The sequence below is a fragment of the Phenylobacterium sp. genome (assembly GCF_030693625.1).
Taxonomy (GTDB): domain Bacteria; phylum Pseudomonadota; class Alphaproteobacteria; order Caulobacterales; family Caulobacteraceae; genus Phenylobacterium; species Phenylobacterium ferrooxidans.
On record NZ_JAUYAF010000073.1, the window covers coordinates 1 to 53,325 of the forward strand.

The 53,325-nt window shown below is 68.8% G+C and carries 59 protein-coding genes and 1 pseudogene (1 of these 60 only partly in view); 32 read left to right on the top strand and 28 right to left on the bottom strand.

The window, feature by feature from the left end; all coding sequences use genetic code 11:
- Nucleotides 1-133, top strand: a pseudogene (locus Q8N10_RS16640) (ISAs1 family transposase); the annotation flags it as partial.
- Nucleotides 134-256: 123 nt separating this feature from the next.
- Nucleotides 257-1,420 (top strand): DegT/DnrJ/EryC1/StrS aminotransferase family protein, encoded by a 1,164-nt coding sequence (locus tag Q8N10_RS16645; RefSeq protein ID WP_304783512.1) that lies wholly within the window; start codon nucleotides 257-259, stop codon nucleotides 1,418-1,420.
- A 48-nt stretch (nucleotides 1,421-1,468) separates the two neighbouring features.
- Here Q8N10_RS16645 and Q8N10_RS16650 read toward each other — a convergent pair whose 3' ends face one another.
- The 8 genes from Q8N10_RS16650 to Q8N10_RS16685 all read right to left on the bottom strand — a co-directional run bounded on the left by Q8N10_RS16650 (nucleotide 1,469) and on the right by Q8N10_RS16685 (nucleotide 9,058).
- Nucleotides 1,469-2,365, bottom strand: coding sequence for a patatin-like phospholipase family protein (locus tag Q8N10_RS16650; RefSeq protein ID WP_304783515.1), 897 nt, complete (start codon nucleotides 2,363-2,365; stop codon nucleotides 1,469-1,471).
- Nucleotides 2,366-2,577: 212 nt separating this feature from the next.
- On the bottom strand, nucleotides 2,578-3,432 hold the full coding sequence (locus Q8N10_RS16655; protein WP_304783518.1) for a hypothetical protein: 855 nt from the start codon (nucleotides 3,430-3,432) through the stop codon (nucleotides 2,578-2,580).
- Nucleotides 3,433-3,458: 26 nt separating this feature from the next.
- Complete coding sequence (locus Q8N10_RS16660) at nucleotides 3,459-3,920, bottom strand: DUF1425 domain-containing protein (protein ID WP_293496084.1); 462 nt, start codon at nucleotides 3,918-3,920, stop codon at nucleotides 3,459-3,461.
- Nucleotides 3,921-3,937: 17 nt separating this feature from the next.
- Nucleotides 3,938-5,104 (bottom strand): hypothetical protein, encoded by a 1,167-nt coding sequence (locus tag Q8N10_RS16665; protein ID WP_304783524.1) that lies wholly within the window; start codon nucleotides 5,102-5,104, stop codon nucleotides 3,938-3,940.
- Nucleotides 5,105-5,112: 8 nt separating this feature from the next.
- On the bottom strand, nucleotides 5,113-5,754 hold the full coding sequence (locus Q8N10_RS16670) for a hypothetical protein (protein ID WP_304783526.1): 642 nt from the start codon (nucleotides 5,752-5,754) through the stop codon (nucleotides 5,113-5,115).
- 102 nt (nucleotides 5,755-5,856) lie between these two features.
- Nucleotides 5,857-6,375, bottom strand: coding sequence for a hypothetical protein (locus Q8N10_RS16675; RefSeq protein WP_304783529.1), 519 nt, complete (start codon nucleotides 6,373-6,375; stop codon nucleotides 5,857-5,859).
- A gap of 241 nt (nucleotides 6,376-6,616) precedes the next feature.
- On the bottom strand, nucleotides 6,617-8,314 hold the full coding sequence (locus tag Q8N10_RS16680; protein ID WP_304783531.1) for an alpha/beta hydrolase: 1,698 nt from the start codon (nucleotides 8,312-8,314) through the stop codon (nucleotides 6,617-6,619).
- A gap of 60 nt (nucleotides 8,315-8,374) precedes the next feature.
- Entirely contained in the window at nucleotides 8,375-9,058 is a 684-nt protein-coding gene (locus tag Q8N10_RS16685) for a VOC family protein (protein WP_304783534.1), read from the bottom strand.
- Between the two features lie 96 nt (nucleotides 9,059-9,154).
- Between Q8N10_RS16685 and Q8N10_RS16690 the strand changes: the two genes are divergently transcribed.
- The 4 genes from Q8N10_RS16690 (at nucleotide 9,155) to Q8N10_RS16705 (ending at nucleotide 12,441) form a co-directional block, all read left to right on the top strand.
- Complete coding sequence (locus Q8N10_RS16690) at nucleotides 9,155-10,120, top strand: zinc-binding alcohol dehydrogenase family protein (protein ID WP_304783536.1); 966 nt, start codon at nucleotides 9,155-9,157, stop codon at nucleotides 10,118-10,120.
- A gap of 84 nt (nucleotides 10,121-10,204) precedes the next feature.
- A complete protein-coding gene (locus Q8N10_RS16695) occupies nucleotides 10,205-11,038 on the top strand; it encodes an alpha/beta fold hydrolase (protein WP_304783539.1) in 834 nt (277 codons plus the stop codon).
- A 39-nt stretch (nucleotides 11,039-11,077) separates the two neighbouring features.
- Entirely contained in the window at nucleotides 11,078-11,863 is a 786-nt protein-coding gene (locus Q8N10_RS16700; protein ID WP_304783541.1) for an SDR family NAD(P)-dependent oxidoreductase, read from the top strand.
- Nucleotides 11,860-12,441 carry a histidine phosphatase family protein gene (locus tag Q8N10_RS16705; protein WP_304783544.1) on the top strand — a complete coding sequence of 194 codons (582 nt, stop codon included), beginning with the start codon at nucleotides 11,860-11,862 and terminating at the stop codon, nucleotides 12,439-12,441. The genes Q8N10_RS16700 and Q8N10_RS16705 overlap by 4 nt, the downstream gene beginning before the upstream one ends.
- A gap of 140 nt (nucleotides 12,442-12,581) precedes the next feature.
- Here Q8N10_RS16705 and Q8N10_RS16710 read toward each other — a convergent pair whose 3' ends face one another.
- Entirely contained in the window at nucleotides 12,582-12,803 is a 222-nt protein-coding gene (locus Q8N10_RS16710) for a hypothetical protein (protein ID WP_304783548.1), read from the bottom strand.
- A 117-nt stretch (nucleotides 12,804-12,920) separates the two neighbouring features.
- Between Q8N10_RS16710 and Q8N10_RS16715 the strand changes: the two genes are divergently transcribed.
- Together Q8N10_RS16715 and Q8N10_RS16720 are read left to right on the top strand one after the other, a co-directional pair.
- Entirely contained in the window at nucleotides 12,921-13,664 is a 744-nt protein-coding gene (locus Q8N10_RS16715) for a YebC/PmpR family DNA-binding transcriptional regulator (protein ID WP_304783551.1), read from the top strand.
- A gap of 117 nt (nucleotides 13,665-13,781) precedes the next feature.
- On the top strand, nucleotides 13,782-15,200 hold the full coding sequence (locus Q8N10_RS16720; RefSeq protein ID WP_304783554.1) for an aminotransferase class V-fold PLP-dependent enzyme: 1,419 nt from the start codon (nucleotides 13,782-13,784) through the stop codon (nucleotides 15,198-15,200).
- Here Q8N10_RS16720 and Q8N10_RS16725 read toward each other — a convergent pair.
- A complete protein-coding gene (locus tag Q8N10_RS16725) occupies nucleotides 15,197-16,003 on the bottom strand; it encodes an acyl-CoA thioesterase II (RefSeq protein WP_304783557.1) in 807 nt (268 codons plus the stop codon). The genes Q8N10_RS16720 and Q8N10_RS16725 overlap by 4 nt on opposite strands.
- 298 nt (nucleotides 16,004-16,301) lie before the next feature.
- Between Q8N10_RS16725 and Q8N10_RS16730 the strand changes: the two genes are divergently transcribed.
- From Q8N10_RS16730 to Q8N10_RS16740, 3 genes are all read left to right on the top strand, one after another.
- Nucleotides 16,302-16,571, top strand: a complete 270-nt coding sequence (locus Q8N10_RS16730; protein WP_304783561.1) for a hypothetical protein — start codon at nucleotides 16,302-16,304, stop codon at nucleotides 16,569-16,571.
- 89 nt (nucleotides 16,572-16,660) lie between these two features.
- Nucleotides 16,661-17,080, top strand: coding sequence for a hypothetical protein (locus Q8N10_RS16735; RefSeq protein ID WP_304783563.1), 420 nt, complete (start codon nucleotides 16,661-16,663; stop codon nucleotides 17,078-17,080).
- Nucleotides 17,081-17,151: 71 nt separating this feature from the next.
- The gene (locus Q8N10_RS16740) at nucleotides 17,152-17,583 is read left to right on the top strand and encodes a VOC family protein (RefSeq protein ID WP_304783566.1); all 432 of its coding nucleotides are present in this window, start codon (nucleotides 17,152-17,154) and stop codon (nucleotides 17,581-17,583) included.
- On the opposite strand, the gene Q8N10_RS16745 is transcribed toward Q8N10_RS16740, so the two are convergent.
- The gene (locus Q8N10_RS16745) at nucleotides 17,580-18,011 is read right to left on the bottom strand and encodes a PaaI family thioesterase (protein WP_304783569.1); all 432 of its coding nucleotides are present in this window, start codon (nucleotides 18,009-18,011) and stop codon (nucleotides 17,580-17,582) included. The genes Q8N10_RS16740 and Q8N10_RS16745 overlap by 4 nt on opposite strands.
- Before the next feature lie 82 nt (nucleotides 18,012-18,093).
- Between Q8N10_RS16745 and Q8N10_RS16750 the strand changes: the two genes are divergently transcribed.
- The 14 genes from Q8N10_RS16750 to tilS all read left to right on the top strand — a co-directional run bounded on the left by Q8N10_RS16750 (nucleotide 18,094) and on the right by tilS (nucleotide 29,250).
- Nucleotides 18,094-18,801: a hypothetical protein gene (locus tag Q8N10_RS16750; RefSeq protein WP_304783573.1), complete on the top strand. Its 708-nt coding sequence runs from the start codon at nucleotides 18,094-18,096 to the stop codon at nucleotides 18,799-18,801.
- 53 nt (nucleotides 18,802-18,854) lie between these two features.
- Nucleotides 18,855-19,484 (top strand): energy transducer TonB, encoded by a 630-nt coding sequence (locus Q8N10_RS16755; protein WP_304783575.1) that lies wholly within the window; start codon nucleotides 18,855-18,857, stop codon nucleotides 19,482-19,484.
- 95 nt (nucleotides 19,485-19,579) lie between these two features.
- Nucleotides 19,580-20,080, top strand: coding sequence for a crossover junction endodeoxyribonuclease RuvC (ruvC, locus tag Q8N10_RS16760; protein ID WP_304783578.1), 501 nt, complete (start codon nucleotides 19,580-19,582; stop codon nucleotides 20,078-20,080).
- Complete coding sequence (gene ruvA / locus Q8N10_RS16765; protein ID WP_304783582.1) at nucleotides 20,077-20,691, top strand: Holliday junction branch migration protein RuvA; 615 nt, start codon at nucleotides 20,077-20,079, stop codon at nucleotides 20,689-20,691. Before ruvC ends, ruvA begins: the two co-directional genes overlap by 4 nt.
- Nucleotides 20,692-20,845: 154 nt before the next feature.
- On the top strand, nucleotides 20,846-21,883 hold the full coding sequence (gene ruvB, locus Q8N10_RS16770) for a Holliday junction branch migration DNA helicase RuvB (protein ID WP_304783584.1): 1,038 nt from the start codon (nucleotides 20,846-20,848) through the stop codon (nucleotides 21,881-21,883).
- Between the two features lie 186 nt (nucleotides 21,884-22,069).
- Complete coding sequence (locus Q8N10_RS16775) at nucleotides 22,070-22,441, top strand: hypothetical protein (RefSeq protein WP_304783587.1); 372 nt, start codon at nucleotides 22,070-22,072, stop codon at nucleotides 22,439-22,441.
- Entirely contained in the window at nucleotides 22,438-22,875 is a 438-nt protein-coding gene (locus Q8N10_RS16780; RefSeq protein ID WP_304783590.1) for a YbgC/FadM family acyl-CoA thioesterase, read from the top strand. The genes Q8N10_RS16775 and Q8N10_RS16780 overlap by 4 nt, the downstream gene beginning before the upstream one ends.
- A 178-nt stretch (nucleotides 22,876-23,053) precedes the next feature.
- The gene (gene tolQ / locus Q8N10_RS16785) at nucleotides 23,054-23,764 is read left to right on the top strand and encodes a protein TolQ (RefSeq protein WP_304783593.1); all 711 of its coding nucleotides are present in this window, start codon (nucleotides 23,054-23,056) and stop codon (nucleotides 23,762-23,764) included.
- A gap of 3 nt (nucleotides 23,765-23,767) precedes the next feature.
- Nucleotides 23,768-24,262, top strand: coding sequence for an ExbD/TolR family protein (locus tag Q8N10_RS16790; protein ID WP_304783596.1), 495 nt, complete (start codon nucleotides 23,768-23,770; stop codon nucleotides 24,260-24,262).
- Between the two features lie 7 nt (nucleotides 24,263-24,269).
- Nucleotides 24,270-25,091: an energy transducer TonB gene (locus tag Q8N10_RS16795; RefSeq protein WP_304783598.1), complete on the top strand. Its 822-nt coding sequence runs from the start codon at nucleotides 24,270-24,272 to the stop codon at nucleotides 25,089-25,091.
- A gap of 23 nt (nucleotides 25,092-25,114) precedes the next feature.
- Complete coding sequence (gene tolB, locus Q8N10_RS16800) at nucleotides 25,115-26,410, top strand: Tol-Pal system beta propeller repeat protein TolB (protein ID WP_304783816.1); 1,296 nt, start codon at nucleotides 25,115-25,117, stop codon at nucleotides 26,408-26,410.
- A 129-nt stretch (nucleotides 26,411-26,539) separates the two neighbouring features.
- Complete coding sequence (gene pal, locus Q8N10_RS16805; protein WP_304783600.1) at nucleotides 26,540-27,076, top strand: peptidoglycan-associated lipoprotein Pal; 537 nt, start codon at nucleotides 26,540-26,542, stop codon at nucleotides 27,074-27,076.
- Between the two features lie 126 nt (nucleotides 27,077-27,202).
- On the top strand, nucleotides 27,203-28,051 hold the full coding sequence (gene ybgF / locus Q8N10_RS16810) for a tol-pal system protein YbgF (RefSeq protein ID WP_304783604.1): 849 nt from the start codon (nucleotides 27,203-27,205) through the stop codon (nucleotides 28,049-28,051).
- Nucleotides 28,048-29,250: a tRNA lysidine(34) synthetase TilS gene (gene tilS, locus Q8N10_RS16815; RefSeq protein WP_370690275.1), complete on the top strand. Its 1,203-nt coding sequence runs from the start codon at nucleotides 28,048-28,050 to the stop codon at nucleotides 29,248-29,250. Before ybgF ends, tilS begins: the two co-directional genes overlap by 4 nt.
- Before the next feature lie 70 nt (nucleotides 29,251-29,320).
- On the opposite strand, the gene Q8N10_RS16820 is transcribed toward tilS, so the two are convergent.
- Together Q8N10_RS16820 and Q8N10_RS16825 are read right to left on the bottom strand one after the other, a co-directional pair.
- Nucleotides 29,321-30,187: an alpha/beta fold hydrolase gene (locus Q8N10_RS16820; protein ID WP_304783610.1), complete on the bottom strand. Its 867-nt coding sequence runs from the start codon at nucleotides 30,185-30,187 to the stop codon at nucleotides 29,321-29,323.
- Nucleotides 30,188-30,234: 47 nt separating this feature from the next.
- Nucleotides 30,235-30,738, bottom strand: coding sequence for a hypothetical protein (locus Q8N10_RS16825; RefSeq protein ID WP_304783613.1), 504 nt, complete (start codon nucleotides 30,736-30,738; stop codon nucleotides 30,235-30,237).
- A gap of 118 nt (nucleotides 30,739-30,856) precedes the next feature.
- Here Q8N10_RS16825 and Q8N10_RS16830 point away from each other — a divergent pair, with 118 nt between their 5' ends.
- On the top strand, nucleotides 30,857-31,258 hold the full coding sequence (locus Q8N10_RS16830) for a hypothetical protein (protein WP_304783615.1): 402 nt from the start codon (nucleotides 30,857-30,859) through the stop codon (nucleotides 31,256-31,258).
- Here Q8N10_RS16830 and Q8N10_RS16835 read toward each other — a convergent pair.
- From Q8N10_RS16835 to Q8N10_RS16875, 9 genes are all read right to left on the bottom strand, one after another.
- Nucleotides 31,255-32,022, bottom strand: a complete 768-nt coding sequence (locus Q8N10_RS16835) for a M23 family metallopeptidase (RefSeq protein ID WP_304783618.1) — start codon at nucleotides 32,020-32,022, stop codon at nucleotides 31,255-31,257. The two genes, Q8N10_RS16830 and Q8N10_RS16835, sit on opposite strands and share 4 nt — an antisense overlap.
- Nucleotides 32,023-32,282: 260 nt before the next feature.
- Nucleotides 32,283-33,707 (bottom strand): NAD(P)(+) transhydrogenase (Re/Si-specific) subunit beta, encoded by a 1,425-nt coding sequence (locus tag Q8N10_RS16840; protein WP_304783622.1) that lies wholly within the window; start codon nucleotides 33,705-33,707, stop codon nucleotides 32,283-32,285.
- Nucleotides 33,704-34,048: an NAD(P) transhydrogenase subunit alpha gene (locus Q8N10_RS16845; RefSeq protein WP_304783625.1), complete on the bottom strand. Its 345-nt coding sequence runs from the start codon at nucleotides 34,046-34,048 to the stop codon at nucleotides 33,704-33,706. The genes Q8N10_RS16840 and Q8N10_RS16845 overlap by 4 nt, the downstream gene beginning before the upstream one ends.
- A 19-nt stretch (nucleotides 34,049-34,067) precedes the next feature.
- A complete protein-coding gene (locus Q8N10_RS16850; RefSeq protein ID WP_304783626.1) occupies nucleotides 34,068-35,201 on the bottom strand; it encodes a Re/Si-specific NAD(P)(+) transhydrogenase subunit alpha in 1,134 nt (377 codons plus the stop codon).
- 185 nt (nucleotides 35,202-35,386) lie between these two features.
- Entirely contained in the window at nucleotides 35,387-35,617 is a 231-nt protein-coding gene (locus Q8N10_RS16855; RefSeq protein WP_304783630.1) for an aa3-type cytochrome c oxidase subunit IV, read from the bottom strand.
- An 84-nt stretch (nucleotides 35,618-35,701) separates the two neighbouring features.
- Nucleotides 35,702-36,754 carry an alpha/beta fold hydrolase gene (locus Q8N10_RS16860; RefSeq protein ID WP_304783633.1) on the bottom strand — a complete coding sequence of 351 codons (1,053 nt, stop codon included), beginning with the start codon at nucleotides 36,752-36,754 and terminating at the stop codon, nucleotides 35,702-35,704.
- On the bottom strand, nucleotides 36,754-37,230 hold the full coding sequence (locus Q8N10_RS16865) for a PaaI family thioesterase (protein WP_304783637.1): 477 nt from the start codon (nucleotides 37,228-37,230) through the stop codon (nucleotides 36,754-36,756). The genes Q8N10_RS16860 and Q8N10_RS16865 overlap by 1 nt, the downstream gene beginning before the upstream one ends.
- A 61-nt stretch (nucleotides 37,231-37,291) precedes the next feature.
- Nucleotides 37,292-37,690: a VOC family protein gene (locus Q8N10_RS16870; RefSeq protein ID WP_304783640.1), complete on the bottom strand. Its 399-nt coding sequence runs from the start codon at nucleotides 37,688-37,690 to the stop codon at nucleotides 37,292-37,294.
- 2 nt (nucleotides 37,691-37,692) lie between these two features.
- Nucleotides 37,693-39,861 (bottom strand): beta-glucosidase, encoded by a 2,169-nt coding sequence (locus tag Q8N10_RS16875; protein WP_304783643.1) that lies wholly within the window; start codon nucleotides 39,859-39,861, stop codon nucleotides 37,693-37,695.
- Between the two features lie 67 nt (nucleotides 39,862-39,928).
- Between Q8N10_RS16875 and Q8N10_RS16880 the strand changes: the two genes are divergently transcribed.
- Nucleotides 39,929-40,573 carry a TetR/AcrR family transcriptional regulator gene (locus tag Q8N10_RS16880; RefSeq protein WP_304783646.1) on the top strand — a complete coding sequence of 215 codons (645 nt, stop codon included), beginning with the start codon at nucleotides 39,929-39,931 and terminating at the stop codon, nucleotides 40,571-40,573.
- 141 nt (nucleotides 40,574-40,714) lie between these two features.
- Complete coding sequence (locus tag Q8N10_RS16885) at nucleotides 40,715-41,647, top strand: hypothetical protein (RefSeq protein ID WP_304783648.1); 933 nt, start codon at nucleotides 40,715-40,717, stop codon at nucleotides 41,645-41,647.
- A 42-nt stretch (nucleotides 41,648-41,689) separates the two neighbouring features.
- Here Q8N10_RS16885 and Q8N10_RS16890 read toward each other — a convergent pair whose 3' ends face one another.
- Genes Q8N10_RS16890 through Q8N10_RS16900 form a run of 3 tightly spaced genes read right to left on the bottom strand, consistent with a single transcriptional unit; the run spans nucleotide 41,690 to nucleotide 46,097 of the window.
- Nucleotides 41,690-42,406, bottom strand: coding sequence for a phosphatase PAP2 family protein (locus tag Q8N10_RS16890; protein ID WP_304783651.1), 717 nt, complete (start codon nucleotides 42,404-42,406; stop codon nucleotides 41,690-41,692).
- 31 nt (nucleotides 42,407-42,437) lie between these two features.
- Nucleotides 42,438-44,228 (bottom strand): M3 family oligoendopeptidase, encoded by a 1,791-nt coding sequence (locus Q8N10_RS16895; protein WP_304783654.1) that lies wholly within the window; start codon nucleotides 44,226-44,228, stop codon nucleotides 42,438-42,440.
- Nucleotides 44,229-44,261: 33 nt separating this feature from the next.
- Entirely contained in the window at nucleotides 44,262-46,097 is a 1,836-nt protein-coding gene (locus Q8N10_RS16900; protein WP_304783657.1) for a PAS domain-containing sensor histidine kinase, read from the bottom strand.
- 281 nt (nucleotides 46,098-46,378) lie between these two features.
- Here Q8N10_RS16900 and Q8N10_RS16905 point away from each other — a divergent pair, with 281 nt between their 5' ends.
- Nucleotides 46,379-47,389 carry a sensor histidine kinase gene (locus Q8N10_RS16905; protein WP_304783659.1) on the top strand — a complete coding sequence of 337 codons (1,011 nt, stop codon included), beginning with the start codon at nucleotides 46,379-46,381 and terminating at the stop codon, nucleotides 47,387-47,389.
- On the opposite strand, the gene Q8N10_RS16910 is transcribed toward Q8N10_RS16905, so the two are convergent.
- Nucleotides 47,386-47,790 carry a GFA family protein gene (locus Q8N10_RS16910; RefSeq protein WP_304783663.1) on the bottom strand — a complete coding sequence of 135 codons (405 nt, stop codon included), beginning with the start codon at nucleotides 47,788-47,790 and terminating at the stop codon, nucleotides 47,386-47,388. The genes Q8N10_RS16905 and Q8N10_RS16910 overlap by 4 nt on opposite strands.
- 167 nt (nucleotides 47,791-47,957) lie before the next feature.
- Between Q8N10_RS16910 and Q8N10_RS16915 the strand changes: the two genes are divergently transcribed.
- Both Q8N10_RS16915 and Q8N10_RS16920 read left to right on the top strand, forming a co-directional pair.
- Nucleotides 47,958-48,443, top strand: a complete 486-nt coding sequence (locus Q8N10_RS16915) for a MarR family winged helix-turn-helix transcriptional regulator (RefSeq protein ID WP_304783666.1) — start codon at nucleotides 47,958-47,960, stop codon at nucleotides 48,441-48,443.
- Nucleotides 48,440-49,087, top strand: a complete 648-nt coding sequence (locus Q8N10_RS16920) for a glutathione S-transferase family protein (RefSeq protein ID WP_304783669.1) — start codon at nucleotides 48,440-48,442, stop codon at nucleotides 49,085-49,087. The genes Q8N10_RS16915 and Q8N10_RS16920 overlap by 4 nt, the downstream gene beginning before the upstream one ends.
- On the opposite strand, the gene Q8N10_RS16925 is transcribed toward Q8N10_RS16920, so the two are convergent.
- On the bottom strand, nucleotides 49,084-49,659 hold the full coding sequence (locus tag Q8N10_RS16925) for a hypothetical protein (RefSeq protein ID WP_304783672.1): 576 nt from the start codon (nucleotides 49,657-49,659) through the stop codon (nucleotides 49,084-49,086). The two genes, Q8N10_RS16920 and Q8N10_RS16925, sit on opposite strands and share 4 nt — an antisense overlap.
- A 147-nt stretch (nucleotides 49,660-49,806) precedes the next feature.
- Nucleotides 49,807-51,921, bottom strand: coding sequence for a PQQ-dependent dehydrogenase, methanol/ethanol family (locus tag Q8N10_RS16930; RefSeq protein WP_304783674.1), 2,115 nt, complete (start codon nucleotides 51,919-51,921; stop codon nucleotides 49,807-49,809).
- A gap of 229 nt (nucleotides 51,922-52,150) precedes the next feature.
- Here Q8N10_RS16930 and Q8N10_RS16935 point away from each other — a divergent pair, with 229 nt between their 5' ends.
- A protein-coding gene (locus Q8N10_RS16935) for a sigma-54 dependent transcriptional regulator (RefSeq protein ID WP_304783677.1) crosses the window boundary here: on the top strand, nucleotides 52,151-53,325 show its 5' portion. The gene runs 319 nt beyond the window's last position; only the first 1,175 of its 1,494 coding nucleotides appear in the window; it begins with the start codon at nucleotides 52,151-52,153; its stop codon lies off the right edge, out of view.

The window sequence follows — 53,325 nt, forward strand, 5'->3', positions numbered from 1 at the left end:
CCTCGCCCTCATCCGAAAGCTCGCCCTCAACATCATCCGACAGCACCCCGCCAAGGGATCCATCAAGACCAAAATCAAGCGGGCCGGATGGGATGACGCCTTCCTCTTCTCAATGCTCGGTCATATGCGATAGCCCTGCCCTGAACGGGGAGAGGAGAGGTCTTCAGCCGCAACTTTTCGAAAACAAGCGTGTGTGGCTTGGCTAGACTCGCCGTGTCATGAAGCGCGCCGCTTCGTGACCCGGGACTGATCCGCCATGCCGATTCCGTTCATCGACCTCCAGGCCCAGCGGGTCCGCCTCGGCCAGCCCCTGGAGGACGCGATCCTCAAGGTGGTGCGCTCGGGCGCCTACATCATGGGGCCCGAGATCGCCCAGGTCGAAAAGGAGCTCGGCGCGTTCGGCCAGGCGCCCTTCGTCCTGTCCTGCGGGTCTGGCACCGAAGCCCTCCAGCTTCCCCTGATGGCCTGGGAGATCGGCCCCGGCGACGCGGTCTTCTGCCCCTCCTTCACCTTCGCGGCCACGGCCGAGGTCATGCCCCTGGTGGGCGCCTCGCCGGTGTTCGTCGACGTCCTGCCCGACACCTACAACCTCGATCCGGTGAAGCTGGACGCGGCGATCGAGGCCATCAAGGCCGAGGGCAAGCTGACGCCGCGCGCGGTGATCGCGGTGGACCTGTTTGGTCAGCCCGCCGACTATCCCGCCATCTCGGCGGTGGCCAGGAAGCACGGCCTGAAGCTGATCGCCGACTCCGCCCAGGGCTTTGGCTGCACGCTTAATGGCCAGCACCCGATCGCCTGGGCCGACGTCACCACCACCAGCTTCTTCCCGGCCAAGCCGCTGGGCTGCTACGGCGACGGCGGGGCGGTGCTGTGCAAGGACGATCGGCTGCACGACCTGCTGGTCTCGCTGCGGGTCCACGGCCAGGCGGTGAAGTCCGACATCGCCGGCAAGACCTTCGACCACGATCCCAAATACCTGAACATGCGCGTCGGCATGAACAGCCGCATGGACACCCTCCAGGCCGCCGTGCTGCTGCAGAAGCTGACCATCTTCGAGGACGAGATCGCCGCCCGCAACGTGGTGGCCGACCGCTATGCGGCAGGGCTCGGGGACGTGGTCCGCACGCCGTCGGTGATCGCGGGCGGGGTCAGCGTCTGGGCGCAGTACACCATCGAGACCGACGACCGGGACGGCCTGGCGGCCCACCTGAAGGCCGCCGAGATCCCCAGCGCCGTCTACTATCCGATCCCGATCCACCGGCAGCAGGTCTATTCGCGCTACCCGGCGCCCGGCGGCCTGCCGGTCACCGACGCGGCGGCGGAAAAGGTGATGAGCCTGCCGATGCACCCCTATCTGACCCCCGACCACCAGGACCAGGTGATCGCCGCCATCCGGGCGTTCGTGAAGCGGAACGGCTAGCAGCACGGCCGTGACTCTTTCCTCCCCCGTTCACGGGGGAGGAAAGAGCTAACCCGCCCAGGCCGCCTTCAACCCCGCCGCCTGGGCCAGGCCCTGGGCCAGGCCCGCCCGCGCGGCGGCGGCGCGTTTGCGGAAGTCCATGAGGTTCACGCCCATCGCGGCCTGACTGCCTTCGTCGGGGCCGATCAGCACCACCTTCGCGCCGTCCTGGCGCAGGATGTCGAGTTCGGCCTGCACGCGCGCGGCCGTGGCCTCGGCGGCCGCGCCGGCGGTGGCGCCGCCGCGCACCTGGACCACGACGACGAGGTCATGCCCCACGGCCTGGTCGGCGTTGAGGGTGGAGCGCATGCCGCCGTCGATATAGCGGCGGCCGTCGATAGTGACCGGAGGATAGACGCCCGGCACGCTGCAGGAGGAGGCCACCGCGCGGGTGACGCCGACGCCCGACGCCTTGGTCCACAGCCTGAACTCGCCAGTCAGGGCGTCCACCGCCGAACAGGCGAAGCCGCGCTCGGGCCAGGCGTCGTCGGGGAGGCCGGCGAAGGAATGGCCGAAGCTCTTGATGAAGGTGGCCTCGGCCGGGGTCTGGGCGGCCAGCGCGAAGGCGCCGATCTCGGCGCGCACCTCCTGGGGATCGCGGACGCCGCCCTGGGCGTCGGCCATCATCTTCACCAGGACGGTGAGATCGGCGGACGGCGCGGCCGGCTTGGCCTGGCCCTCCGGACGCGGCGCGGGGGGCGGTTCGGCCAGGATCGGGTCGGCCAGGGTCGCCGACTCCGCGCCCAGCGCCAGGCGTGCGCCGACGAAGGAGCCCGCCGAGGTGCCCAGGATGAAGTCGGCTTTTCCGAGATCGACCCCGCCCTGGGCGAGGCCCGCGATCAGTCCGGATTCCCAGGCGATGCCGACCGGCCCGCCCCCGCCCAGCACCAAGGCCCGCATGGTCATGATCATCCCTTCCCTAAACACGTTGTTGGAAAGGAGCGTCGGCGAGCGCCGGGGATATGTCCACCAAAAGGACAACAGGCGTGGCCGCCGGGGGGTGGCCACGCCTGTCTGGAGATCCGGCCGGTAACTCCCCCAAGCCCAGCCGTTCCGTCCACCCGAAGGAAAGACGACGGGCCATCTCCAGGCCCTTTCCGTGCGCCAGAGCCTGAGCCCTAGCGAAGCTTGGTCATGGTGTCGTAGGCCACCTGGGCGCCGATCAACTGCGGGGTCTGGCGGCTGGAGGCGGCGCGTTTCTCGAAGCCCGCCCCGTTCACCGCCACCCACTTGGCCTCGCCGCGCGGCGGATCGCCCGAGGTGGTGAACTGGGCCCGCACCGTGGAGGTGGGCAGGTGGGTGACCTTCACCGTGAAGGTGACCCCGGTGGGGGACGACGCGTCGTCATCGGGCAGGATCTCGATCAGGTACTGGATGCCCTGGCCCATGGCCAAGGTCTCCAGATACTGGATGTCCATGCGGTCCTCGCGGGAGTGCTTGGCCGAGACCTTGCGGATCACCGCCTCGCGGTCGACGATCCGGGCGCCCGCCGACAGGAAGGTGCTGAGAATCGAGCTTTCGACGCCGCGCGTGAAGTTGTTGCTGCGGAAGCCGTAGCTCGAGTCCGTCATCCGCTCCTGGTACTGACGGCTCTCGCTGGCCGAGGCTGCGACGCCGCTCGACGCGCTGGCCGCCCAGCCGCGGCCGCGCACCGCGGCGGCCTCGCCCATGGCGACACCGGCCGACCGCGTGGTCTGGACGCTGTCGTACTGGCTGGTGGCGTCCTCGATCAGCTGGCGGTTCCAGAACATCAGCATGGTGGGTCGGCCGGCGCTGGCGTACCAGCGGGCGAAGCTGCCCGACGAGGCGTAGTTCCCCGCGTCGGGATTGACGCTGGGGGCCGGGGTGTTCACCTCGGGCATGCCCTCGCGATAGGTCACCTCCGGCGCCTGGGGCCGGTACTGGGGCTGGGCCATGGCGGGGCCGGCGACCAGGAGGGCCGCTAGCGCCGCGAGCTTCATACGGTGGGGCATTTTACCCTCCTGATCCTGAGGCGGGCTTACTCGGCGCCGCGGATTTCGACGTAGTACTGGGCCGAGTTCAGGCGGGCCGAGTTCTGCTCGAAGGTGACCATGGCGTTGGGCTGGACGAACAGGCTGGTCCAGGCCTGGGCGCCGTCGGTGGGCACGCCGTTCTGATCGTACCAGCTGGCGCGGGCCTGCAACGGCAGAGCCACATTGGTCTTGTTGCGGATCTGGACGGTGATCTTCTTGAAGCCCGTGGGGCCGGTGGAGACGTAGGCGCCCTCGGTGTCCAGCAGGCTGTCGACCTTGAACTTGCGGCCGACATACTTGGCCAGGGTGTTGTCGATCACCCGCACCGAGTTGAGCTCGGGGCGGATGTTGTTCTGCTGGTCGATGCGGACGCCGCCCTCGGGCGGGGTGGTCTCACAGGCGGCCAGGCCAAGGCCCAGGGCGGCGGTGGCGGCGACGATCGTCAAGTGCTTGCGGAAGGAGGTCATGGGATTTCCGTTCTCTCTTAGTGAGCGCGCACGAGGCACAGCTGTTTGCGGTTGGCGTCGGTGGCGCAGGTGATGGGCTTTTCGGCCACTGGCGCCCCGGCCTTGAGGAAGTTGGCGGTAAGCTTGGGCGTCCTGCCGCCGCTCCCCAGCGTCAGGACGTGGACGGTGTCGGGCAGCGAACTCCAGGTGCGGACGTCGGCCTGGGGCTTGGAGCTGGAGGAGACGATCAGGAAGACCCCCGAGAGCACCCCCACAGCGGCCACGGCGTCGCCGTACTGCCCGCCCGCGCTGAAGGCGGTGCTGTTGGAAGAGAGCGCCACCGTGGTGTCGGAGAGGAAGCTGCCGATGCCGCCCGTGGTGGCCTTGAACTGGGCCTTGCCGGCCAGGATCTTGTCGATCTCCCGGCCGCCGCGGGTGGAGGCCTGGTAGTAGATGTCCTCCATGGGGAACGCCTGCATGGGCGCCGCCCCATTCAGCACCTGAACCTGGTTTTCCAGGATCGGCTTGCCGCGCCGGTAGACGAAGAATGCGTGGCTCGCCCCGTCCCCCAGCTTGCGCGGGGCCATGCCGGTCTCGGCCAGGACCAGGGTGTCATCCTTCTCGCCGATGCCGCCATAGTTGGGGCGCAGCTTCTTGAGCTGGACCATGGTCTCGTCGCGCAGGTCGGTGTCGCCGTTGAGGTGGCTGGCCCAGGCGTCGAGGAACAGCAGCAGGGCGAAGTCGGACCGGTTCTGATCCTCCTCGGCGAAGGCGTCCTGCATCAGGCCGCGCCGGAAGGCGGCCCGGGCGTTCTCGTAGTCGGCGTCGTGCAGGTAGATCAGGCCCCGGTACAGGAACACCATGGCCCGCTCGTAGGGCTCGCCCTTGAAGTCCTTGGAGCCCTCGTCGTACCAGAGCTTGCGGGCCTTGGCGGCGTTGGCGTTATCGGAGAACACCGAGTCGATGCGCAGGATGGCGTCGTCCAGGGCGGGCTTGGCCGTGGCGTGGTCGCCGCGCCAGAAGGCCCGGGCGCCGATCTCCATCTGGTTCAGCACGCGGTTGCCCGGAAGGTCCGTGGCCAGGCGGCCGACGAAGGTCTCCGGACCCGCGTCATAGGGGACGGGTGGCAGGAGAGGCGGCGGCTTGGCCTGGGCCGAGCCGAAGGCGGCGACCGCCAGCGCCCCTGAAAGGGCTGCGAGTTTCATCGTCAGACCTAGCGGTAGACGACGTCGTCGCGGTTCTCTTTCTTGAACTCGTACAGGTTCGACCAGATGATCTCGCCGTACTCCATGTCGAGCAGCTCGAAGGTGTACTGGCTGAATCGCGAGGTCGTGCCCGTGCGAGTGTCGATGGCGTCCCGGGTGCCGATGCGGCCCACCAGGCGGTAGTCGGCGCCGGCCTGGGCGCGGGTCCGGCCGGTGGTGCCGACGTCCACCCTTCCGGCGTCCTTGAGGGCGCGTTCTTCCTCCACCGCCCCGGCATATTCGCGGCCGATGAAGCGCATGCGCCCCCCGGCGGCGCGCAGCAGGTTGACCCGGATGCGGTCGGTGATCAGGGCCTTGTCGATGATCTCGGAGCTCTCGTTGCGGAAGAACTTGGGGTCGACGATGATCCGCGGCGGGGTCGGCCGGTTCATCAGCTCCGGCACGTTCAACAGGTCACGGAACATGGCGTCGGCCATGGAGACGATGTCCTGGCTCTCGGTGCCCACGCCCCTCACCCCGTCGGAGGTGGTGGTGTCGCGGTAGACCGTGGCCGAGCCCTGGGGCTTCAGCTTCGGCGCGGCCAGGGCCGGACCGGCGGCCGCGAGGCCGAGGACGGCCAGCAGGCCGATGGTGGTGGTTTGAATGCGCATGATGGCCCCCTTGGCGTGGACGGCCCTTGGGGTGGCCGCCACAAATTCAGAAGGATCACCGGCCGCGCCCGACACGCGGCCGATCCCCGTGTTGGCGTGTGGTTACTTGCCGACCGAGGCGCTTTGCAGCGCCGGCAGGTAAGCGGTCTGGAAGTCCGGGTAGATCGCGTAGGTCGCGTCCAGGATCTTCTGGTACTCCGGGTTGGCGGAGTGGTTGACGTACATGAACAGGGCCATGTCGTTCAGCGAGTCGAAGGACAGGTCCGTCGAGGCGCGCAGGAATTCCTCGCCGCCGATGGCCTTGAGCGCGATGCCCCGGCCCATGGCGGCGCCGGCCTTCTTGCCCAGGAAGCCGCCGACGAAGGGCACCTGCTCCATGGCCTTCTGGCCGGCGTAGTTGCCCGCCATCGAACCGATCTGGCCCGCGGCCTTGACCTGCATCGACTTGGTCACCCATCCGGCGGTGACGCCGTCGGAGGTGAAGGGCGAGGCGTATTTGCCCGTCGAACCCTCGATCGGGGCCGGCGCCGTCAGCGCGGTCGGCGCGGCGATCTGGGGCGCGCCCCAGGCGGTCAGCATCAGAGCCCCGGCGACAACGACGGGAATATGGATCTTCTTCATGGTTGGCCCCCCAGCCTTGGAGTTACGGGTTTTTGAGACCGTCCCCGCAGGAGGCCAGGAACCTGTCAGCCCAGATCCACGCGCCGGAATCGGCGGTCGGCGCGGGCGCGCATTGGGCGGCGGTGACAGGACGCATGGTCGACCCTTGGGGGTAGGTCTTCAGAGTTCGCAAACCCTGTCTGACGGTTCGCGCCATCCCCCGCATGATCCAAACGGACTATACCCCATTTGGGACGGGGCCTCAGGCCGCCGCGCGGCGCAGCACCTCGTCCCAGTGCTTGAGGGCCATCAAGTGGCCGACGCCGGGGAACACCCGGACTTCGCGGGGCTTGTCGCCCAGGTAGTCCAGCAGGTCGGCGAGAGGCGCGAAGACGTCCTCTTCGCCATGCCAGACCTCCAGCGGACAGGAGAGCTCGGCCACGGTCAGGTTGCGGCCCCGGCGGAAGGCCTTCACCTCGTCGGCCGCGCCGCGGCTGGTGCGGGCCAGGGATTCCCCGACATAGGTGGCGATGTAGCTGGCGATGTGGGCGTTCTCGGCGAAATAGGCGGCGTCCCCGGGGGAGTTGGCGGTGGAGCCCCGCACAATGCGGTCCACCAGCTGGTCCGACAGGCGCAGGCGCAGGATCGCGTAGAAGGTCTCGATCACCCACGGATTGTTCTCGATCCGTGACCGGAACAGGGTCAGGGCGTTGCGAGTGCGCACCTCGCTCACCGGGCGGGGCGGCCGCCCCGAGCACAGCAGGACGCCCGCGGCCCGCCTGCCCAGGCGGACGGCTGTCTGCATGGCCGAAGGCGCGCCGGAGAGGATGGCGCTGATGCGGACGTCGGTGAGGCCAAGCTGGTCGCAGAGCTCGACCATGTCGTCGGCGACGCTGTCGAAGGAATAGTCCGGGCTCGGATCGGACTGGCCAAACCCCGGCCGCTCGGCGCAGATGAGGCGCAGGTTCAGCTCGCGGGCCAGGCCCTGGGCGCCCGGCGGCAGCAGGCTCGACCCCAGGCCCTCATGGAAGAACAGCACCGACCGCCCGTCGGGGGCGCCATAGTCCCGATAGGCCAGGCGCCGCCCATCCCGCAGGGTGATGGCCACCACCGGCGGCGCGTCGACGCTGGCCGGCGGGATGATGGCCGGGGTCTGAGCCTCGATGGCGCTGGCCACCGAGGACAGCTGGGTCAGGGCCCGGATCAGGTCGCTCTGCCGCTTCAGCCCCATCTTGTCGAAGATGGCGCGAAGCTGGTTGCGCAGGGTGTTGACGCTGACCTCGAGTTCGTCGGCGGCCTCCTTCAGCGAGCGGCCATCCCGCAGCTTGCGGGCCAGGCGAAGCTCGGCGGGTGTGAGGCCGAAGCTCTCCCGGATCGAGGCCCACAGCCGACCGGTCTCCTCCACCGCCGGAAAGATGAGGGCGAAGGCCTGGTCGTCCGTGGCGAGCTCGACGGCCGCGGCGTCGGCGACGCCGGGCAGGGCGCGGGCCGGCGCCACATAGGCGAAGCAGGGGCCGTCGTCCCCACGGTCCAGCCGCAGGATCGTCTGGCCGCTGGGCTGGGCGCGGGACTGGTTGAGGGCGCGAACCAGGGCCTCGCCGTTGGCTGGGTCCTCGAAGGCCAGCTCCGCCCCCAGCTTCAGGCCGCCCAGGCCGCCCAGGCCGCCGTCCATCATCTCGTGGGCCAGGCTGTTGGCCGCCAGGGCCTTGCGCCGCGACGACAGCACGATCCAGCCGATGTCGTTGCGGCCGCTGGAGACCGGGCCTTCCTCAGGCCGGGCGGTGAGGCGCGCGACATCGAGGCTGCGCGCCATGTCGGTGGCGGCCTCGCTGGGCATCTCCTGCAGCTCGCCGGCGTCGGCCAGGGCCTCGATGAGCTGTTGCCAGGCGTCGGGATTGGCCGCGACCTGGTACATGGTCTCGATCACCAGGGCGACATTGGCGCTCTTCGCATCGTCCATGACTGAAACTGATTCCCCCACGCCGCACTCTAGCGAACGCGTTCGAAGAACGGCAAATTCTCAGCGCGCTTCAAGGGTTCCAACGATCGAGGCGCGCTGGGAGATTTCGATCCAGTTGCCGTCCGGATCGCGCACCATCGAGATGCGCGCCGTGGTCCCCAGCGTGGTGGGCGGCATGGCCTCACGGCCCCCTGCCGAAAGGATCCGGGCATGCTCCGCGTCGACCTTGAAGACCTGGAAGGTGATGTAGCGCCAGCCCCGGCCCTGCATGCCGGCGTCGGCGGGCGCGTCGGGGCTCTCCTCCAGGATCAGCAGGGTCTCCCCGGCCCGAAAGGCGCCCGGCGCCTCCTCGGTGAGGCCCAGGCCCTGGGTATAGAATTTCCGGTGGGCGTCGAGGTCGCGGACGGCGATGCGGACACCGATCTGGGTGACCCCCTCATGGCCGGGCGGAACCAGGGTCACGCGGTTGCCGTCAGGATCGGTGAGCTTCACGGGCGCCTCAAGCCCCGGCCGGGCGACGATCAGTTCGCGGTATCCGGTGGCAGGCGTGTCAGGCAGGGGATCGGCATGGTGGTTGATCTTCAGCACCGAGCCCAGGACGTCGTGGCGGTGCTGGTCCTGGCCGCGACGGATCTTCAGCAGGTGGTCGAAGGGGATGCCCGCCTCGCCCTGCCAGAAGGCTAGCATCGGCTCGAGGTCATTGGTGGAGAGCCCGATATCGACCCGCGGTTTCGCCAGTTCCAAGACGGCCCTCCTGCCTTTAGATTTCCTCGACTTGCCTAGTCAGCTTGGGCGTGAGACCTAAGTCAAACATTTGTTTTAATTCATTAGGAGAGTCCCATGAAGGCTGCTGTCTATTACGAGAACGGCGGACCCGAAGTCCTGAAATATGAGGACATGCCCGACCCGCAGTGCCACCCCAAGGGCGTGGTCATCGCCGTCGAGGCCATCGCCATCGAGGGTGGCGACACGCTGAGCCGCTGGCGCGGCCCGCTGGCCACCAAGCCGCACGTCGTGGGCTACCAGGCCGCCGGGACCATCGTCGAGGTCGGCCCCGAGGTGGAGCACCTGAAGGTCGGTCAGAAGGTCACCACGGTCATGAATTTCGGCAGCCACGCCTCGATGCGCGCCGTGGCCGCCCGCAACTGCTGGGTCATCCCGGACGGCTTCGACGTGAAGAAGGCGGCCGCCATCCCGGTCACCTTCGGCACCGCCGATGACTGCCTGTTCGAGTTCGGCCGCATGAAGAAGGGCGAGACCGTCCTGATCCAGGCCGGCGCCTCGGGGGTCGGCGTCGCCGCCATCCAGCTGGCCAAGCGGGCCGGCGCGGGCCTGATCCTGGCCACCGCCTCGTCGGATGAACGCCTGGAAAAGCTGAAGCGCCTCGGTCTCGACCACGGCATCAACTACACCCGCGACGACGTGGTGAAGGAGGCTCGCCGCCTCACCGACAACAAGGGCGTGGACGTCATCGTCGACAGCGTCGGCGGCCCCACCCTGCAGGGCTCCATCAACGCCCTGGCCTATCGCGGCCGGGTCTCCATGGTCGGCGCCGCCGGGCGTGAGCCCATGGTGGTGGATGTCGGCTCGCTGATGGGCGGCAACCGCTCGCTGTCGGGGGTCTTCCTCGGCGCCGAGATGAACACCGACCGGGTGCACAACAACATCCAGCGCCTGATCGACGAAGCCGCCCGCGGCGAGTTCGAGGTGGTCATCGACCGGGTCTTCCCCCTGTCGGAAGCCGCCGCCGCCCACGCCTATATCGAAAGCCGCGCCGCCGTCGGCCGCGTGGTGATGGTGCCGTAAGACCAACGCCAACCGCGCTATCCTCGCCGTCGCAGCGGGGATGGCGCGTGTCGGCCTCAACGAGAACTCGCGAGGGAGAGACCCATGCCCAAGGCCAGGAACGGCGACGTGGCGATCGAGTACGAGGTGTTCGGGCAGGGCCCGGAGACCATCCTGCTGATCAACGGCCTGGGCTCGCAGATGACCCGTTGGCCCGAGGCCTTCTGCGCCAAGCTGACCGCCAAAGGCTTCCGCGCCATCCGCATGGACAACCGCGACACCGGCCTTTCCACCTGGTTCCAGCCGGGCCAGGCCTACACCCTGTCGGACATGAGCGACGACGCCATGGCGGTGCTGGACGCCGCGGGCGTCGACAAGGCCCACATCGCCGGGGTCTCGATGGGCGGGATGATCAGCCAGGTCATCGCCATCGAACATCCGGACCGGGTGCTCTCGCTGACCTCGATCATGTCGGCCAGCGGCGCGCCGGGCACCATGGATCCGACGCCGGAGGCCGGCGCTGTGCTGACCGTCGCCCCGCCCAATCCAGAGACCGACCGCGAGGCCTTCATCGCCCACGGCGTCGCCAACGCCACCACGATCGGCAGCCCCGGCTACCCCTGGCCCGAAGGCGCCCTGCGCGAACGGGTGATCGCCGAGCATGGCCGGGCCTTCAACCCCACGGGCTCGGCCCGCCAGATGGCCGCCATCCGCGCCTATGGCGACCGGACGCAGGCGTTGAAGACACTCACGGTTCCCACCGTGGTCCTGCACGGCGCCGAGGATCCCCTGGTGCCGGTGCGGGGCGGCGAAGCCACGGCGGCCGCCATTCCGGGCGCCGAGCTGCGGGTGATCCCCGGCATGGGCCACGACGTGCCGCCGGCTCTCTATGACATCGTCGCCGACGCCATCCTGGCCGCGGTGGCCAAGGCGCGCTGAGCGCGCCGCTTCCCTTTCGAACAACCCAAGGAAACCATCATGGGACGTCTTTCCGGCAAGAGCGCCATCATCACCGGCGCGGGCTCCGGCATCGGCCGCGCGGCCTCGGTCCTGTTCGCACAGGAGGGCGCCAGCCTGGTCCTGGCCGACAAGATGGACACCGTCCATGAGACCGCCAAGATGGTCACCGACGCCGGGGGCAAGGCTGTCTCGGTGGCGGGCGATGCGGGCGACGAAGCCTTCGTGGCCGGCCTCGTGGCCAAGGCCGTCGCCGAATATGGCGGCCTGGACGTAGCCTGGGCCAATGCCGGCATCTCCGGCGGCTGGACGGCCTTCGACGACCAGGACCAGGCCTTCTGGACCGAGATCCTGCGGGTCAATCTGATCGGCGCCTTCCTGCTGGTGAAGCACGCGGCCCGCGTGATGGTCCCGGCCGGCAAGGGCTCGATCATCTGCACCGCCTCGGTGGCCGGCATCCGCTCGGGCGCGGGCGGCACGCCCTATTCGGCCTCCAAGGCCGGTGTGATCAGCCTGGCCCAGACCTCGGCCAACGAGTTCTACGGCACGGGCGTGCGGGTCAACGCCATCTGCCCCGGCCTGATCGAGACCGGCATGACCCAGCCGATCTTCGACGGCGCCCGGGCCCGCGGCAATGAGGACAAGATCGGCCAGCTGAACCCGCTGACCCGGGGCGGCGTGCCCATCGAGATCGCCAATGCGGCCCTGTTCCTGGCCAGCGACGAGGCCTCCTACGTCAACGGCCAGGCCATCGTCGTGGACGGCGGTCTGTCGTCGTCCCACCCGGTGGTGCGCCGCAAGCGGTGATCTATCTCGTCCGTCACGGCCAGACGGAGTCGAACCTGGCGCGCCGCTATCAGGGCGCGTCGGACTCGCCCCTGACCGCGCTTGGGCGAGCCCAGGCGCGGCGGATGGGCGAGCTGCTGGCGAGGCTGGTCCCTGACACCACGGGCTGGCGGATGGTGGCCAGCCCGCTTGGCCGCGCGCAACAGACCGCGGCGATCATCTGCGAGACCATGGGGGGTAGGCTCACCCCCGGCCTCGATCCTCGCGTCGCCGAGGCCAGCATGGGATCTTGGGACGGCCTGCAGACCGACGAGCTTGAGGCGCGCAGGCCGCAGGACGTCCCGTATCCGGAGCGCTATTTCCAGTCCCCGGACGGCGAGAGCTTCGAGGTCATCTGGAACCGTCTGTCGGATTGGCTAGGTTCGGTGGGGCAGGACGACAAGGTCATCCTTGTCTCCCACGGCCTTGCCGGTCGCTTCCTGCGCGGCATCTACGGCAAGCTGCCGCGCGAAGGGCTGCTCACCCTGCCCGTGCCGCAGGACGCCATCTACGCCCTGAGCGGCGGGACCATCACCCAGATCGATTGCGACCCGGTCTAACCATCCACCGCCGCTGTCATCCGGCAAATGCGCAGCGGTGTCCGCGACCCCTATGCGCGGGACGGGCAGGGGAAATCGGTGCGTCCAGGGCCCGGTCTTCCGCGTGCCACCGAAGCCGGGAGGACACCGGGGAGCGGGTCTTAGACCCGGCGCAGGATGACCCCGCCGTCGTTGGCGTCGTCGAGTTGGCGCATCAGCACCATGACGCCGACGCCCACGAGGGTGCCCAGCAGGAACGATCCGAACATGGCGCCTGACGCCGCCACCGGGCCCAACCCCTGCCGACGATGCTCCTTGCCGTAGATGAGGGATCCATCCCACGCCTCGGCATAGTCGCTCATCGGTTCGTACTGCTCTTTCATGCCACTCAAACCCTTCGAAATTGGGGAGGTTCCTCCCCCGCTGGTCTTCCGCGCCCCTGGGCGCTAGAAGCCCTCAACCCATTTAAGAACCGCCTGAACGAGAACAACAGACCACTCATGGCCGGACATTCCAAGTTCAAGAACATCATGCACCGCAAAGGGCGCGCCGACGCGGTGCGCTCCAAGCTGTTCTCCAAGCTGTCGCGCGAGATCACTGTAGCCGCCAAATCGGGACTTCCCGACCCTACCATGAACGCCCGCCTGCGCCTGGCGGTGGCCAACGCCAAGGCCGAGTCCATGCCCAAGGACAATATCGACCGGGCCATCAAGAAGGGCGCGGGCGGCGACGCCGAATCCTATGACGAAGTGCGCTACGAGGGCTTCGGCCCCGGCGGTGTGGCCCTGATCGTCGAGGGCCTGACCGACAATCGCAACCGCGCGGCGGCCAACATCCGGTCCACCTTCTCCAAGAACGGCGGCAACATGGGCGCGACGGGTTCGGTCGCCTTCATGTTCGATCGCCTGGGCCAGATCGTCTATCCGGCCAAGGTCGGCAGCGAGGACAAGGTGATGGAGGCCGCCATCGAGGCCGGGGCCGAGGATGTGGAGTCCGACGAGGAAACCCACACCATCTTCACCGGCTACGAATCCTTCGCCGAGGTGGCCGCCGCGCTCGAGGCCAGTCTGGGCGAGGCCAAGTCCACCAAGATCATCTGGCGCGCCAAGGGCGGCACCCCGATCAGCGGCGATTCCGTCGGCACGCTCATGAAGCTGCTGGACGCCCTGGAGGACGACGACGACGTCCAGAGCGTCTACGGCGACTACGAGATCTCCGACGAGGACCTGGAGAAGTTCGGCTAACCCTGCCGGGAGACGCCCCAGACGGATTCATCCTGGACAAGAAACAGGGTGAACAGCCGTCACCGTATCGGGATTATTGTCCCCGGCCGCCCGCCAAGGCGGCCATGAGGGGGACACATGGCTTCGAAATCCCGCGGCGGGGCGACCAGCCGGCGTGACCTGTTGGCGCGCTCGGGCCTGGCGCTCGGCGCCGCGACCCTCGCGTCCGCCGCCCTGGCCCAGGACAGCGATCAGGTCACCGACCCCGACTTCGCCGACGGCGAGCCGCCTGCGCCTCCCGCTCCGCCGACGACCGCGGCCCCCGCGCCAGGCCCCGTGGACTGGACCTGGGTACGCAACCAGTGGGCCCTGGACTGGGGGGAGGTCGATCTCTCGGCCATGCTGTTCGCCTCCAATCCCAAGCCGGTGCGCGACGCCATCGACCGTCACCGCCGCGCCCTGGACGCCAATCCGGTGCGCTATCTGGAGAAGAACAACCGGCCGCTGCAGAACGCGGCCCGCGCGGCCGCCGGCGCCTATTTCGGCGTGCCGGCCCAGAACATCGCCCTGTGCGAGAGCACCACCTCGGGCATCGGCCTGCTCTACAACGGCCTTGGCCTCCGCTACGGCCAGGAGGTCCTGACCACCACCCACGACTATTACGTCACCCACGAGAGTCTGCGGCTGGCCGCCCTGCGCGGCGGCGCAACGGTGCGCAAGATCAGCCTGTTCGAGCGGGTGGAGACCGTCACCGTCGAGCAGATCGTCGGGCGGATCGTGGCCAATATCGGCCCCCGGACCCGGGTCCTGGCCCTGACCTGGGTCCACTCCTCCACGGGGCTGAAGATGCCCATCCGCGCCATCGCGGACGCGCTGATCCCGATCAACGCCGGCCGCGCGCCCCACGAGAAGGTGTTGTTCTGCGTCGACGGGGTTCATGGCTTCGGCGTGGAAGATGCGAGCCTGCCCCAGCTTGGCTGCGACTTCCTGGTGGCCGGCTGCCACAAGTGGCTGTTCGGGCCGCGCGGCACCGGGGTGATCTTCGGCACTCCCCTGGGGTGGAGCCGGGTGGAGCCCACCGTGCCCAGCTTCCTGGCGGAGGGCGCCTATTCGGCCTGGCTCGGCGGCTATGATCCGGGCCCTTCCACCGGGGCGCGGATGACCCCCGGGGGATTCAAGGCCTTCGAGCAGGTCTGGGCCCTGACCGAGGCCTTCGGCTTTCACCAGCGGGTGGGCAAGACCAATATCCGCAACCGCACCGTCGAGCTGGCGGGCCGCCTGAAGGAGGGCATGGTGCAGATGCCGCACATCCGGCTGCGCACGCCCCGCGACCCCCGGCTGTCGGCGGGCATCGTGGCCTTCGACGTCGACGGGCTGTCGGCCGACGGCGTGTCGCGCCGGCTGCGCCAGTACAGGATCATCGGCTCGGTCTCGCCCTATGCCGAGCGCCACGTCCGCCTGACCCCCAGCTTCCGCAACACGCCCGAGGACGTGGAGTTCGCCCTGAACGCCCTGCACGTGATCCGCGCGGGGTCGCCCTCGCGGGCCCAATCCTAGTCCATCATCCGCACGATCACCGACTGGCTGGCGGTGGCCATCAGTTCTCCATCCTGCGCGAACAGGTTCATGACTCCGTGGGCGAAGCCGCCGTGGATGCCGGTGATCTGGATGTCGCAGAGCACCCATCGGGTGGGCACGATCCGACGAATGCGCAGGGTGTTGTCCAGGCTGTTGCCCCCGCCCTGGCGACCCAGGGCCGCGCCGACGCCCGAGGGCACATAGTCGGCCATGATCGCCAGCATGCTGGCGTCGATGGCGTAGTCCTCCACCGGCTTGATCCACATCACCAGGCGGCCGTCGGCGCTGAGGTCGCCGGTGCGCGGGCCCTCGCCGTAGCGGCCCTTGGCCATCCGCACGTCCAGGCGGCCGTTCAGGTTGTCGCCCTGGTCGCCCCAGAGCACCGAGCGCTCGCAGTCTTCAGGGGCCGGCATGTCGGGCATGGTCACCCACTGGTGCGAGACCGTGCTGGGCCGGGCGCCGAGCGCCGCATTGACCGTGAAGATCTCCTGATCGCCGACGTGGCCGATCACCCGCGCCTGGCTGTTGTACTTGCCCTGCACCGGCACCCAGACATCCAGGTCCACCACCGAGCCCGGCCGGGCGTAGGACAGGTACTGGGCCGTGGCCCAGATCACCGGCCGGGCGCAGGTTCCCTCCATGGCAGCGATGGCGCTGGCCAGGCCAATGCCGCCGTACATGAAGAGGTTGTCGGGCGGTCCCACGCAGACGGCCGGCGTCAGGGGCATGAACCATCGGTGCGGGTTGTGGGTCGATTGCAGGTCGAAGAACAGTTCGGTCATGGCGGGCCGATACGCCGACAACGACCGCCTGTCCTCTGTTTTCAGACGGTGGCGGCGGTGTCATCCTCGCGCCCTGATCGGCGACATCGGCCGGGCGACCGCCAGCTTGGCCTTAACGAGAAGACTGATTATCGGCGCGGCGACACATGGGCTCAAGACCGGTTTTCGCAGGCTACGCTTGCTTTCTGCGCGCCGTTCGGGTGTTTAGCCGCCCTGCCGAGCGCTTCTCCGAACCTGACCCGCGATCCTCCGCGGTGGGCCCGCCGCCTCGCCCCAAAGACCTCAGGAAGACCGCGCCATGCAAAGCTCCACCTCGTTCACCCGTGAAACCGTCCAGCTCGACGGAGAGACCTTCCACGACTGCGATTTCCAGAAGTGCCGCCTGGTCTATTCCGGTGGCGAGGCGCCGGTCTTCAAGGATTGCCGCTTCGACGACTGCGACTGGAAGTTCGAGGAAGGCGCGGCCCGGACCCTCGAGCACATGAAGGCGGTCTGGAACGCGGGCGGCAAGCAGCAGCTCCAGGGCCTGATCAAGGAAATCACCAGCGGCGGGGCCGCCCGGTCGTAATCCGCGTTAGACTGGCGAAGGACTAGCAGGCTCCGGCGCGACGGCCAGCCCGCTTGGGCCCCGCCGAGCGTTCGGCTAGACTTCGCGCCATGAGCACCCTGCGCCGCCTGATCGACCTGCCCGGCATCGCCGACCTGGAATTCGCCTCCGTCATGAAGCCCGCCATGCGCGAGCCGGGCGCCCAGGCCGAGTTTCCGCAACTGGACGAGGTCAGCCGCGCCAACTTCGGCCTGACCCTCGACGAGGCCGACGAGGTGACCCTGCCGGCCGACTGGGACCGGATCGAGCACCAGTCCGAGCGCGACCAGGTCGAAGCTTTCGAGGCCGCCGGCTGGGACGTCACCGACAAGCGGCGGCCGTTGAAGATCCTGCCGCAGTTCAGCTTCCAGATGTTGCTGGCCATCCGCGGCGTGGCCGGCTTCCTGCCCTATCAGGCCGAGGAGGATGTGGAGGCGAAGATGCAATCCTCGCTGGCGGCGGATGCGGCCAAGTTCAGGCGGGACCGTTAGGGCCGGTCACATTTCTATATGGCGGTATGGCCAGCTCAGCTATTCAGGATGAAAACCTGAGAGGAAAACCCATGCCCCGTTCCCCCGACTATCTCGGCGCCACCGGCATCGGGGTCAGCGACCTGGCCCGCTCCACCGACTTCTACACCCGGGTCCTGGGCATGAAGCAGGTTCAGACCTTCAAGCTGGACTATATGGATGAGGTGGTGGTGGCCTTCGAGGGCCGCACGGCTGTGGTGCTGATGCACTATACCGACGGCTCGGAGCGGAATTACAAGGACAACCCGATCAAGCTGGTCTTCTACGTCACCGACCCCAAGGCGGTGAGCGACCGGATCAAGGCCGATGGCCTGACCATCATCCGCGAGCCGGCGCCGATCGCCAGCCTGGGCGGCGCGGTGGTCGGCCTGGCCAAGGACCCCGACGGCTACACCATCGAGCTGCTGCAGGCGCCGCCCCCCAAGAGCGAAGCCCAATCCTCCGCGGCCTCGGCCGGAGCCTAGGCTCTCGGATAGAGAATGATCTGGGTGCAGCGGAAGGCGGCCATCAGCTTGCCGGTGGCGGCGTCCGTCAGGGTCGCGTCCCAGACCTGGGTGGTGCGGCCGCCGTGCAGCATCTGGGCGGTGCAGATCACCGCCCCCTCGCGCAGGGTGCTCATGAAGTTGGCCTTCACCTCGGCGGTGGTGAAGCCGCTCGCGCCCTCCGGCCAGGCCGTGGAGACGCCGTAGGCGCAGAGGATGTCGGCCACCGACAGCAGGCAGCCGGCCAGCAGGAAGCCGGTATGGGCCACCAGGTCGGGCCGCACCTCGAACCGCCCCACCACGCGCCCGTCGGCGACCTCGGTGATGGTCAGCCCCAGATGGCCCGGCAGCTTGCCGTCATTGGCGCGGTTCAGGTCCTCGACGGACGTTCGGTTCGTGGTCTTGGCCATGGTGTTCCCCCTCTCTGGACCCATCTAGCCCAAAGCCGCGGGCCTGTGTCAGGGTCACCTCCGGAAAACGCGTGGAGGGCCGATGGCCGCGATGGATTTGAGCCAGGTGGCCGAGCGTCTCGCCGCGCGGCGGCCGGCGTCGGGGACCTACATCATCGGCGTCACGGGCGCGGTAGCGGCGGGCAAGACCGTGTTCGCGGCCGCCCTGGCCGAGCATCTGGCGGCGGCGGGGCAGAAGGTGGAGCTGGTCTGCACCGACGGGTTCCTGTTCTCCAACGCCCGGCTGGCGGAACTCGACCTGTCGAACCAGAAGGGCTTTCCGCCGTCCTATGACCACGCCGCCCTGCGCGCGGCCCTGGAGAGCGTGCGCCGAGAACCGACCGCGTTCCCCGGCTATTCCCACGTGACCTACGACATCGACCCGGCCCTGGTCCGCACCCTGGATCGGCCTGACATCCTGATCATCGAGGGGCTGAACCTGATCCCCACCCACGGTCCGTCCCTGATCGACAGCCTGATCTATCTGGACGCGCCGGAGTACGATCTGGAGGCCTGGTACACCGCCCGCTTCATGGGTCTGTGGGAAGCCGCCGAGCACGATCCCGGCTCCTTTTACGCCCGCTTCCGCAACATGAGCCGGGCCGAGACCGAGGGCCTGGCCAGGATGGTCTGGGAGAAGGTCAATCTGAAGAACCTCCACGACCACATCCTGCCCGCCCGCGACCAGGCCGACCTGGTGGTGCGCAAGGGGCCGGGGCATCAGATTCTCGCGGTGGAGGCGCGGGGCTAGCGCCAAACCACCTGGGCGTGCAGGATCGGGGCGTTCAAGGTGGAGCTTGTTTGATGTCGCCGATCTTCGCTGCCCTGGCGCTCGCAGCAGGCTCGCCTGCCGCAGCGCCGCCACCCTTTGCGATCGAAGACTGGAAGCGGGTGCCGACGTCCGAAGATCTCGCGCGACGTTATCCGGCCAAGGCCCAGAGCAAGAACATCGATGGCGTCGCCATCATAACCTGTAAGGCGCAGGCTGACGGCACGATGACAGGATGCGCCGTTACCCGGGAATACCCGGCGGGCGAGAACTTCGGCCTGGCCACCCTGGCCCTCGCGCCGCTCTTCCAGCTTAAAACGCCCCACCGGGACGGACAGCCGATCGAGGGGCGTGAGGTCCGGCTCCCCATCCGCTGGGTGCTGCCGGGATCACGGGTCGCGGCGATGCCCAAGATCGACACTCTCGCGGCATGCTATGGCCAGCTTGCCAATCGAGCGGAACAGAACGCCCAGGACGTCGCGGCTTGGCGCGGCTCCCTTTACTGGTATGCGCAGATGATCAACGTCGCCGCGAACCGGTACAGCTCGCCATCGGAACTCGAGGCTTCCATGAGCAAGGCGAGGATGGCGGCGGCGGATGGAACCCTGAAGCCACCTCCAGGCTACGATGTTGACGCCTGCATCAAGAAGCTGCCCAAGCCCTGACCGGCGCCGAGGTCAGGCGGACCAGAACACCCTTCCTTAACCCAGAAGGCCGCTGTATCACCGGAACATATCCCGAACGCGCCTTGAGTCCCGCCATGACCGCCATCCGTATCCTCGGCCTCGATCCGGGTCTTCGCCGCACCGGCTGGGGCGTGATCGAGATCGACGGGGCGCGGCTGACCCACGTTGCCCATGGGGTCATCGCACCGAAGGACAGCCTGCCGTTTTCCGAGCGCCTGCTGGCCCTGTTCGTCGGCATAAGCGACGTCGTCGCCCTGCACAGCCCCCACGAGGCGGCGGTGGAGGAGACCTTCATGAACAACAACGCCGCCTCGGCCCTGAAGCTCGGCCACGCCCGCGCCATGGCCCTGGTGGTCCCGGCCCGCGCCGGCCTGCCGGTCGCGGAATACGCCGCCACGGTGGTGAAGAAGTCGGTGGTGGGCACCGGGTCGGCCGACAAGACCCAGGTGGCCTTCATGATCGCCCGCCTGCTGCCCAAGGCCGGCCCCGCCACCGCCGACGCCGCCGATGCGCTGGCCGTCGCCATCGCCCATGCCCACGCCCGCAAGGCCCGCAGCTTCGGAGCCGCCGCGTGATCGGGCGTCTGCGGGGCCTGGTGGCCGAGGTCGGCGAGGAGGACGCCCTGATCGACGTCGCCGGCGTCGGCTATGTGGTCCGCTGCGGCTCGCGCACGCTCGGCCACCTGCCCGCCATGGGCGAGGAGGCGGTGCTGCACGTCGAGACCCAGTGGTCGGAGGCCACCGGCATGCGGCTCTACGGCTTCCTCGGCCGCGACGAGCGTCGCGCCTTCGTCGTCCTGCAATCCATCCAGGGGGTGGGGCCCAAGGCGGCGCTGGGGGTGCTGGACATTCTGTCGCCGGCCGAGCTGGCCCAGGCCGCCGCCCGCGAGGACAAGGCCGCCGTGGCCCGCGCCAACGGGGTCGGTCCCAAGCTCGCCCTGCGCATCGTCACCGAGCTGAAGGACAAGCCGCTCACCGACGGCCCGGTCGCCGCCTTCCACGCGACAGCCCTCGCGCCCGCCCCACTCGCGCCGTCGGCCACCGGCGAGGCGGTCTCGGCCCTGATGGGGTTAGGCATCGCCGAGGTGAACGCCCGGCGTGTCGTCGAACAGGCCGCCCTGCGCCTGGGGGATGAGGCGACCGTCCAGGCGCTGATCAAGGCCGGTTTGCAGGAGTTGGGGCGTTGAGGACCAATGCCGCCCCTTTCCTCCCCCGTTCACGGGGGAGGGGGACCGGCGCAGCCGGTGGAGGGGGCGGCCCCAAGCTCGGCGCCCAGTCTCGCCCCCTCCACCACGCCTGCGGCGCGGTCCCCCTCCCCCGCTGCGCAGGGGAGGAAAAGGCATGACCCGGCTGGTTTCCGGCGAGGAGGTTCCCATGGAGGGCTCCGACAAGGCGCTGCGTCCGCAGACGCTTTCGGAGTTCGTCGGCCAGGAGCAGGCCAAGGGGAATCTCTCGGTGTTCATCGAGGCCGCCAAGGCCCGCGCCGAGGCCCTGGACCACGTCCTGCTGTTCGGCCCGCCGGGCCTGGGCAAGACCACGCTCGCCCAGATCGTCGCCCGTGAGCTGGGGGTGAACTTCCGCGCCACCAGCGGTCCGGTCCTGGCCAAGGCCGGCGATCTGGCGGCCATCCTGACCAATCTCGAACCGCGCGACGTGCTGTTCATCGACGAGATCCACCGCCTGCCGGCCAATGTGGAGGAAATCCTCTATCCGGCGATGGAGGATCACGTGCTGGACCTGATCATCGGCGACGGCCCCTCGGCCCGTTCGATCCGCATCGACCTGGCGCCCTTCACCCTGGTGGCGGCGACGACGCGGGCGGGCCTGCTGGCCACGCCGCTGCGCGACCGCTTCGGCATCCCCTTGCGCCTGGAGTTCTACACCCACGCAGAGCTGCAGAAGGTGCTGACCCAGGCCGCCCGGAAGATGAACCTGGAGCTGTCGCCGGACGGCGCCCTGGAGATCGCCGCCCGCGCACGCGGCACGCCCCGCGTCGCCGGACGCCTGCTGCGCCGGGTGCGCGACTTCGCCGCCGCCGACGGCGCCACCCTCATTGACCAGAAGGCCGCCGCCAAGGCGCTGGCGCGTCTGGACGTGGACGAAGCCGGGCTGGACGCCCTGGACCGCCGCTACCTGCGCGCCCTGATCGAGAACTATGGCGGCGGGCCGGCCGGGGTGGAGACCCTGGCCTACGCCATCGCCGAGGCCCGCGACGCGGTGGAGGACGTCATCGAGCCCTTCCTGCTGCAGCAGGGCTTCATCCAGCGCACGCCGCGCGGCCGGATGGTCTGCGCCAAGGCCTACACCCACATCGGCCTGACCCCGCCGCCGCAGATCCAGGCGGGCGGACAGCCGGGGCTGTTCGAGGAGGAGTCGTGAAAATCGCCGCTCATCCCGGCGAAGGCCGGGCCTCAGATTCATCTCCGGTGTTCAGCGCCTGATCACGGGCAGCGCCTCGGATATCATCTCAAATGGCCCCGGGGGTTCACCTGGGTCCCGGCCTTCGCCGGGATGAGCGGGCATTGGTTCTCGACCGCCTCGCTCCCGTCGCGGCATAAGGGGCTGATGCGTACCCTTTCCCTGATCCTGCTAGGCGCCGTGCTCTGGTTCCTCGCCGCGGTGTTCCTCCGGCTGGCCATGCCGTGGGGACTGTTCGGCGGCGGGTACACGACGGCCATCCTGTTCGGAATCACCGCCCTGCTGGCGCCGGTGCTGTTGAGCGCCGTGCACCGCCTGACCGCCGGCGGCGAGGCGCCCCGCCTGCGCACCGCGGCCATTATCTGCCTGGTGGGGGCGCTGCTGGGCTCGGTGGCGATGACCTGGTCGCCCGAGCTCTACGCCGCCAACCCCGCCCGCCTGGTGGCGGGCGCAGCCTGGCTGCTGTTCGGGCTCGGCGCGCTCCTCACCTCGGCCATGCTGCAGGACCGAACCCGATGATCGAACCCTCCGCCGGCGAGATCGTCGGCCGTGAGCACCGCCTGCCGGTGCGCATCTACTACGAGGACACCGACTTCACCGGCGTCGTCTACCATGGCCAGTATGTGCGGTTCTTCGAGCGCGGCCGCAGCGATTTCCTGCGGGTGGCGGGCATCGGCCACGCGCAGCTGCTGGACCGCCCGGACCCGGCCGCCTTCACCGTCGTGCGGTTGGAGATCGACTTCAAGGCGCCGGCCCGCATCGACGACGCGCTTCTTGTGCGCACGACCTATGACCGGATGGCCGGACCGCGCCTGTTCATCGACCAGAAGATCACCCGCGGCGAGCAACTGATTGCGCAGGCGATCGTCGAGGCCGCCTGTATCGATCTCGCAGGACGGCCACGAAAACCGCCTAAAGAACTCATAGCGACGCTCCGGCCTCTGTTTTGCTAGAGCGCGATAGCCGAAAGTGAACTTCCGGTTTCGGCGGCCATCGCGCTCCAACCAGGAGTGGGCAGAAATGTTCGTTTCAAAGTGAGACGTACATTTCTGTGGTGGCTTGGCCACAAGTTCGACACTGCGCTGTCCCAAGCCAATCCTGGCCGGACGCTAACCACGGAGCCCAGGCCGCATGGACCCCGCAGTCCCCGCCGCGATCACCCCCGAGACCTTCTCCTTCATCTCCCTTTTCTTGCGCGCCGACTGGGTCGTGAAGAGCGTGATGATCGGCCTGGCCGTGGCCTCGCTCTGGTCCTGGACCGTGATCATCGACAAGTTCTTCCGCTTCAGCGCGCTGAACAGCCAGGCTGACCGGTTCGAGAATCAGGTCTCCTCGGGCCGCAGCCTGGAGGACATCGCCGCCGAGGCCGGCGAGCGGCCCAAGCACGCCCTGCCCCGCATGCTGCAGGGCGCCCTGCGTGAATGGCGCGACGCTCGCGGCAAGGGCCTCTCCACCGACACCCAGGCCGCCTTCCTGATCCAGCGGATCGACCGGGTGCTGGACACCACCATCGCCCGCGAGGCCCAGCGGGTGGAGGACGGCCTCGGCTCGCTGGCCATCGTCGCCACCGCCTCGCCCTTCATCGGCCTGTTCGGCACCGTCTGGGGGATCATGAACGCCTTCCAGGAGATCGCCATCCAGAAGAACACCAACCTCTCGGTGGTCGCCCCCTCCATCGCCGAGGCCCTGTTCGCCACGGCCATCGGCCTGGTGGCCGCCATCCCGGCCTATATCGCCTACAACAAGTTCTCCACCGACGCCTCGCGCTACACCGGCCGCCTCGAGGGCTTCGCCGACGACCTGTCCACCGCCATCCAGCGGCGGCTGGCGGACCGGACCTAGGCCATGGCGATCTCGAGCCACGACGCGTTCTCAGCCTCGGGCGGCGGCGGCCGCCGACGCCGCCGTGGCGGCCGCAGGGGCGCCCTGTCGGAAATCAACGTCACGCCCCTGGTGGACGTGATGCTGGTGCTGCTGATCGTCTTCATGGTGTCGGCGCCCCTGTTGACCGTCGGCGTCCCGGTGGAATTGCCCAAGACCGAGGCCGGCTCCATGCAGGACCAGGCCGAGCCGCTGACCGTCTCCATCCGCGCCGACGGCTCGCTGTTCGTGCAGGAGGAGCCCGTGGCCTTCGCCGGCCTCTCGCCGCGCCTGCGCGCCATGGCCGGCGACACCACCAAGCCGATCTATGTCCGCGCCGACGGCCGGGCCGCCTATTCGGTGGTCGCCCAGGTGATGGCGGCGCTTTCCACCTCCGGCTTCACCTCGATCAACCTGATCACCGACACGGGCGGCCCCTCCTCCGGCGGCGCCCCCGTCCCGGACGCTCCGGCGGGTTGAGGCCGGCATGACGCGCACCGGGTCGGATTTCTCCGCGGCGATGATCGTCTCCGTCCTGCTGCACGGCGGGGTGATCGTGGCCGCCTTGATTTCCTGGCCAAAGGAACCGCCTCAGGTTGGAACCACCGTGCCGGTCAACATCATCTCCAACGCCACCTACACCGACCTGCGCGCCGCCGCCCAGGCCGCCCAGGAGCAGATGGCCACCACCGAGCAGCCCGTCCCCGACGCCCCGCCCGAGGCCGCCATCGAGGCGCCCCTGCCCGAACCGCTGCCCCCGGCTCCCGTCCCCGCGCCGAGCCCCGTCAAGCCCGCGCCGGCGGCGGCCAAGCCCACGGTCGACCCCACCGCCAAGGGCGTCCAGAAACCCGCCGCCAAGCCGCAGAAGGCTCTGGACCTCGACGCCCTTTCGGCCAGCATCGCCAAGTCCCGCCCCGCCGGGGGCAAGTCCTCGTCCGCGGCCAGAGGGCCCACGCGGCAGGAGACCGCCCTCGAGGCCCGCGCCGCGGCCGGCGCCGGCAAGGGGGTCTCGGCCAGCGCGCTGGCGGGCCTGGTCTCGCAGATCGAGCGCCGGTGGAACCCCAACTGCGAGGTCGAGGGCGGCCGTGACGTGCGGGTGCGCGTCACCTTCACCCTCTCGGCCACCGGTCAGGTGGTCGGCGCCGTGGAAGCCGGCGGCCAGGAAACCTCTTCCAATCCCGTGGTCCGGGCCGCCGCAGAACGGGCCATCCGCGCCGTTCGCCAGGCCGCCGCCGACAAGGCCCTGCCCCGTGAAGTCTACGGTCAAGCCTGGGCCCCCACCTTCAACGCCCAGGAAGCCTGCCAATGAGCGCCCTAAAGGAGACCCGCCCGATGCGATTGAAGGCCGTCTGTCTGGCTCTCGCCAGCCTCATGCTTGTCACGGTGTCAGTAGCCACGCCGGCCGCCGCCCAGATCGAGATCAACGTCAACAAGGGCGACGTTCAGCCCCTGCCCATCGCCATCCCCGCCTTTGGCGGAGCCCGCGGCGCCGACATCGCCCAGGTCATCACGGGCAACCTGGAGCGCTCGGGCCTCTTCGCCCCTATCGGTCAGCAGGCCTATATCGAGAAGGGTCTGAACGTGGCCGTCCAGCCGCGCTTCCCCGACTGGAAGGCGATCAACGCCCAGGCCCTGGTCAATGGCCAGGTCACCGTCGAGGGCGGCCGGCTGCGGGTCGATTTCCGCCTCTGGGACATCTTTTCGGAGCAGCAGCTCCTGGGCCTGCAGTTCACCTCCACGCCTGAGAACTGGCGTCGCGTGGCCCACAAGATTTCCGACGCCGTCTATGAGCGGCTGACGGGCGAGAAGGGCTATTTCGACACCCGTATCGTCTTCGTCTCCGAGACCGGGGGTCGCATCAACCGGACCAAGACCCTGGCCATCATGGATCAGGACGGCGCCAATCCCAGCTACCTGACCGACGGCTCCTACATCGTCATGTCGCCGCGCTTCTCGGCCACCAGCCAGGAGATCACCTACATGACCCTGCGGCCGGAGGGTTCGGCCATCTACCTGTTCAACCTGGAGACCGCCCGGCGCGAAAGCATCGGCCAGTTCCCGGGCATGGTCTATGCGCCGCGCTTCTCGCCGGACGGCGGCCGGGTGGCCTTCTCCGTGGAGCGGGGCGGCAACAGCGACATCTATGTGATGAACCTCAAGAGCCGCAGCTCGGCGCGCCTGACCTCCGACCCCGGCATCGACACCTCGGCCTCGTTCTCGCCCGACGGGACCAAGATCGTCTTCAACTCCGACCGCGGCGGCCAGCCCCAGCTCTACATCATGAATTCCGACGGCTCAGGCGTCCGTCGCATTTCTTACGGATCGGGCCGCTATACGACCCCGGTCTGGAGCCCGGTGGGGGACTTCATCGCCTTCACCAAGCAGACCGGCGGGGAGTTCCACATCGGGGTCATGCGTCCGGACGGTTCGGATGAGCGGCTTTTGACCACCAGCTATCTCGACGAAAGCCCCACCTGGGCGCCGAACGGGCGCGTGCTGATGTTCAGCCGTGAAACGCCAGGCGGACCTCCGCGTTTGTGGACGGTGGATGTAACAGGTCGGATCCTGCGGCCGGCGCCCTATCCGGGCTCTGGCTCAGACCCAGCCTGGTCTCCGCTGCTCAACTGACGAGAGAATTCAGGTGTAACGTTTGCATAGTGGCGGTCATTTGAAATGTCCGTCACACGGAAATGCAGGTACAGTTTAGTGAATGGCGCGGTTGGCGCCGGCGAAACCCAGCTTAAGGAGAAGCCAGACATGAGCTTCAGCACCAAGCACGCCCTTCGACTGGCGCTTGTCACCACCGCGGCTCTGTCCATGGCCGCCTGCGCCAGCAAGCCCAAGCCCGGCCCGGGCGTCGGCCCTGGCCCCGGCCCTGGCTACCCGTCGCAACCGGGTCCCGGCCCCGGCGTCGGCAATGTGGTCCCCGGTTCGATCCAGGACTTCGTCGTCAACATCGGCGACCGAGTCTATTTCGATTTCGACCAGTATGACATCCGCTCCGACGCCGGCCCGGTGCTTGACGCCCAGGCCCAGTGGCTGATGCGTTACCAGGGCGTCCAGGTCCGCATCGAGGGTAACGCCGACGAACGCGGCACCCGCGAGTACAACCTGGCCCTCGGCGCACGCCGCGCCAATTCGGTGCGGGAATACCTGGTGAGCCGCGGCGTCTCGCCGGCGCGGATCTCCACCGTGTCCTTCGGCAAGGAACGCCCGATCGATCCGGGCACCAGCGAGGACGCCTATCAGCGCAACCGGAACGGCCACACCGCCATCACCGGCGGCGCGCGCTAAGAACCGCCAGTACCAGTTCGAGGAGAGTGCGAGAGGGGTCCCCGCAGCGGGACCCCTCTTTGCGTTCTGGACTAATCCCACGGACGAGCCCCAATTTGGCCCACCCGACCTGAAGATGATGACCGCATGACCTTTCGCCGCCTCGCCCTCGCCTCCGCCGCCGTCCTGACCCTGGTCAGCTCAGGCCCCGCCTTCGCCCAGACGCCCATCGATCCGCTGGACGCCCGCGACGCGCGGCGCCTGGACCGCATGGAGCAGGTGATGCGCGAGCTGCGCTCCATCGTCTTCCAAGGCCGCGACTCCGGAAAGCCGGTGGTGGTCCAGCCCGCCGAGACCGACTACCAGCTCCAGGAACTGACAAGGCGCATCGCCGACCTCGAACAGGCGCTCACCCGGGTGAACGGTCAGCTCGAGACCACCAACCACGACCTCCAACTCGCCAAGCGTGACGCCGAGGCCCTGAAGCGGGACAACAAGGCCCTGGCCGACCGGCTCGGCGGTGTGGAGCAGCGGCAGGTGGCGCCGGCGCTTGAGGGGCCGTCTCCCGATCTCGCCGGCGGCTCCAGCGGTGGGTCCGCCCCCGTCCAGACCGCGTCCGAGGCCTTCACCGCCGCCCGCCAGCTGATGCTCAGCGGCGACTACACAGGGGCGGAGGGCGCCTTCCGCGACTATGCGGACCGCTATGACACCAGCGCCAAGGCGCCCGAGGCTCGCTACTGGCTGGGCAAGACCCTCGCCGCCCGGGGCGCCAACGCCGATGCGGCCCAGGCCTATATCGCCGCCATCCGGGGCTGGCCCGCCACCGCCTGGGCGCCCGACGCCACGGTGGAGCTGGCCCGCTCGCTGATCGCCATCCGGAAGCCCACCGACTCCTGCCAGATCCTTGGCGAGTTCGACCGGCGCTATCCCAAGGCGACGCCCGCCGTGAAGGGTCGCGCCGCCGCCGCCCGGACCCAGGCCAAGTGCGCGGCCTGACCGCCGCCGTCCACGAGGTTCTAGACCGCCGCCTGCTGAGCGCCTCGCCCGCGCCGATCGCCGTCGCCCTGTCCGGCGGCGGAGACTCCCTGGCGCTCAGTCTGATCGCCGCCGACTGGTCGAAGGTCCGTAGGCGGCGCCTGCTGATCCTGACCGTCGATCATGGCCTGCGCGCCGAGAGCGCGGCCTGGACCAGGGCCTGCGCCGCAACGGCCGATCGCCTGGGCGCCGACTTCCAGGCCCTGGCCTGGGAGGGCGACAAGCCCACCACCGGCCTGCCCGCCGCCGCCCGAAGCGCCCGCCACCGGCTGATCGCCGACGCCGCGCGGGCGGCCGGGGCAAAGGTGATCCTCATGGGCCACACCGCCAGTGACCGGCTGGAGGCCGCCGCCATGCGGCAGGCCGGCGCCTCGACCCCAAGTCCCCGCGAGTGGACCCCATCACCGACATGGCCCCAGGGCCGAGACCTCTTCCTGCTGCGCCCCGTGCTTTCCCAGACCCGCGCGGAGATCCGGGCCTGGCTGGCGGAGCGTGGCGAAACCTGGATCGAGGACCCCGCCAATGAGGATCCCCGCTTCGCGCGGGCCCGCGCGCGGGCGACCCTGACCGGCGACGAGACGGACACCGTCCTTTCGGCCCCCGTACTGGCCGGTCTCGCCCTCGCCACCGCCGACCTGGCGGGAGGGCTTGCGACGCCCCGCGCGCTGCTACGGGGGGCGCCGGCGGCCTTCCTCGCCGCCGCCTGCCTCTGCGCCGCCGGAACCGCCCGACCGCCCCGCGGCGACCGCCTGAAGCGCCTAGCGGACGTCCTGAGGGGCGAGCGCGATCTCACGGCCACCCTGGCCGGAGCCCGGATCGAGGGCGACCAGCGCGACGTCCGGTTTCTGCGCGACCCTGGCCGCGCAGGTCTGGAGATACTCTCGCTCGCCGCGGGGCAGACGGCTGTCTGGGATGGACGGTTCGAGATCACCACGGACCGGCCCATTGTGGTCCAGGCTCTGGTGGGGCACGCGGCCAGCCTCTCGCCGGCTTCACGCTCGGCGCTGCAGCGCCTGCCGGCCGGGGCACGCGGCGGCCTGCCCTTCATCCCGGGAGCAGGCTCCCCCGTCCTGGCGGCGATTCCAGGTGTGGTGGCCCGCCCGCTCGCCCTGCAGCGATTGCGCGCCGCCTGTGGTCTGATCGATCGGGAACCGGCCTAGCCGCTGCGGGGAGGCCTTGGGGTCGAGGCCCCCTTGGACTGAGCAACGGCCCGCGGCTGAAGGCTGCGGGCTAACCCTCCGCCATGACGTGCTCGATCCCGACGATGATCGGATCGGCGAAGCGTTTGCCCAGCAGGGTCGAGTGGTTGGCCCCGACGATGTCGGCGAGGTAGCCGCGGACCGAGGCATGGGCGGGCGCGGCCTGGATGGCTTTCAACCGCGCTCCGAGGCGCGTGCCGCCGGCATTGACCACCGCCACGGGCAGGTCGGGGTGATAGTGCCCGATCTCCCGTCCCTGGGCCGAGGTGGCCGGCCAGTGCATGACCTCCTCCGCCGACCAGTGGGCGTGGCTGGCCAGGCCGTAGATCCGGCGCTTCTCGGTAGAGGCCTCACCCTCGAGGCCGATCTTGTCACCGGCCACGAGGGCGAAGGGCTTCATGAAGCCGAGGCCGGACCAGCGGCCCACCAGCTTCATGGCGCGCAGGAACCCGTTGATGGCGCGCGCCGCCGCGGGGCTCTCGATGGTCTCGGGCGTCACGGCGTCCACCAGCACCACCCCGGTGACGCGCTCGCGATTGCGGCCGACGAACACGCGCAGCAGCAGGCCGCCCATGGAGTGGCCCACCAGGATCAGCGGCCCGGTCTCACCCACACGGGTCAGCAGCGCCTCGAGGTCGGCCACGATGGCGCGGCCGTCCCGCGGCCTGGGCCCTGGATCGGAATAGCCGAGCCCCGCCCGGTCATAAGCCATACTGCGCAGGCCCCTGTCGGCCAGGCGTTGCTGCACCACCGCCCAGTCGGCCGCGCACCCGAAGGCGCCGCACTCCAGCACGATCAGCGGCCCGGCCGTCTCGGGGCCCGCCCGCACGACGCGCAACCGCCGCCCGCCGATGTCGACGAGAGCCCCGCGCGTGGGATGGAAGCCTGCCTTGGCCATGAGCCAGACCTAGGGGCCGGCCTGGGCCGAGGCAAGAGTGGCGTCGGCTATTTCCAGACCACGGTCTGCGGCGCGTCGGCGGACCCGTAGTCGATCTCCACCCGGGTCACCGCCTTGGCCCCAGGGGGGACATCAAAGGGCGCGCGGGCCAGGGTGGGCTTCAGGGTGACCGGCGGGCCGCCGTCGAAGCTGACGCGGACCATGCGGACGCCCAGTTCGGGATTGACCAGATAGGCCGGCTGATCGGTGGCCACGCCCTTCTCGGTGACCACGAAGAAGCGCTTGGTCTGGCTGGCGCCCGCGTACCACATGATGTTGAGCTGCTGGCCGCCGACCCGCCAGTTGGGAGTCATGGAGACCGTGGCGTCGGAGCCCTTGGTCTTAATCTGGGTGGTCTGGGCTGGAAGGACGCCGTGGGCGCCTTCGGCGGTGGAGAGGGCCAGCCCGGCCGGCGCCGCCGGGGCCGCGGGTTCGCTCTTCCCGCAAGCGGCGAGAGATGAGCCCAGTAGAAGCACGGACGCGAGCGCAAGCCCGCTAAAGCCTGAACGCATGGGTCGTTTCCTCGTTTTTTATGACACGAGGATGGGCACAAGCTTGGCCTTGCTACAAGACGATGCGCGCAAGCCTTACTGGGACTAGGTTCGCGGCGGTGCCAGGAGGGATTCGACCATGTTGCGGCTGATTCTGGGGGTGATTCTCGGGCCCCTCGTGGGACTCATCGTGCTGGGCGCCGTCGACGGCGCCGCCAACACGATCTTCCCCCCGCCCCCGGGGGTCAACCTGACCGATCCCGCGGCCATCCGCGCCGCCACCGCGATCCTGCCGGTCGGCGCCCAGGTGGGCCAGGTGCTCGCCTGGCTGCTGGGGGCCCTGGCCGGGGCCTGGAGCGCCAACCTGATCGCGGGACGTCGAGCCCTGGCCGGCCGCATCGTCAGCGGCCTGTTCCTGGCCTTCGCCGCCTGGACCCTGGCCACCACCGCCTATCCGATGGGAACGCAGGTCGGCCTGGTGATCGCCGTGCTGATCGCCGCCCTAGCCGCCGACCGCGCCTCGGGCAGGCCCAGAACCTAGCCCTGGAACTTGAGGGTCTGGCGGACGCGGCCGTCCTTGCCCTTCTTGCCCTTGGCGGCCTTGGCCTCCATCAGCGCCTTCTTGCTCTCCGGAATCTCCGACACCGTGGCGAGGCGCACGCGGGGGGAGACATAGGAGGCCAGCTTGATGGGCAGGTCTTCGGCGGTGGCGAATTCGCGATTCAGGAAGACCAGAGGGTTCAGCGGCTTGTCGTCCTGGCGGATCTCGAAGTGGAGGTGCGGGCCGGTGGAGGTGCCGCTGGAGCCCATGCGGCCCACCGTCTTGCCGGCCTCGACATAGGCGCCCTTCTTCATGCCGCGCTCGATCTTGCCGAGGTGGGCGTAGAAGCTGGTGAGACCCACGCCATGCTCGACCTCGACATAGCGGCCGTAGGAGGCGCTCTCGCCGGCGCGGATCACGATGCCGTCCGAGACGGCGACGACCCTGGTCCCGACGGGACCGGCGATGTCGACGCCCTCATGCAGCCGGCCGCGGTCTTCCCAGGGCATCCGGCGCAGGCCGAAAGGGGAATTGATCTTCTCGCCGGGGACCGGGTTACCACACTCGAAGGCCGGCGCCGGCGGCGGCGGCGCCACCTCCTCGACAGGGGCGGCGACGGGGGGCTTGGTGTCGGTCCTGTCCCCCAGGTTCGGCCGAGCGGCATAGGCGACGGTGGCGACGCTCAGGGCCAGGACGCCGGCAACAGCGACCTCGAGGCCAAAATGGCGCACACGATCGGTGGTCGACAAGGACTTCAAAAACAAGCGGAACCTCTTCCAGTATAGTCGAGCTTAGAACGCGTCCGCTAGAGGTTGTGCGGAACAGCTTCGACCAATCGCCACGGGTAAGCGGCGACTTATTGCCGTGGGTTTAAGACAAAATATTGGCGGCGTTAAGGATTAGCTTTGAACCTATTACAGCAGAGCCGAGTGAAGCTCGACCATAGATTCAAGTGGTAAAGGTTCTCCTAGCCGGGCTGCGACAAAATCGCAGCCCGCGCCAGCGAGTTCCTGAGGGCCGGAGTCTAGAGGCCCTTCAGAATGCCTTCGACCATCTTCTTGGCGTCCCCGAACAGCATCATGGTGTTGTCGCGGAAGAAGAGTTCGTTCTCGACCCCGGCATAGCCGGAGCTCATGCCGCGCTTCACGAACAGCACGGTGCGGGCCTTTTCGACGTCCAGGATCGGCATGCCGTAGATGGCGCTGGTGGGGTCGGTCTTGGCGGCAGGGTTGGTGACGTCGTTGGCGCCGATCACGAAGGCCACGTCGGCGCTGGCGAACTCGGCGTTGATGTCCTCCAGCTCGAAGACCTCGTCATAGGAGACGTTGGCCTCGGCCAGCAGCACGTTCATGTGCCCGGGCATCCGGCCGGCGACGGGGTGGATGGCGTACTTCACCTCCACGCCCTCTTCCTTCAGCTTGTCGCCCATTTCGCGCAGGGCGTGCTGGGCCTGGCTGACGGCCATGCCGTAGCCGGGGACGATGATCACCTTGGAGGCGTTCTTCATGATGAAGGCCGCGTCCTCGGCCGAACCCTGCTTGACCGGCCGGGTCTCGACCTGGCCGCCGCCGGCGGCGGCCGCATCGTCGGCGCCGAAGCCGCCCAGGATCACGGAGATGAAGCTGCGGTTCATCGCCTTGCACATGATGTAGCTGAGGATCGCGCCTGACGAGCCCACCAGGGCCCCGGTGATGATCAGCGTCACGTTCTCCAGCGTGAAGCCCAGGGCCGCCGCCGCCCAGCCGGAATAGCTGTTCAGCATGGAGACCACGACGGGCATGTCGGCGCCGCCGATGGGGATGATCAGGGTGACGCCGATCAGCAGGCTGAGGCCGAGGATCGCCCAGAACGCCCAGATGACCTCCGGCTGGCCGCCCCCCATCACCAGCACCACCACCATTGCGACAATGGCGAGCGCGATGATGATGTTCAGCAGGTGGCGGGCCGGCAGCATGATCGGCGCTCCGCTCATATTGCCGTTCAGCTTCAGGGCCGCGATGATCGAGCCGGTCAGGGTCACGGCCCCGATGGCCAGGCCCAGGGACAGCTCCACCAGGGAGCTGACGTGGATCGTGCCGTCCTCGGCGAGGATGCCGTAGGCGGCGGGCGTGTAGATGGCGGCGACCGCCACCAGACAGGCCGCGGCCCCCACCAGGCTGTGGAAGGTGGCCACCAGCTGCGGCATGGAGGTCATGGCGACCTTGCGCGCGATCACCGCGCCCACCGTGCCGCCGATGGCGACGCCGCCGACGATCAGGCCCAGCGTCAGGGTGTCCAGCGCCTGTTGGCCCCACAGGGTCAACAGGGTGGTGCCCACGGCGATGGCCATGCCGATCATGCCATTGCGGTTGCCCGCCTGGCTGGTGGTGGGGCTGGAAAGGCCGCGCAGGGCCAGGATGAAGAGGACGCCCGAGACGATATAGGCGATGGCCGCGAGATTGGCGTTCACTTGGCGCCTTCCTTCTGCACGGGCTTATCCTTCTTCTTGTACATGGCCAGCATGCGCTGGGTGACCAGGAAGCCGCCGAAGATGTTCACGGCGGCGAAGGCCGCGGCGATGGCGCCGGCCCCCTTTGAGATCATGACGTTCTGGGTCAGGCCCGCGTCCGGTCCGCCACTGGCGGCCGCCGCCAGCAGGGCGCCGACGATGATCACCGAGGAGATGGCGTTGGTCACCGCCATCAGCGGGGTGTGCAGGGCGGGCGTGACGCTCCAGACGACGTAGTAGCCGACGAAGATCGCCAGCACGAAGATCGCCAGGCGGAAGACTGTGGGGTCGACGGTGTCCATCGGTTCCTCCTTGGGAGCTTTAGCTGTTCAGCGAAGGGTGGACGACCGCGCCGCCCTGGGTGACCAGGGCCGCCTTGAGGATCTCGTCCTCCAGGTCGGGGGCCAGCTTGCCGTCCTTGTCCAGCAACAGGCCGGCGAAGGCCAGGAGGTTGCGGGCGTAGAGGGCCGAGGCGTCGGTGGCGATGCGGCCGGGCAAGTTGGCGACGCCGAGAATCTTCGCGCCATTGGCGGTGACAGCCACCTCGCCCTGCTTGGCGCCGACGACATTGCCGCCCTGCTCGATGGCCAGGTCCACCAGGATCGAGCCCGGACGCATGGAAGCCACCTGTTCGGCGCTCACCAGCTTGGGCGCCGGCCGGCCGGGGATCAGGGCGGTGGTGATGACGATGTCCTGCTTGGCGATGTGGCTGGAGACCAGGGCCGCCTGCTTGGCCTGGTACTCGGCGCTCATCTCCTTGGCGTAGCCGCCGGCGGTCTGGGCGTTCTTGAACTCTTCATCCTCGACGGCCAGGAACTTCGCGCCGAGGCTCTCGACCTGTTCCTTGGTGGCGGGCCGCACGTCGGTGGCGGTGACCACGGCGCCCAGGCGGCGCGCGGTGGCGATCGCCTGCAGGCCGGCGACGCCAACCCCCATCACGAAGACCTTGGCGGCGGCGACGGTGCCGGCGGCGGTCATCATCATCGGCATGGCGCGGCCATAGGCCTCGGCGGCCTCGATCACCGCGCGGTAGCCGGCGAGATTGGCCTGCGACGACAGGGCGTCCATCACCTGGGCCCGGGTGATGCGGGGGACGAACTCCATGGCGAAGCCGGTGGCGCCCTTGGCGGCGATCGCCTTCAAGGCGTCCTTGTCCATGTGCGGGTTGAGCAGGGCCACGACGATGGCGCCGGACTTGAGCGCCGCGATCTCGGCGGCCTCGGGGGCGCGGACCTTGAACAGGATGTCGGCCTTGCCGATGGCGCCCGCGGCGTCCTTGGCGATCTCGGCGCCGGCAGCCTGGTAGTCGGCGTCGGGATAGGCGGCGGCCGTGCCGGCGCCGCTCTCCACCACCACCGAGAACCCCGCGGCGATCAGCTTCTTCACCGTCTCGGGGACGGCGGCCACCCGGGTCTCGCCGGCGCGGCGTTCAGTGGTGACGGCTATGACGGCCATGCGCCTGTTTCCCCCAAGTCAGTGTTGGCCGGACCATACGGGGGGCAGGCTGAGCTTGTCCAGCGATGGACAGGGCAGATTCGAACGTTTGTTTGAATCCCGCACAAGACCGCAAGCGCGCCGAGGAATCGGCGCACCCGACCAGTCTCGCAGGAAGGCGCGCGGCGGCCGCGCGCGGAGCCGGCCTAGTGGTCGGCGGCAGGCTTGTCGCGCAGGAAGAAGACGCCGAGAGCGGTCACCACCACGGCGCTGATGAAGGCGCCCAGGAACCCGGTCGGGGTGCAGAACCACAGGACCAGCAGCACCATCATGGCGGTGAGCGCCAGGGAGCCCCACTTGGTCAGGCCGTTGAACAGGTGGAACGTGGCGACCTGCTCGGAGATGTCCATCTCGCCGCGGTGATATTCGGAAGCCATGGAAGGGCGTCTCTCAGACTGGTGAGGAAATCGATGGGGCCGACCTACACCGTCGGCCGCCAGGGCTCAAGCGCGCCTTGTGTCTCAGCCAGGCCAGCGGGCCAGAAGGCCGCGCAGCGCCGCGATGAGCGCCAAGGGCTGGTCGACCATGATGTGGTGGGCCGAATCAGGGATCGCGATCTCCAGCATGTCCTTGGGCAGGGGGGACGGCCGGTCATCGCTGATCCGCGACTTCACCACCGAGCGGTCGCCATAGATGTGCACCAGGGGCACGGTCACCTTGGGCGGCCCTTCGGCGGTCATGCCCATCATCACGCTGCGGTCGAGCTTGTTCCACATGGCCGGGTCGAATCGCCAGGTCCAACCCTCGCCGCCGCCCTCGGGCAGGGGCGCGCGCTTCAGGGAGCGGCGCGCGATGAAGTCGGCGATGAACAGGTTTCCGGCGACCTGGGGCGGCATGAAGCGGAAGCGGGCGAGCGCCGCTTCCTCCGTCGGATAGACCCGGGCGGCGCGGTCGCCGGTGGGGATGTTGCGCACCTGCTGTTCCTGCATGCGCTTGGCTTCCGGCGAGTCCGGCGGCGGCCCGCCGAAGCCGGTGTCCACCAGCACAGCCGCGCGCATGCGCTCGGGGTGAGCGGCCGCGGCGAAGAACACTTGGCTGCCTCCGAAGGAGTGGCCGATATAGATAGGCAGGACGCCGCCGTCATAGAGGCCCGTGGCGCGGGCGACGGCCTCGGCGTCCTCGGCGAAGTCCTGGAAGGCGTAGCTTTCACGCCAGTCCGAGGCGCCCATGCCGGCCAGCGACATCGAGGTCACCCGGTAGTCCTGGGCGAGATAGGGGGCGATGAAGCTCCACCAGTCGGCGTGGGCCGAGTTGCCGTGCACCAGCAACAGGCCGGGCTTGCCCAGCTCGCCCCAGGTCAGGGCCTCGATCTGGGTGCCCAGCGAGGTGACGAAGCTGCGCTCCGGCTCCTGGGCGATGGCGTCCAGGAACCACTCCGGCGCGTCGGGATGGCGGCCGCGGAACGGCGCCAGGGGCGCCTGGACCTGGGGCGGCAGGCTGCCGGGTTCGGAATGGATGGGACGGTCGTCGTAGCCGACGGGCGCGCCTTCCTTGATCGCCGGATCCAGAGCCATCAGGCCACCCCTCTCACTTCCCGCTCGCCCGCCTTGCGGGAGATCGAGCGGATACCCTTGTAGACGCCGGTGCCGGTGATCAGGGTGCGGTCGCCGCACCAGATCTTGCCCCGGACGGTGAAGACGTCGTCCTGTTCGGTGATGATCTCGCTGGTCCCCTCCACCCAGTCGCCCATGTGGGCGCCCGAGAGGAAGTCGGTGGTCAGGCGCACCGTCACCCAGCCGATCTCACGCTTGTTGGAGATCACCCGGCCCCAGGCCATGTCGGCGAAGCTCATCAGCATGCCGCCGTGGCAGTTGTTCATGCCGTTGGCGTGGTGCTCCTCGACCCGGAACGCCATCACCTCGTCGCCGCTGGCTGCGTCGCGGCTGGAGTAGAAGGGACCGACCGTGCGGCCGAACCCCCGGTTCCAGAGGTTGATGACAAAACCATCGGGGACGATGGCGGTCTGGACTTCGGTCAGATCATCGGACATCGCGCAGGCAAATGAACGGGCGTTTGAAGATTGGCAAGCCCTTGATGACGCTGCGGCCGGTTCAGCGGCCCCAGGCGCCCCGGTGCAGCACCACGCGATAGCCGTCCGGGTCCTCGAAGCTGACGCCGTGCTCATCCCAATAGGGGTTGAAGGATTTGACCGGCCGGTGGCCCGCCGCCTCCAGCCGTGCGACAGCCGTCGCCCGCGCCGTCTCCTCCGGGAAATAGAAGGTCAGCAGGTGGTCGGGGTTGGGTGCGGGGCCGACCTTGTGCCCGTGGGCCTGGGTCAGTTCCAGGTGCCAGGGCGCGCCGGGGAAGCCCAGGATCACCCCGTCGAACCCGGCGTGGCCCCGGAAGCTCGCCAGCTCCAGCAGCCCCAGCCCTTCGCGATAGAAGGCCGCCATGGCGTCCAACTGATCGGTGGGCCGCGCGATTCGGAGAGTCAGGCCGGAAAGGCTCATGGTCAGGGCTTCATTGTGCGCGAGGTCAGGGCTGCCGTCCCGTGCAGGATGGTGTCTTCCGCCGAGGTGGCGAGGCTGACACTCACCTGGCCCGCTGCGATCCGCCAGCCCGGCAGGATGGGGTCGTAATTGGCCAGCAGGCGGGCGTCGGCGGTCACGGTCACGCGGCGGGTCTCGCCGGGCTCGAGCGCCACGCGGGCCCAGCCGATCAGGCGCTGGGAAGGCTTGCCATCCGAGCCGGTCACCGTCGCATAGACCTGGGGGGTGTCGGTCCCGGCGACGCCGCCGGCGTTCTTGACGTCAAAGCTGGCGGTGATCGTCTCGCCGCCGATCAGCTCCAGCCGCCCATATTCAAAGTGGGTGTAGCAAAGCCCGAACCCGAACGGGAACAGGGTGGCCGCCCCGGTCTTGGCGAACCAGCGATAGCCGACGTCGGCGCCCTCCGGATGCTCCACGGAGAAGCGGCCCTTGTGCTGCTGCACGTCCGGGCGGGTGGTGGGCAGCGTGGCGCCCTCCACCGGGGGTCCGAAGATCTGGCCGGGGATGTCCGGGCGCACCAGATCCTCGACCCCGCAGGGGAAGCTGATGGGCAGGCGGCCCGACGGATTGACCGCCCCAAACAGGATGTTGGCGATGGCCTCGCCGCCGCGCGTGCCGGGATACCAGGCCTCCAGTACGGCGTTGACGTCGTCCAGCCACGGCATCAGCACCGGGGTCCCGGTCTCCAGCACCACCACGGTCCTGGGGTTGGCTGCGGCGACCGCGGCGATCAGGGCGTCCTGGTCGCCCGGGAGGGACAGGCTGGGCAGGTCCTCGGCCTCCGTCGCCCACTGGTCGGCGAAGACGATGGCGATATCGGCATCCTTGGCCAGGCTCGCGGCCTCGGCGCGGTCCTCGCCCGAAACGAAGGTCACGGCGGTGTTGCGGGTCAGCTCCCGGATCGCCGCCACCGGCGATGACGGATGGTAGGTGACCTTGGCGAAGGCGCCGGCCAGGCCCGCGACCTCGATCTCATGGCCCGGCCCGCCCACCGGGATCACCTGGGAGGAGCCGCCGCCGGACATCACGCCCTTGTCGGCATGGGCCCCGATCACTGCGATCTTGCGGATGCTGGGCGCCAGCGGCAGGACCCCGTCGTTCTTCAGCAGCACCGTCCCGGCCTCGGCGGCGGCCTGGGCCACCTTGGCGTTGGCGGCGTAGTCGGTCTCGCGCCGGACAGTGGGATTGTCGAACACCCCCTTGTCGAACAGGCTGCGCAGGATGCGGTGGACCATGTCGGTGAGCCGCTCGAAGGGCACCTCCCCCTGCTCCACGGCCTCCTTCAGCGGCGCGCCGAAATAGACCTGCTTGTCGAGTTGCTCGCCGCTCTCCTGGTCCAGGCCCGCCATCACCGCCTTGGCCGTGGAATGGACCGCGCCCCAGTCGCTCATCACCCAGCCGCGGTAGCCCCAGTCACGCTTCAGCACCTGGTTCAGCAGGAAATCGTTCTCGCCGGCCCACTCCCCGTTGACCTTGTTGTAGGCGCACATGACCGACCCTGGATCGCCGCGCTCGATGGCGATCTGGAAGGCCAGCAGGTCGCTCTCGCGCAGGGCGCCCTCGTCGATGCGGGCGTCCACCACGTGGCGGCAGGTCTCCTGGTCGTTCAGGGCGAAGTGCTTCAGGGTGCAGACGATGTCGTTGGACTGGGCGCCCTTGATGGCCTCGCCTGCCAGCACCCCGGCCAGCAGCGGATCCTCGCCGAGATATTCGAAGTTGCGTCCGCAGCGCGGCTCGCGGGTCAGGTTGGCGCCGCCCCCCAGCAGGACGTTGAAGCCCTTGTCGCGGGCCTCCGATCCCACCATCACGCCCGCCGCATGGGCCAGCTCAGGGTCCCAGGTGGAGGCCAGCGAGAGCCCGGAGGGCAGGCCGGTGGCGCCGTCGCCCTTGCGCACCTGGCGCGGGTTAGCGATCCCCAGGCTGGCGTCGGTCTCGTTCAGCGGCGGGATACCCAGGCGTTCGACGCCGGGGATATAGCCCGCGCCCATGGCCGCGTCGGCGGGGGGCGGATTGACCATCGCGGGCATCGGTCCGTGAACCAGGGAGATCATCTCATCCAGGGTCAGCTGCGCGATCAGCAGCCTGGCGCGGTTGTCCGGCGACAGGGACTTGTCCATCCAGGCCTGGGTCATGTTGATGTCCTCCCGCTTTGTTGGCGTGACCCTATTTATTTTAGTCCATCTGGGCAATAATCATCGAATGACCGTCGCCGCCACCCGTCCCCGAGGCCGCCCGGCCCGCACCGCGCGGCCGGTGGAAGAGACCCGCAGCGCCATTCTGGACGCCGCGCTGAAGCTGTTCTCTGAGCGCGGCTTCGAGGGCGCCGCCATGCGCGACATCGCGGGCCTGGCCGGCGTCGAGCACAGCCTGCTCCGCTACCACTATTCCGACAAGGCCACCCTTTGGCGCGCGGCGCTGGCCCGCCTGATCACCGACATGAACGCCCACATGGCCGCCGGCTGGCGGACCACAAGGGGCCAGCCGCCCCTGGACCGGTTCAAGGCCACCTTGCGCGACTATGTTCGCTACTGCGCCCGCCACCCGGAGCACGCCCGCATCATGGTGCAGGAGGCCATGGGAGAGTCCGACCGCGTCGCCTGGATCGCCGAGCAGATCGTGGGACCGCAGCACCGCGCGTTGACGCGCCTGCTCCGGCCGCTGATGGACCAGGGTCACCTGCCGCGCGTGCCCCTCCACAACCTGATCTACATGCTCTCGGCCGCCGCCCAATCGCCCTTCACCCTGGCCGGCGAGGTGCGCCATGCCTATGGCATCGACATGTTGGATAAGGCCGAGATCGAGCGGCACGCGGACGCCCTGATCGCGCTGCTGATCCGGGACTAGAGCCTCACGCAGGCGCCCGAACGAGCGCGCCGGCTCCATGCCTGCCGGAATCAAGAAGATCTGTCGCCACAGCATCGCCAAGGCGGCGCTGGTCCGTAGTTAAGCTTGATATTCTGTCGCGGCGTTCGGTAAACCATAGGTATGCCTGAAGACACGCACGGCATGGACCGCCGCCGCCTGCTCTCCCGTCTCGGCGGGGATTTCCAGCTCGACGCCGCGCGGCGCGTGGCCCGCTCGATGAGCCGGGACGTCGCCACCGTCTTGGTCTTCCTCGAAATCAACCGGGCCAATGTCGCCGCCCTGGCCGCCTCACGGGAGCCCATCGCCGAGCCCCATGCCGGCGTGCCCGGCCTTCCCCCCGACCATATGCGGGAGCCGGTCAGTATCTATTTGGCGGCCCGCAATCTGGGCATGCCCTACGAGACTACGCGACGGCATGTGAAGAAGCTGACCCAGATTGACCTGTGCGAGACCGTCCCCGGCGGGGTGATCATCCCCGCCCGCGCCTTCCTCGATCCCCGGCTGATGGCCATGGCGGCCGAGAATTGGGCCGCCACGGTCGAGTTCGTGCAGGCGGCAGGCCGGCTGGGGGTCTCCGCCTCCGGCCTGCGCCAACCCGCGAGCCCCGACCAGTTCCGGCAGGTCAATCGCGCCGTGAGCGCCTATTGCCTGGAGACCGCTTGCCACATGTCCCGGGTCATGGATTTGGAACCCTTAGCGGTGCTGATCCTGCGAGCGGTCAACCTCGCCAATGTGCGGCACCTGACCCAGGACCCCGACGCCGCCCTGGCCCTTGCCGGCCTGGCCGACATCCTGCCCGACGCCGAACGGCGCCCGATCAGCGTCTACGGCCTGGCGAAGTATCTGTTGCTGCCCTGCGAGACCGTGCGCCGCAGCCTGCTACAGCTGGAGGCCAAGGGCCTGGTGCGGCGCGACAAAGGCGGCCTGATCGTGCCCGCCGAGGTGGTGGCCCGCCCCGCCGTGGTCGCCGGCATCGCGGAGCTGGTGGCCCTCACCGAGATCCTGCTGTCCGACCTCGCCGCCGCGGGCCTGGCCTACCAGCCGGATAGCTAGAGCGTTTTCTGATCCATGTGAAACGGTCGGCGGTTCGAACAGCTAGGCTCCCTCCCGGCTGACGTCGCGGCGGCGCATCCACTCCAGGACGATCCAGGCGCCGAAGGCCCAGGTGGCGCCGAGACTCCAGCCTGCCAGCACATCGCTTGGCCAGTGCACGCCCAGAAAGACCCGGCTGAACCCCACCCCGACCGTGATCAGCAGAGCCAGGACATAGATCAGGATCTTTGAGTTGGGCCGCTTCTCGACGCTGGCGATCAAGGTGGCCAGGGTCAGGAACACCGCGGCGGCGAGAGCCGAGTGCCCGCTGGGGAAGCTCTGGGTGTAGACGAAGCTCCCGTGCGGCACGAGGTTGGGCCGCGGGCGGTCGTAGAAGGTTTTCAGCACCTCGCTCGACATCTGCGCCGCCAGCACCGTGCCGGCCAGGATCCACGCCTGCCGCCGCTTGCCGTGGAAGCTGAACAGCAGCACCGCGACGATGGTGGCGATGGTCAGGAAGGTGAAGCCGCCCAGGGCGGTGATGTCGCGCATCGCCTCCTCGACCCAGCGTGGGCCGATGGGGTCGCTGAGGTCGCTCGGCTGGCGCAGCATCAGCAGCAGCTGCTGATCGACGATGTCGGTGTCGCCCTCCGTCACCTCGCTGGCGATGTTGAAGAACCCCCAGATCGCCGCCGCGCCGGCCAGCCAGATCAACAGGGCGCGGGTCTCGATCCGCTGGAGGATCGGCTTGCGGACGGGCGGCGCGTCAGGTGTTGTCATGGCTCCATGAACGCGCAGCTTCGCCGTTGGATCAGACCAGTTCCTCGAAGGCGTCCACCAGCCGTTCCATCTGGGCCATGCCAGCGGTCCAGAAGGCCTTCTCGCGGGGATTGAGGCCGAAGGGGCGCAGGGCCTCGACATAGGTCCGGGTGCCGCCGGCCGAGAGCAGGTCCTCATAGAGGGGAGCGAAGGCGGCCGGATCCTCGCGGCGCTTCTCCATCAGGCCGCGCACCAGCAGGTCCCCGAAGGCGTAGGCGTAGACATAGAAGGGCGCGTGGGCGAAGTGGCTGACATAGGCCCAATAGTGCTCGTAGCCCTTGTTGAGCTTGATGGCCGGGCCCAGGCTCTCGCCCATGGTCTCCAGCCAGATCGCGCCGATCTGCTCGGCCGAGAGCTCACCCTCAAGACGGGCCGCGTGGAACCTGGTCTCGAAGCGGTGGAAGGCGATCTGGCGCACCACGGTGTTGATGCCGTCCTCGATCTGGCCGGCCAGCAATCCCAGCCGCTCGGCCTTGGAGGCTCCGGCCAGCAGCCGCTCGAACACCAGGCCCTCGCCAAAGATCGAGGCGGTTTCGGCCAGGGTCAGCGGGGTGTCGGCCAGCAGGGTGCCCAGGGGCTGGCACAGGGTCTGGTGAACGGCGTGCCCCAGTTCGTGGGCCAGGGTGAGCACGTCGCGGCGCTCGCCCATATAGTTCATGAACACATAGGGGTGGCGCTCAGCGGTCACCGGGTGGCTATAGGCGCCCGACTGCTTGCCGGGCCGGGGCCGGGCGTCGATCCAGGGTTGGTCGAAGAAGGTCTTGGCGGTGTCGGCGAACTTGGGCGCCAGGTCGGCGAAGCTTTCCAGCACCATCCCTTGCGCCTGCTTCCAGTCATAGGCGCGCGGCTGGGCCGTATCGAGCGGCGCATTGCGGTCCCAGTAGTCGAGGGTCTTGCGGCCCATCAACTTGGCCTTCAGCGCATAGTAGCGGTGGCTGACCCGCGGATAGGCCTCCACCACCGCAGCCTCCAGGGCCTCGACGGCGTCGGCGTCCACCTCGTTGGCGATGTGGCGGCTGGCGGCCGGGGTCGGATACTTCCGCCAGCGGTCCTCCACCTGCTTCTCAAAGGCCAGCGTGTTCATGGAGAGCGCCAGTTCCGGCGTGCGCGCCTCCAGGGCGTTGGCGAGACCCTGCGCGGCGGCCTTGCGACGGGTCACGTCGGGGTCCGACAGGCGGTTCAGCACCTCGGGCAGGCTCAGGTTCTCCTTGCCCACCTTGGCGCTCAGCCGGGCCAGGGTCTCGTCGTACAGCCGCACCCAGTTGGCCACCGCCGGGGAGCGGTCGATCAGCAGGCGTTCAAGGTCGGGCGACAGCTCGTGCGGCCGCGACAGCCGCACCCGCCGCATCCACGAGCGCCAGCGGGCGGCGGGAGGATGGGCCTTGAAGGCCATCTCGATCTCGTTGTCCTCGAGCTGATTGAGCTCCAGGGTGAAGAACAGGCTCTCGGCGCCGATCTGCGAGGACCGGGTGCGCAGGTCGCCCTCGAACTTGGCCCAGACCGGATCGTCCTTGGCCACCGAGGAGGCCAGGCCGGCATAGGCCCCCACGGCCCACAGCCCGTTCACCGCGCTCTCATAGAGCCCGATCCCGTGGTCCAGCAGCTCGCCCAGGTGCAGCGGATCGCCTCGCAGCGCCACGAACCGCCCCTTCAGCTTCACCAGCTCATCGTTGGCGGCCTTGGCGGCGGTCAGGTCGGCCTCGATCTTCGGGTCATCACGCCCGGCATAGAGGTCGGAGAGCTGCCACTCGGGCAGGGCGTCAAGTTTCACGGGCGCGTTCATGGGCGACGGTTTAGCGCGGCGCCTGCGGCGGGACTAGGGCGCGATAGCGGCAGGTTCCGGAAGGGCGGCGCGGATCGTGCAGATCAGGCCGCCGGGATCGAACCTCAACCTGACCTCGCCTGCGAGCTCGGCGGCCAGGCCGCGCTCCAGCAACCGCGAGCCGAAGCCCCGGCGCGTAGGTTGCGCCACGGGCGGTCCCCTCTGTTCGGTCCAGGTCAGGCGCAGTTGATGCGCCTCGACGGTCCAGTCCAGGGTGACCTGGCCCTGGGCGCCGCTCAAGGCGCCGTACTTCAGCGCGTTGGAACCTAGCTCGTAGAAGGCCATGGATAGGGACAGCGCCATCTTGGCGTCCAGCCGCACGACCGGGCCGCTGACCCGCAGCCGGTCACGGTCGCCGGTAAGGGCGTCCAGCACGCCGTGGGCCACTTCCCCCACGCCAGCCCCGTCCCACTGCTCGCGGGTCAGGATGTCGTGGGCGGCGGCCAGCGCGGTGATACGACCGAGGAGCGCCTCGCGTGCCTCCGCCGAGCTCTCGGCCCCGCGCAGGGTCTGGACGGCGATCGACTGCACGGTGGCCAAGCTGTTCTTCACCCGATGGTTCAGCTCCAACACCATCAGTCGCAGATGATCCTCGGCGACCTGCTGCTCATGGATGTCCTCGGTGCTTCCATACCACCGCACGATCTGGCCCTGGTCATTGCGCCGGGGAAAGGCCCGCGAGCGGATCCAGCGGTGCTCCCCGTTCAGTCGGCGCACCCGGTGGACGATATCGTAGGGCTCGCCCGTGGCCACCGAGGCGCCCCAGACATCGAAGGTCCGCTGCACATCGTCGGGATGCAGGCCCTCGGCATAGGTGGAGTCCAGGCCGGAGGTTCCGGTCCATTCACGCCAACGCGGGGCGACGCGGTCCAGCTGGCCGTCAGGGGCGGCGGTCCAAGCCACCTGCGGGTTCAGCTCAGCCGCGCAGCGGTAGTCTTCCTCGCTCTCCCGCACCGCCTGCTGGGCGCGGTGGGTCTCGGTGACGTCGTGACCTTCGCAGAAGATGCCTATCACCTTGCCGGTGGGGTCGGACATCGGCTCGTAGATAAAGTCCAGGATCCGGTCTTCCTCGGGCCCGTCGGGGGTCGCCCGCAGGCGGATCTGCGCGCCGTGGGCGATGTGACGCCGGCCACTTGCATAGACCTGGTCCAAGAGCTCGAAGAAACCTTGTCCCTCAAGTTCCGGGAAGCAGTCCCGCGCCGAGCGGCCCACGTAGTTCCGGGCTCCAAACAGCCGTTCGTAGGCGTGGTTGACGAAGTTGAAGACGTGCTCGGGGGCCTGCAGGGTGCAGATGAAGCCGGGCGCCTGCTCGAACATCCGCCGCTGACGATCGGTCTCGGCCGCCTCCCGCCGCTGGGCCAGAATGCGGTCGGTGGTCTCGTGACAGGCGCAGAACATGCCGGAGACCTCGCCGCTCTCGTCGCGCACGGGTGAGTATGAAAAGGTGAACCAGGTGTCCTCGTCGAAGCCCCGACGGCGCATGCGCAGCGGTAGGTCCTCGCGATAGGTGGCCTCACCGGCCATGGCGGCGTCGATCAGGGGCGAGATGTCGGGCCAGATCTCAGACCAGATGTCGAAGAAACGAGCTCCAAGGGCCGCCGGATGCTTGGCTCCCAGCACCTCGGCGTAGGCGTCATTGTAGAGAAAGCTGAGCTCCGGCCCCCAGGCGACGAACATCGGGAACTTGGAGCCCAGCATCAGGCCCACCACGGAGCGTAGCGATTGCGGCCAGGTCTGCGGGCTCCCCAGGGGCGAGGTTGACCAATTGCGGGCGCGCATGAGGGCGCCCAGTTCGCCGCCCCCAGTGAGGAAACCGTCCGCCTTGTCCATGTCGGCGCCTCTTGCCCGAAAAACCAATCCAGACCGGAGTCTCGCAGGGGGCCCGGGCGGGGACGTGGAATGCGTGGGACGGGCTGGCGTTCCGGGGCTCCGTCCCGGAACGCCAGCATCCGCGTTGCGTCGTAAAACCGACAGTACTCGAGCTTGTTCCGATACTTAGCTCCGCGTAACGCGATCTTTCGCTGGAGGTGGGCGGGCTTTCCTGTCACTGAAATCGGGTCTTCGCGCGCTGCACGCTCTCGCATGGCCGACCCCCTCATCGGAACAAACAGTTGGGAAAGCACGAACCGCTGTCGCTCAGCGCCCTGGCGGCCAGTTTCTTCGACGCCAGCACCGACTGCGTGAAGGTGGTCGGCCTCAGCGGCGACCTGCTGGCGATGAACGCCAATGGCGTCTGCCTGATGGAGATCGAGGATTTCGAGAGCCTGCGCGGTCAGCCTTGGGTCGGCTTCTGGCCGCCCGCCGCGCAACACCTGATCGAGAACGCCCTCACCGAAGCCCGCGCCGGGCGCGGCTCGCGGTTCACCGCCGATTGCCCGACCGCGGCAGGCACGCCGAAGTCCTGGGAGGTCGTGGTCTGGCCGGTCCTGGACGACCTGGGCCAGCCGGCACAGGTGATTTCAATCTCCCGGGATGTGACCGCCCAGCAACGCGCCGAGCAGCAGCGCCAACTCTTCACCCGCGAGCTGGCCCATCGCATGAAGAACACCTTCGCCGTGGTGGACGGGGTCATCGCCCTGTCCTCCCGCTCGGCGGGTGAAGCCAGCACCTTTGTCGACGCCCTGCGCCAGCGCCTGCTCGGCCTCGGCCGTGCGATCGCCTACATGGCGCCGCCGGAGTTCACCAGCCTGGAAGCTCCCGCCGAGCGCTCGGTTCAGGGCCTCCTGCAGGTGCTGCTTGGTCCCTATGGTGGGCTCGAAGGCGCCGAGCGCCAAATCTTTCTGACCGGCGATGACATGCCCGTCGGCCCCGACTGCACCACCATCCTGGCCCTCATCTTCAATGAACTGGCCACCAACGCCCTGAAATACGGCGCCCTGACCTCTCCGGAAGGCCGGGTGGACCTGCATCTCGAGGCCGACGCCGAGACCCTTCGGATGTCCGGGAGCGAGGCGTTGCCGGCAGGGACGCTCATAGCCGACACCACCGGCAAGCGGGGTTTCGGCGCCGCCCTGCTGGAACGCGCCGTGGTCAAACAGCTCGGGGGAACCTTTGAGCGCGCCCTGCGGCCGGGCGGCATCCAGGTGATCATGAGCGCGCCTCTGAAGGCCATCGCCGTCTAGGACGGAGGGCGCACCGGATACCCGTCGAACTGCTTGGCGTTATCGCAGATCTCGTACCAGGCCGGTTTCTCGGCCACGAACTCGTGGAACCGGTTGCGGACGCCGGGGTCGCCGTCCAGGCAGTTGGCCGAGATCGGGAACGAGTCGGCCGGCGACAGGGGTTCGCCCAAGGCCGTGCCGCAGCCGCGGCAGAACGACCGGGAGAACTGATAGGGCGGTTCCGGCGCGTAGGTGGCGACCATGTCCTGCCCCTCGACCCACCGGAATGTGGCCCGGTCGACGAAGACGAAGGTGCTGAGCCCCACCTTGCGACAGCGGGTGCAATGACAGGTGGCCATCATGGTGGGCGGCGCCGCCAGTTCGAACCGCACCGCGCCGCAGCAGCAGCTTCCCGCGATCATGTCTCGTCTCCTTCTAGCCGGCGCTCTCTCGCGCTCCCCACATCTGCCACAGGCTGCTGACGCGGAGCGTCAGCATGGAGCAGGGTCGCGGTGATCAATGCCAGACAGCCCACCACGCTCCCGCCCGGCTTGACGCATTGAGTTGATATCAACATAACTCGACGCCAATGACCTCGACCGTCTCCCTGGACACCACCCTTCACGTCCGTGACACCTGCCTGTGCCTGCATGCGCAGCGCGCGGCGCGCGCCCTGGCGCGGCGTTTTGACGGGGCGCTTCGGCCGGTGGGGCTGACCAACGGCCAGTTCTCGTTGCTCAACGCTCTCAACGGAGGCCGGCCGGCGCCGATGAGCCTGGTGGCGGCCACCCTGGGCGCCGATCGCACCACCCTCACCGCCGCCTTGAAGCCCCTGGTCCGGGAGGGTCTGGCGGAGATCAGCGTCGATCCCGACGACCATCGCGCCCGCCGCGTGGCCCTCACCGCCGCCGGCCAGGACCGTCTCGCCGCCGCCCTGCCGCTGTGGGCCGCGGTCCATGCCGCGCTGGAGACCGAGCTGGCCGATCCCGAACGGGCGCGGCTCGACCTGCTCACCCTGTCGGCGCTCCCCGCTCCGGCCGCCCCCTCTGCGACGACTGAAGGACCTAGCCGATGACCATCCAGTTCACCGCCTTCCGCTGGGCGCCGCCCTTCGCGCAAGGGTGGGTGCGCGACCTGCGCATCCGCTGGGCCCTGGAGGAGGCGGGTCTGCCCTATGAGGTGATCCTGATCGATGGCGATACGGAGGGCTATCGCCAGTGGCAGCCCTTCGGACAGGTCCCGGCCTATCGCGACGACGAGGTGGAGATGTTTGAGTCCGGCGCCATCGTGTTGCGCCTGGCCGCCAAGTCCGAGGCCCTGGCGCCCCGGGACGAGGCGGGACTGGCCCGGGTCAGCACCTGGATCTTCGCGGCGCTCAACTCCATCGAGCCCCAGGCCCAGAACCTTGTGCAGCTGGACGGCTTCTATGCCGGCGAGGCCTGGACGGAGGGCCGCCGCCCCTCGGCCCAGGCCAATCTCGACGCGCGCCTGACCTCGCTGAGCAATGCGCTTGGCGACAAGGACTATCTGGAGGGTCGGTTCACCGCCGGCGACATCCTGATGGCGACAGTTCTGCGTGAACTGGAGGCGTGCGGGGCGTTGAAGAAGTTCCCCAACCTCGACGCCTATCGCGCCCGCTGCCTGGCGCGCCCGGCCTTCGCCAAGGCGCTGGAAGATCAGCTGAGGACCTTCCGCGAGAACGAGCCGGCTTCCGCCTAGCGCGAGAGGCGGGTGTAGGCGGCCAGCGCCGCGGCGCGGGCCGGCGAAATTTCGGTCTCGGCGGCCGGCACTGCAGGCGACGCGCCCGCCAGAAGCGCCTTGGCCTCGGCCGACAGGCTGACTGTGTCGGCCTTGCGCGGCTGGGCGGCGTCGAAATCGGCTTGCAGGCGCTGGCGGTATTCGGCGGGCGAGCCGTAGGCCGGCGCGCCGGCCTCATCCACCTGCAGCCCCGCCACGATCTGCTGATCGCCCTCTGACAGGTTGTCGAAGGCGGCGAGCAGTTTGGCCTGCGGTTCCGGCGGGGCGGCGTGGGGGCCGGCCCAGGCGGCCCGGGTGAAGCTGTTCAGGGTCGACTGCACCCGCTGACCGAAGGGAGATTCGGTCAGCGCCCTGGCGAGCGCCTGGCGCTCACCGGAGGGGGCGGCGCGCCAACGGCTGGCCAGGTCCTGATAGGCGCCCAGTTGCTGGTCGAGACTCAGCGCCCCGCTGCGGTCGTGCAGCGCCATCGCCGCGGCGGCGACGGAGTCTGGCAGGACGGGCGGCGGACCCGCGAGGGTGTTGGCGATCTGCATTGAACCCCCGCAATGCCCCGCCCCCGCTGAATGCTGCGTGAATGAACGCCCCTAAGAGGCCGTTCACCACGCGCTCCGTAGATCGGCGGCAGGCTCACGGTCAGGGTCCCCGGGGGACCGCCGCCGTGGCGATCCCCTGTGACGGGCCTACTTGGCGCCCTGGACCTTGGCCGGCTCCGCGCCGGCCTGGGCGTTGCGGGCCTCGGTCAGGACATAGGCGCGGATGTCCTCGGCGTCCTTCGGGCTCAGGAAGCGGGCGAAGCCGGCCATGCCTCTGTCCTTCAGGGCGCCGTCGATGACCACCGACTTCCAGCTCTCGGCGGCCAGCAGCATCTGCGACTTCTTCAGGTCGGGCAGATAGGCGCCCGAGGCGCTGGGCCCGTGGCAGACCTGGCAGTTGTTGTGGAAGAGGGCGAAGCCCGCCTTCACATCGCCGGTCGACGTGACGCCGGTGAGCTCCAGGTTTGGGACCACCGGGATGTCGTAGGGTTTGGCCACCGCCTTGCCCCCCAGCTTGAACACCAGCAGCCGGCCGGCCAACCTCGGCCGCTCGCGCAGCACCACCGAGGCCGAGACCGGCGCCCCGCCGCCATAGCCCACCATCAGGGCCACGTATTGCTCACCGTCGATCTCATAGGTGGAGGGGGCGGCGACCACGCCGTTCTCGGTCCTGTAGCTCCATAGCTTCTTGCCGGTGGTGGCCTCATAGGCGACGAACTCACCCAGGCCGTTGCCCTGGAACACCAGGCCACCCGCCGTCGACATCACGCCGCCGTTCCAGAAATAGGGGTGCTCCACGGTCCAGCGGGCCTTTTGCGCCACGGGGTCCCAGGCGACGAGTTGGCCTTTGAACATGGCCTTCAGACCCGCAAGTTGGGCCTTGTCGTTGGGCAGGGCGTTGGCGAGGAAGTCGCCGCCCAGGTTCCAGGCGCCCTGGCGGTGCTTGTAGTTGGGATCGTTGACATAGGCGAAGGGCAGGACCTGGGCCGGGATGTAGACCAGGCCGGTCTGCGGACTGAACGACATCGGATGCCAATTGTGGCCGCCCAGCGGACCGGGGAACTGCAGGGACGGCGCATTCACATAGCGCGCGCCGGGGGTTTCGATGGGCCGCCCGGTCTTGGGATCGACACCCGTGGCCCAGGTGATCTGCACATAGGGCTTGGCCGAGAGCAGCTCGCCGGTGGCCCGGTCCAGCACATAGAAGAAGCCGTTCTTGGGGGCCTGCATCAACACCTTGCGCGGCGCGCCGGCCACGGTGATGTCGGCCAGGATGATGTGCTGGGTGGCGGTGTAGTCCCAGGTTTCGGCCGGGGTGGTCTGATAGTGCCAGACATAGGCGCCGGTGTCAGGCTTCAGGGCCAGGATCGAGGACAGGAAGATGTTGTCGCCCTTGCCGTCCGACCGCTTCACGTGGTTCCAGGGCGAACCATTGCCGACGCCGACATAGAGGATGTCCAGGGCCGGGTCGTAGGCCATGGAATCCCAGACCGTGCCGCCGCCGCCGGTTTTCTTCCAGCCGTCGCCGAACCAGGTGGCCGCGGCCTTCTCGGCCATCACCTTGTCGGAGGCCGCGCCATCGGGCTTGCCGTCGGGATTGGGGGTGGTGAAGAAACGCCACGCCATCTTCCCGGTGCCGGCGTCATAGGCCGACAGATAGCCGCGCACCCCGTACTCGGCGCCGCCGTTGCCGATCAGCACCTTGTCCTTGATGATCCGGGGCGCGCCGGTGATCGTATAGGGCTGGGAATTGTCGGTGGTCTGGACGCTCCAGACCGGCTTGCCCGTGCCCGCGTCCAACGCGATCAGGCGGCCGTCGAGGGTTCCGAAATAGACCTTGCCCTTCCAGACCGCCACGCCGCGGTTGACCACATCACAGCAGGCGTCGAAGGCCTTGGCGCCGTCGACCTTGGGGTCGAAGGCCCACTTCTGCTCGCCGGTCTTGGCGTCAAAGGCGTAGACCTTGGACCAGGCGGTGGTGGTGTACATGACGCCATCGACCACCACCGGGGTGGCCTCCTGGCCGCGATCGGTGTCGAACTCGTGGTGCCAGGCCAGGCCGAGCGTCCCGACGTTCTTGGTGTCGATTTTGGTCAGGGGGCTGTAGCGCTGCTCGTCATAGGTCCGGCCGACGGACATCCAGTCGCCATTGCCTGACGCCGCGACCAGCCGCTTGGCGTCCAGGTCGCCCGGCTTGCCCTGTCCGCAGGCGGCGACAGCGGCGGCCAACGCCATGACGATGGCGAGCTTGGTAAGCTTCATGATGTCCTCCCGACCGTGTCTTCCGGCCCTAGCGCTACTATGCGCGCAGGCGCCAAGGCCGCAACCTGTGACGTAGCGTCAGACCCCGTTCGCCCGCGGTTCGGGAAGCGCGCCGTTAACGTCCGACTCAGGACTCCGAAACCCGTCCTTTACCCAAGGCCTGTATCAATCCGGGTCAACAAGAGGCCTCGTCCATGCGGCGGCGCCCGGTTCTGGTGGGTGTTTTCAAATGACCAAGACGGTCCTTGTCGTCGATGATGATCCGACGCAGCGCAGGCTGATCCAGGCGGTGCTGGAGCGCGAGGGCTTTGTCGCGGTCCACGCCGAGAACGGCGACCAGGCGATCGCCCGCCTGCAGTCGGGCGCGGCGACCGACCTGGTGCTGCTGGACCTGGTGATGCCCGGCATCACCGGCCAGGACACGCTGAAGGAGATGCGGGCCCGGGGTCACAACCAGCCGGTCATCGTCATCACCGCGACCGGCGGCATCGACACCGTGGTGGCCGCCATGCAGGCCGGCGCGTGCGACTTCTTCGTCAAGCCGGCCTCGCCCGAACGGATCATCGTCTCGATCCGCAACGCCCTGAACCTGGGGTCGCTGAAGAGCGAGGTGGAGCGGCTGAAGAAGCACGCCACCGGCCGCGCCAGCTTCGCCGACATGGTGGGCGACTCGCCCGCCATGACCATGGTCAAGCGCCTGGGCGAGCGGGCGGCCAAGTCCTCCATCCCCATCCTGATCACCGGCGAGAGCGGGGTCGGCAAGGAAGTGATCGCGCGCGCCGTGCACGGGTCATCCGACCGCGCCGGCAAGCCCTTCGTGGCGGTGAACTGCGGAGCCATCCCGGAGAACCTGATCGAGAGCATCCTGTTCGGTCACGAGAAGGGCAGCTTCACCGGCGCGACCGACAAGCACCTGGGCAAGTTCCAGGAGGCCAATGGCGGCACCCTGTTCCTGGACGAGGTGGGCGAGCTCCCCCTCGACATGCAGGTCAAGCTGCTGCGCGTGCTGCAGGAGGGCGAGGTGGACGCCATCGGCTCCAAGCGCTCCCTGAAGGTCGATGTCCGCATCGTCTCGGCCACCAACCGCGATCCCGCCCAGGCGGTGAAGGACGGCCAGTTCCGCGAGGACCTGTTCTATCGCCTGAACGTCTTCCCCATCGAGGCCCCGGCCTTGCGCGAACGGCGCGAGGACATCCCGGCCCTGGTGGAGCACTTCATCCGCCGCTTCAACATCGAAGAGGGCAAGTCAGTCACCGGCGCCTCGGCCGAGACCCTGGCCTTCCTCACGGCCTTCGACTGGCCGGGCAATGTGCGCCAGCTGGAGAACGCCGTCTATCGCGCCATCGTCCTGGCCGACTCCCCCTATCTGCAGCCCTACGACTTCCCGGCGATCTCGGGCGTCGC

Excerpts from the sequence above, each read along its gene's own strand:
- Q8N10_RS16645 (WP_304783512.1), top strand. The coding sequence starts at position 257 with ATGCCGATTCCGTTCATCGACCTCCAGGCCCAGCGGGTCCGCCTCGGC.
- Q8N10_RS16650 (WP_304783515.1), bottom strand. The coding sequence starts at position 2,365 with ATGACCATGCGGGCCTTGGTGCTGGGCGGGGGCGGGCCGGTCGGCATC.
- Q8N10_RS16655 (WP_304783518.1), bottom strand. The coding sequence starts at position 3,432 with ATGCCCCACCGTATGAAGCTCGCGGCGCTAGCGGCCCTCCTGGTCGCC.
- Q8N10_RS16660 (WP_293496084.1), bottom strand. The coding sequence starts at position 3,920 with ATGACCTCCTTCCGCAAGCACTTGACGATCGTCGCCGCCACCGCCGCC.
- Q8N10_RS16665 (WP_304783524.1), bottom strand. The coding sequence starts at position 5,104 with ATGAAACTCGCAGCCCTTTCAGGGGCGCTGGCGGTCGCCGCCTTCGGC.
- Q8N10_RS16670 (WP_304783526.1), bottom strand. The coding sequence starts at position 5,754 with ATGCGCATTCAAACCACCACCATCGGCCTGCTGGCCGTCCTCGGCCTC.
- Q8N10_RS16675 (WP_304783529.1), bottom strand. The coding sequence starts at position 6,375 with ATGAAGAAGATCCATATTCCCGTCGTTGTCGCCGGGGCTCTGATGCTG.
- Q8N10_RS16680 (WP_304783531.1), bottom strand. The coding sequence starts at position 8,314 with ATGGACGATGCGAAGAGCGCCAATGTCGCCCTGGTGATCGAGACCATG.
- Q8N10_RS16690 (WP_304783536.1), top strand. The coding sequence starts at position 9,155 with ATGAAGGCTGCTGTCTATTACGAGAACGGCGGACCCGAAGTCCTGAAA.
- Q8N10_RS16695 (WP_304783539.1), top strand. The coding sequence starts at position 10,205 with ATGCCCAAGGCCAGGAACGGCGACGTGGCGATCGAGTACGAGGTGTTC.
- Q8N10_RS16700 (WP_304783541.1), top strand. The coding sequence starts at position 11,078 with ATGGGACGTCTTTCCGGCAAGAGCGCCATCATCACCGGCGCGGGCTCC.
- Q8N10_RS16710 (WP_304783548.1), bottom strand. The coding sequence starts at position 12,803 with ATGAAAGAGCAGTACGAACCGATGAGCGACTATGCCGAGGCGTGGGAT.
- Q8N10_RS16715 (WP_304783551.1), top strand. The coding sequence starts at position 12,921 with ATGGCCGGACATTCCAAGTTCAAGAACATCATGCACCGCAAAGGGCGC.
- Q8N10_RS16720 (WP_304783554.1), top strand. The coding sequence starts at position 13,782 with ATGGCTTCGAAATCCCGCGGCGGGGCGACCAGCCGGCGTGACCTGTTG.
- Q8N10_RS16725 (WP_304783557.1), bottom strand. The coding sequence starts at position 16,003 with ATGACCGAACTGTTCTTCGACCTGCAATCGACCCACAACCCGCACCGA.
- Q8N10_RS16730 (WP_304783561.1), top strand. The coding sequence starts at position 16,302 with ATGCAAAGCTCCACCTCGTTCACCCGTGAAACCGTCCAGCTCGACGGA.
- Q8N10_RS16735 (WP_304783563.1), top strand. The coding sequence starts at position 16,661 with ATGAGCACCCTGCGCCGCCTGATCGACCTGCCCGGCATCGCCGACCTG.
- Q8N10_RS16740 (WP_304783566.1), top strand. The coding sequence starts at position 17,152 with ATGCCCCGTTCCCCCGACTATCTCGGCGCCACCGGCATCGGGGTCAGC.
- Q8N10_RS16745 (WP_304783569.1), bottom strand. The coding sequence starts at position 18,011 with ATGGCCAAGACCACGAACCGAACGTCCGTCGAGGACCTGAACCGCGCC.
- Q8N10_RS16750 (WP_304783573.1), top strand. The coding sequence starts at position 18,094 with ATGGCCGCGATGGATTTGAGCCAGGTGGCCGAGCGTCTCGCCGCGCGG.
- Q8N10_RS16755 (WP_304783575.1), top strand. The coding sequence starts at position 18,855 with ATGTCGCCGATCTTCGCTGCCCTGGCGCTCGCAGCAGGCTCGCCTGCC.
- ruvC (WP_304783578.1), top strand. The coding sequence starts at position 19,580 with ATGACCGCCATCCGTATCCTCGGCCTCGATCCGGGTCTTCGCCGCACC.
- ruvB (WP_304783584.1), top strand. The coding sequence starts at position 20,846 with ATGACCCGGCTGGTTTCCGGCGAGGAGGTTCCCATGGAGGGCTCCGAC.
- Q8N10_RS16775 (WP_304783587.1), top strand. The coding sequence starts at position 22,070 with ATGCGTACCCTTTCCCTGATCCTGCTAGGCGCCGTGCTCTGGTTCCTC.
- Q8N10_RS16780 (WP_304783590.1), top strand. The coding sequence starts at position 22,438 with ATGATCGAACCCTCCGCCGGCGAGATCGTCGGCCGTGAGCACCGCCTG.
- tolQ (WP_304783593.1), top strand. The coding sequence starts at position 23,054 with ATGGACCCCGCAGTCCCCGCCGCGATCACCCCCGAGACCTTCTCCTTC.
- Q8N10_RS16790 (WP_304783596.1), top strand. The coding sequence starts at position 23,768 with ATGGCGATCTCGAGCCACGACGCGTTCTCAGCCTCGGGCGGCGGCGGC.
- Q8N10_RS16795 (WP_304783598.1), top strand. The coding sequence starts at position 24,270 with ATGACGCGCACCGGGTCGGATTTCTCCGCGGCGATGATCGTCTCCGTC.
- tolB (WP_304783816.1), top strand. The coding sequence starts at position 25,115 with ATGCGATTGAAGGCCGTCTGTCTGGCTCTCGCCAGCCTCATGCTTGTC.
- pal (WP_304783600.1), top strand. The coding sequence starts at position 26,540 with ATGAGCTTCAGCACCAAGCACGCCCTTCGACTGGCGCTTGTCACCACC.
- ybgF (WP_304783604.1), top strand. The coding sequence starts at position 27,203 with ATGACCTTTCGCCGCCTCGCCCTCGCCTCCGCCGCCGTCCTGACCCTG.
- Q8N10_RS16820 (WP_304783610.1), bottom strand. The coding sequence starts at position 30,187 with ATGGCCAAGGCAGGCTTCCATCCCACGCGCGGGGCTCTCGTCGACATC.
- Q8N10_RS16825 (WP_304783613.1), bottom strand. The coding sequence starts at position 30,738 with ATGCGTTCAGGCTTTAGCGGGCTTGCGCTCGCGTCCGTGCTTCTACTG.
- Q8N10_RS16830 (WP_304783615.1), top strand. The coding sequence starts at position 30,857 with ATGTTGCGGCTGATTCTGGGGGTGATTCTCGGGCCCCTCGTGGGACTC.
- Q8N10_RS16845 (WP_304783625.1), bottom strand. The coding sequence starts at position 34,048 with ATGGACACCGTCGACCCCACAGTCTTCCGCCTGGCGATCTTCGTGCTG.
- Q8N10_RS16850 (WP_304783626.1), bottom strand. The coding sequence starts at position 35,201 with ATGGCCGTCATAGCCGTCACCACTGAACGCCGCGCCGGCGAGACCCGG.
- Q8N10_RS16855 (WP_304783630.1), bottom strand. The coding sequence starts at position 35,617 with ATGGCTTCCGAATATCACCGCGGCGAGATGGACATCTCCGAGCAGGTC.
- Q8N10_RS16860 (WP_304783633.1), bottom strand. The coding sequence starts at position 36,754 with ATGGCTCTGGATCCGGCGATCAAGGAAGGCGCGCCCGTCGGCTACGAC.
- Q8N10_RS16865 (WP_304783637.1), bottom strand. The coding sequence starts at position 37,230 with ATGTCCGATGATCTGACCGAAGTCCAGACCGCCATCGTCCCCGATGGT.
- Q8N10_RS16870 (WP_304783640.1), bottom strand. The coding sequence starts at position 37,690 with ATGAGCCTTTCCGGCCTGACTCTCCGAATCGCGCGGCCCACCGATCAG.
- Q8N10_RS16875 (WP_304783643.1), bottom strand. The coding sequence starts at position 39,861 with ATGACCCAGGCCTGGATGGACAAGTCCCTGTCGCCGGACAACCGCGCC.
- Q8N10_RS16880 (WP_304783646.1), top strand. The coding sequence starts at position 39,929 with ATGACCGTCGCCGCCACCCGTCCCCGAGGCCGCCCGGCCCGCACCGCG.
- Q8N10_RS16885 (WP_304783648.1), top strand. The coding sequence starts at position 40,715 with ATGCCTGAAGACACGCACGGCATGGACCGCCGCCGCCTGCTCTCCCGT.
- Q8N10_RS16890 (WP_304783651.1), bottom strand. The coding sequence starts at position 42,406 with ATGACAACACCTGACGCGCCGCCCGTCCGCAAGCCGATCCTCCAGCGG.
- Q8N10_RS16895 (WP_304783654.1), bottom strand. The coding sequence starts at position 44,228 with ATGAACGCGCCCGTGAAACTTGACGCCCTGCCCGAGTGGCAGCTCTCC.
- Q8N10_RS16900 (WP_304783657.1), bottom strand. The coding sequence starts at position 46,097 with ATGGACAAGGCGGACGGTTTCCTCACTGGGGGCGGCGAACTGGGCGCC.
- Q8N10_RS16910 (WP_304783663.1), bottom strand. The coding sequence starts at position 47,790 with ATGATCGCGGGAAGCTGCTGCTGCGGCGCGGTGCGGTTCGAACTGGCG.
- Q8N10_RS16915 (WP_304783666.1), top strand. The coding sequence starts at position 47,958 with ATGACCTCGACCGTCTCCCTGGACACCACCCTTCACGTCCGTGACACC.
- Q8N10_RS16920 (WP_304783669.1), top strand. The coding sequence starts at position 48,440 with ATGACCATCCAGTTCACCGCCTTCCGCTGGGCGCCGCCCTTCGCGCAA.
- Q8N10_RS16925 (WP_304783672.1), bottom strand. The coding sequence starts at position 49,659 with ATGCAGATCGCCAACACCCTCGCGGGTCCGCCGCCCGTCCTGCCAGAC.
- Q8N10_RS16930 (WP_304783674.1), bottom strand. The coding sequence starts at position 51,921 with ATGAAGCTTACCAAGCTCGCCATCGTCATGGCGTTGGCCGCCGCTGTC.